The 57,671-nt window shown below is 60.8% G+C and carries 45 protein-coding genes and 4 pseudogenes (1 of these 49 running past the window's edge); 32 read left to right on the top strand and 17 right to left on the bottom strand.

The window, feature by feature from the left end:
- From BLS87_RS35165 to BLS87_RS35150, 4 genes and pseudogenes are all read left to right on the top strand, one after another.
- A pseudogene (locus BLS87_RS35165) lies at window positions 1-268 on the top strand (methyl-accepting chemotaxis protein) (its annotated part extends 746 nt beyond the left edge of the window); the annotation flags it as partial.
- A 39-nt stretch (window positions 269-307) separates the two neighbouring features.
- On the top strand, window positions 308-1,171 hold the full coding sequence (locus BLS87_RS35160) for a methyl-accepting chemotaxis protein (protein ID WP_425262208.1): 864 nt from the start codon (window positions 308-310) through the stop codon (window positions 1,169-1,171).
- A 274-nt stretch (window positions 1,172-1,445) separates the two neighbouring features.
- Window positions 1,446-2,528 (top strand): annotated as a pseudogene (locus BLS87_RS35155) (methyl-accepting chemotaxis protein); the annotation flags it as partial.
- Window positions 2,523-3,389 carry a methyl-accepting chemotaxis protein gene (locus BLS87_RS35150; protein WP_425262207.1) on the top strand — a complete coding sequence of 289 codons (867 nt, stop codon included), beginning with the start codon at window positions 2,523-2,525 and terminating at the stop codon, window positions 3,387-3,389. The pseudogene BLS87_RS35155 and the gene BLS87_RS35150, both read left to right, overlap by 6 nt.
- Window positions 3,390-3,471: 82 nt before the next feature.
- Here the strand turns inward: BLS87_RS35150 and mdoH are convergent, their stop codons facing one another.
- From mdoH to pip, 4 genes are all read right to left on the bottom strand, one after another.
- Window positions 3,472-6,060 carry a glucans biosynthesis glucosyltransferase MdoH gene (gene mdoH, locus BLS87_RS07080; RefSeq protein ID WP_074751505.1) on the bottom strand — a complete coding sequence of 863 codons (2,589 nt, stop codon included), beginning with the start codon at window positions 6,058-6,060 and terminating at the stop codon, window positions 3,472-3,474.
- Window positions 6,053-8,053 (bottom strand): glucan biosynthesis protein G, encoded by a 2,001-nt coding sequence (locus BLS87_RS07075; RefSeq protein ID WP_074751503.1) that lies wholly within the window; start codon window positions 8,051-8,053, stop codon window positions 6,053-6,055. Before BLS87_RS07075 ends, mdoH begins: the two co-directional genes overlap by 8 nt.
- A gap of 258 nt (window positions 8,054-8,311) precedes the next feature.
- Window positions 8,312-8,749 carry a D-aminoacyl-tRNA deacylase gene (gene dtd / locus BLS87_RS07070; protein ID WP_074751501.1) on the bottom strand — a complete coding sequence of 146 codons (438 nt, stop codon included), beginning with the start codon at window positions 8,747-8,749 and terminating at the stop codon, window positions 8,312-8,314.
- Between the two features lie 150 nt (window positions 8,750-8,899).
- Complete coding sequence (gene pip, locus BLS87_RS07065) at window positions 8,900-9,871, bottom strand: prolyl aminopeptidase (protein WP_074751497.1); 972 nt, start codon at window positions 9,869-9,871, stop codon at window positions 8,900-8,902.
- A gap of 447 nt (window positions 9,872-10,318) precedes the next feature.
- Here pip and BLS87_RS07060 point away from each other — a divergent pair, with 447 nt between their 5' ends.
- From BLS87_RS07060 to BLS87_RS07030, 7 genes are all read left to right on the top strand, one after another.
- Window positions 10,319-12,802, top strand: a complete 2,484-nt coding sequence (locus BLS87_RS07060) for a glycogen/starch/alpha-glucan phosphorylase (protein ID WP_074751495.1) — start codon at window positions 10,319-10,321, stop codon at window positions 12,800-12,802.
- 356 nt (window positions 12,803-13,158) lie between these two features.
- A complete protein-coding gene (locus tag BLS87_RS07055) occupies window positions 13,159-16,008 on the top strand; it encodes a DUF2339 domain-containing protein (RefSeq protein WP_074751493.1) in 2,850 nt (949 codons plus the stop codon).
- Window positions 16,008-17,399, top strand: a complete 1,392-nt coding sequence (locus tag BLS87_RS07050) for a DUF3999 domain-containing protein (RefSeq protein ID WP_074752159.1) — start codon at window positions 16,008-16,010, stop codon at window positions 17,397-17,399. The genes BLS87_RS07055 and BLS87_RS07050 overlap by 1 nt, the downstream gene beginning before the upstream one ends.
- Window positions 17,400-17,598: 199 nt before the next feature.
- On the top strand, window positions 17,599-18,609 hold the full coding sequence (locus BLS87_RS07045; protein ID WP_074751491.1) for a class 1 fructose-bisphosphatase: 1,011 nt from the start codon (window positions 17,599-17,601) through the stop codon (window positions 18,607-18,609).
- Window positions 18,610-18,615: 6 nt separating this feature from the next.
- Complete coding sequence (locus BLS87_RS07040) at window positions 18,616-19,218, top strand: DUF924 family protein (protein WP_074751489.1); 603 nt, start codon at window positions 18,616-18,618, stop codon at window positions 19,216-19,218.
- 255 nt (window positions 19,219-19,473) lie between these two features.
- Window positions 19,474-19,728: a hypothetical protein gene (locus tag BLS87_RS07035; RefSeq protein WP_074751487.1), complete on the top strand. Its 255-nt coding sequence runs from the start codon at window positions 19,474-19,476 to the stop codon at window positions 19,726-19,728.
- Between the two features lie 35 nt (window positions 19,729-19,763).
- On the top strand, window positions 19,764-20,309 hold the full coding sequence (locus tag BLS87_RS07030) for a lipocalin family protein (RefSeq protein WP_244165815.1): 546 nt from the start codon (window positions 19,764-19,766) through the stop codon (window positions 20,307-20,309).
- Window positions 20,310-20,548: 239 nt separating this feature from the next.
- On the opposite strand, the gene BLS87_RS07025 is transcribed toward BLS87_RS07030, so the two are convergent.
- Window positions 20,549-21,913: a formimidoylglutamate deiminase gene (locus BLS87_RS07025; protein ID WP_074751483.1), complete on the bottom strand. Its 1,365-nt coding sequence runs from the start codon at window positions 21,911-21,913 to the stop codon at window positions 20,549-20,551.
- Window positions 21,914-22,109: 196 nt separating this feature from the next.
- On the opposite strand from BLS87_RS07025, the gene hutC reads away from it, so the two are divergent.
- The 7 genes from hutC (at window position 22,110) to BLS87_RS06990 (ending at window position 27,730) form a co-directional block, all read left to right on the top strand.
- Window positions 22,110-22,820, top strand: coding sequence for a histidine utilization repressor (hutC, locus tag BLS87_RS07020; RefSeq protein ID WP_167362044.1), 711 nt, complete (start codon window positions 22,110-22,112; stop codon window positions 22,818-22,820).
- Entirely contained in the window at window positions 22,817-23,410 is a 594-nt protein-coding gene (locus tag BLS87_RS07015; RefSeq protein WP_074751480.1) for a HutD/Ves family protein, read from the top strand. Before hutC ends, BLS87_RS07015 begins: the two co-directional genes overlap by 4 nt.
- Window positions 23,411-23,558: 148 nt before the next feature.
- Window positions 23,559-24,737, top strand: a complete 1,179-nt coding sequence (gene nhaA / locus BLS87_RS07010; protein ID WP_074751478.1) for a Na+/H+ antiporter NhaA — start codon at window positions 23,559-23,561, stop codon at window positions 24,735-24,737.
- Between the two features lie 122 nt (window positions 24,738-24,859).
- Window positions 24,860-25,390 (top strand): DUF3455 domain-containing protein, encoded by a 531-nt coding sequence (locus tag BLS87_RS07005; protein ID WP_074751476.1) that lies wholly within the window; start codon window positions 24,860-24,862, stop codon window positions 25,388-25,390.
- Between the two features lie 101 nt (window positions 25,391-25,491).
- A complete protein-coding gene (locus tag BLS87_RS07000) occupies window positions 25,492-26,058 on the top strand; it encodes a sigma-70 family RNA polymerase sigma factor (protein ID WP_074751474.1) in 567 nt (188 codons plus the stop codon).
- Window positions 26,055-26,792 carry an anti-sigma factor gene (locus BLS87_RS06995; RefSeq protein ID WP_074751472.1) on the top strand — a complete coding sequence of 246 codons (738 nt, stop codon included), beginning with the start codon at window positions 26,055-26,057 and terminating at the stop codon, window positions 26,790-26,792. The genes BLS87_RS07000 and BLS87_RS06995 overlap by 4 nt, the downstream gene beginning before the upstream one ends.
- Before the next feature lie 191 nt (window positions 26,793-26,983).
- Complete coding sequence (locus BLS87_RS06990) at window positions 26,984-27,730, top strand: anti-sigma factor (protein WP_074751470.1); 747 nt, start codon at window positions 26,984-26,986, stop codon at window positions 27,728-27,730.
- Window positions 27,731-27,789: 59 nt separating this feature from the next.
- Here BLS87_RS06990 and BLS87_RS06985 read toward each other — a convergent pair whose 3' ends face one another.
- Window positions 27,790-28,431, bottom strand: coding sequence for a DUF1109 domain-containing protein (locus BLS87_RS06985; protein WP_074751468.1), 642 nt, complete (start codon window positions 28,429-28,431; stop codon window positions 27,790-27,792).
- Entirely contained in the window at window positions 28,428-29,012 is a 585-nt protein-coding gene (locus BLS87_RS06980; RefSeq protein WP_074751466.1) for a sigma-70 family RNA polymerase sigma factor, read from the bottom strand. The genes BLS87_RS06985 and BLS87_RS06980 overlap by 4 nt, the downstream gene beginning before the upstream one ends.
- Before the next feature lie 425 nt (window positions 29,013-29,437).
- Here BLS87_RS06980 and hutU point away from each other — a divergent pair, with 425 nt between their 5' ends.
- The 10 genes and pseudogenes from hutU (at window position 29,438) to hutG (ending at window position 41,811) form a co-directional block, all read left to right on the top strand.
- A complete protein-coding gene (gene hutU / locus BLS87_RS06975; protein ID WP_074751464.1) occupies window positions 29,438-31,135 on the top strand; it encodes a urocanate hydratase in 1,698 nt (565 codons plus the stop codon).
- A 197-nt stretch (window positions 31,136-31,332) separates the two neighbouring features.
- Window positions 31,333-32,802, top strand: a complete 1,470-nt coding sequence (locus BLS87_RS06970) for a purine-cytosine permease family protein (protein WP_074751462.1) — start codon at window positions 31,333-31,335, stop codon at window positions 32,800-32,802.
- Window positions 32,803-32,867: 65 nt separating this feature from the next.
- Window positions 32,868-32,978: pseudogene (locus tag BLS87_RS33650) on the top strand (histidine ABC transporter substrate-binding protein); the annotation flags it as partial.
- Between the two features lie 158 nt (window positions 32,979-33,136).
- Window positions 33,137-33,988 (top strand): ABC transporter permease, encoded by an 852-nt coding sequence (locus BLS87_RS06965; protein ID WP_074751460.1) that lies wholly within the window; start codon window positions 33,137-33,139, stop codon window positions 33,986-33,988.
- Window positions 33,985-34,815, top strand: a complete 831-nt coding sequence (locus BLS87_RS06960; RefSeq protein WP_074751458.1) for a quaternary amine ABC transporter ATP-binding protein — start codon at window positions 33,985-33,987, stop codon at window positions 34,813-34,815. The genes BLS87_RS06965 and BLS87_RS06960 overlap by 4 nt, the downstream gene beginning before the upstream one ends.
- A 14-nt stretch (window positions 34,816-34,829) precedes the next feature.
- Window positions 34,830-36,479 (top strand): histidine ammonia-lyase, encoded by a 1,650-nt coding sequence (gene hutH, locus BLS87_RS06955; RefSeq protein WP_083370630.1) that lies wholly within the window; start codon window positions 34,830-34,832, stop codon window positions 36,477-36,479.
- 23 nt (window positions 36,480-36,502) lie between these two features.
- Window positions 36,503-38,026 carry a histidine ammonia-lyase gene (gene hutH / locus BLS87_RS06950; RefSeq protein WP_074752158.1) on the top strand — a complete coding sequence of 508 codons (1,524 nt, stop codon included), beginning with the start codon at window positions 36,503-36,505 and terminating at the stop codon, window positions 38,024-38,026.
- Between the two features lie 205 nt (window positions 38,027-38,231).
- Window positions 38,232-39,638 carry an amino acid permease gene (locus BLS87_RS06945; protein ID WP_074751456.1) on the top strand — a complete coding sequence of 469 codons (1,407 nt, stop codon included), beginning with the start codon at window positions 38,232-38,234 and terminating at the stop codon, window positions 39,636-39,638.
- Window positions 39,639-39,788: 150 nt separating this feature from the next.
- Window positions 39,789-40,994 (top strand): imidazolonepropionase, encoded by a 1,206-nt coding sequence (hutI, locus tag BLS87_RS06940; protein WP_074751454.1) that lies wholly within the window; start codon window positions 39,789-39,791, stop codon window positions 40,992-40,994.
- Between the two features lie 13 nt (window positions 40,995-41,007).
- On the top strand, window positions 41,008-41,811 hold the full coding sequence (gene hutG, locus BLS87_RS06935) for an N-formylglutamate deformylase (RefSeq protein WP_074751452.1): 804 nt from the start codon (window positions 41,008-41,010) through the stop codon (window positions 41,809-41,811).
- A gap of 372 nt (window positions 41,812-42,183) precedes the next feature.
- On the opposite strand, the gene BLS87_RS06930 is transcribed toward hutG, so the two are convergent.
- The gene (locus BLS87_RS06930; protein ID WP_425262206.1) at window positions 42,184-44,367 is read right to left on the bottom strand and encodes a heavy metal translocating P-type ATPase; all 2,184 of its coding nucleotides are present in this window, start codon (window positions 44,365-44,367) and stop codon (window positions 42,184-42,186) included.
- Here BLS87_RS06930 and BLS87_RS35145 point away from each other — a divergent pair.
- Together BLS87_RS35145 and cadR are read left to right on the top strand one after the other, a co-directional pair.
- Window positions 44,341-44,469 (top strand): hypothetical protein, encoded by a 129-nt coding sequence (locus BLS87_RS35145; protein ID WP_425262211.1) that lies wholly within the window; start codon window positions 44,341-44,343, stop codon window positions 44,467-44,469. The two genes, BLS87_RS06930 and BLS87_RS35145, sit on opposite strands and share 27 nt — an antisense overlap.
- A 138-nt stretch (window positions 44,470-44,607) precedes the next feature.
- Window positions 44,608-45,066, top strand: a complete 459-nt coding sequence (cadR, locus tag BLS87_RS06925; RefSeq protein WP_074752157.1) for a Cd(II)/Pb(II)-responsive transcriptional regulator — start codon at window positions 44,608-44,610, stop codon at window positions 45,064-45,066.
- Between the two features lie 267 nt (window positions 45,067-45,333).
- On the opposite strand, the gene BLS87_RS06920 is transcribed toward cadR, so the two are convergent.
- From BLS87_RS06920 to BLS87_RS06900, 5 genes are all read right to left on the bottom strand, one after another.
- On the bottom strand, window positions 45,334-46,782 hold the full coding sequence (locus BLS87_RS06920; protein WP_074751448.1) for a catalase: 1,449 nt from the start codon (window positions 46,780-46,782) through the stop codon (window positions 45,334-45,336).
- Between the two features lie 284 nt (window positions 46,783-47,066).
- On the bottom strand, window positions 47,067-48,224 hold the full coding sequence (gene cfa, locus BLS87_RS06915) for a cyclopropane fatty acyl phospholipid synthase (RefSeq protein ID WP_074751446.1): 1,158 nt from the start codon (window positions 48,222-48,224) through the stop codon (window positions 47,067-47,069).
- A 962-nt stretch (window positions 48,225-49,186) separates the two neighbouring features.
- Window positions 49,187-50,020, bottom strand: coding sequence for a thymidylate synthase (locus tag BLS87_RS06910; protein ID WP_074751444.1), 834 nt, complete (start codon window positions 50,018-50,020; stop codon window positions 49,187-49,189).
- Between the two features lie 57 nt (window positions 50,021-50,077).
- Window positions 50,078-50,890 carry a prolipoprotein diacylglyceryl transferase gene (lgt, locus tag BLS87_RS06905; protein WP_074751442.1) on the bottom strand — a complete coding sequence of 271 codons (813 nt, stop codon included), beginning with the start codon at window positions 50,888-50,890 and terminating at the stop codon, window positions 50,078-50,080.
- A gap of 39 nt (window positions 50,891-50,929) precedes the next feature.
- Entirely contained in the window at window positions 50,930-51,712 is a 783-nt protein-coding gene (locus BLS87_RS06900) for a sulfite exporter TauE/SafE family protein (protein ID WP_074751440.1), read from the bottom strand.
- A gap of 115 nt (window positions 51,713-51,827) precedes the next feature.
- Here BLS87_RS06900 and BLS87_RS06895 point away from each other — a divergent pair, with 115 nt between their 5' ends.
- A complete protein-coding gene (locus BLS87_RS06895) occupies window positions 51,828-52,574 on the top strand; it encodes an NRDE family protein (RefSeq protein WP_074751438.1) in 747 nt (248 codons plus the stop codon).
- Between the two features lie 137 nt (window positions 52,575-52,711).
- Here BLS87_RS06895 and ptsP read toward each other — a convergent pair whose 3' ends face one another.
- The gene (gene ptsP, locus BLS87_RS06890; RefSeq protein ID WP_074751436.1) at window positions 52,712-54,991 is read right to left on the bottom strand and encodes a phosphoenolpyruvate--protein phosphotransferase; all 2,280 of its coding nucleotides are present in this window, start codon (window positions 54,989-54,991) and stop codon (window positions 52,712-52,714) included.
- 21 nt (window positions 54,992-55,012) lie between these two features.
- Window positions 55,013-55,492: an RNA pyrophosphohydrolase gene (locus BLS87_RS06885; protein ID WP_074751434.1), complete on the bottom strand. Its 480-nt coding sequence runs from the start codon at window positions 55,490-55,492 to the stop codon at window positions 55,013-55,015.
- A gap of 165 nt (window positions 55,493-55,657) precedes the next feature.
- On the opposite strand from BLS87_RS06885, the gene BLS87_RS06880 reads away from it, so the two are divergent.
- Window positions 55,658-56,314: a histidinol-phosphatase gene (locus BLS87_RS06880; RefSeq protein ID WP_074751432.1), complete on the top strand. Its 657-nt coding sequence runs from the start codon at window positions 55,658-55,660 to the stop codon at window positions 56,312-56,314.
- Window positions 56,315-56,351: 37 nt separating this feature from the next.
- On the opposite strand, the gene BLS87_RS06875 is transcribed toward BLS87_RS06880, so the two are convergent.
- Both BLS87_RS06875 and BLS87_RS06870 read right to left on the bottom strand, forming a co-directional pair.
- Window positions 56,352-56,780, bottom strand: a complete 429-nt coding sequence (locus BLS87_RS06875) for a DUF2269 family protein (protein ID WP_074751430.1) — start codon at window positions 56,778-56,780, stop codon at window positions 56,352-56,354.
- 522 nt (window positions 56,781-57,302) lie between these two features.
- Window positions 57,303-57,671 (bottom strand): annotated as a pseudogene (locus BLS87_RS06870) (threonine ammonia-lyase, biosynthetic); the annotation flags it as partial.

The following is a 57,671-nucleotide window of genomic DNA, read 5'->3' as shown; positions in this document are numbered from 1 at the left end:
CCGACAAGCGCTGGAAAAGATGACCAACCTGGGCCAGCAACTGCTAGATGTCAGCGACAAACTGACCGCTTCGCAAAACGCCAAGCGTGATGCTGACAGCAGCCAGGCACAGTCCATGCTCGGCCTTGCCACGGTGCTCGCCCTGTTCTTCGGCATCCTCGCGGCCTGGGCGATCACGCGCCAGATCACCCTCCCGTTAAAGCAGACCCTGCTTGCCGTGGATCGCGTGGCATCCGGCGATTTGACCCATAACCTGAATATCGAACGTCGCGACGAGCTGGGCCAGTTGCAAGGCGGTATCCAGCGCATGACCTTGAGCCTGCGGGCACTGATCGGCGGCATCAGCGACAGCGTGACCCAGATCGCCAGCGCCGCCGAAGAACTCTCCGCGGTCACCGAGCAGACCAGCGCGGGCGTCAACAGCCAGAAGGTCGAAACCGATCAGGTGGCCACCGCCATGCACCAGATGACAGCGACGGTGCAGGAAGTGGCGCGCAACGCCGAGGAAGCCTCAGAGGCCGCTCTCGCCGCCGATCAGCAAGCCCGCGAGGGTGACAAGGTCGTCAACGAAGCCATTGCACAGATCGAGCGTCTGGCCAGCGAAGTGGGACATTCCACGACAGCCATGGGCGAACTCAAGCGCGAGAGCGACAAAATCGGCAGTGTGCTGGACGTCATCAAGTCGGTCGCTCAACAGACCAACCTGCTGGCCTTGAACGCAGCGATCGAAGCCGCACGCGCAGGCGAGGCCGGCCGTGGTTTTGCCGTGGTCGCGGACGAGGTGCGCAGCCTGGCGCAACGCACGCAGAAATCCACCGAGGAGATCGAAGACCTCATCGCAGGCTTGCAGAGCGGCACCCAGCGGGTGGCGACGATCATGGACAACAGTCGCGAGTTGACGGTCAGCAGTGTCGAGCTGACGCGTCGGGCGGGTGGATCGCTGGAAAGCATCACCCGGACGGTCTCCGCGATTCAGGCCATGAACCAGCAGATCGCGGCCGCCGCCGAGCAGCAAAGCGCAACGGCCGAAGAGATCAACCGCAGCGTACTCAACGTGCGCGATGTCTCGGAGCAGACCTCGGCGGCCAGCGAAGAGACAGCGGCGTCGAGCGTGGAACTGGCGCGGCTCGGCACGCATCTGCAAGGGCTGGTCGGCCGGTTCAGGGTTTGATGGATCTCAAGGCAACTGAAAACACTGTGGGAGCGAATTCATTCGCGAGAGGTTGGTCCAGCCGACATACCTTCCTCGTCAGGAATGCCGCATCGCGAATGAATTCGCTCCCACAGGCCAGAGTAGTGTTCTGCCAGAGGACAGGGTTCTACTGACCAAACTGTGACCTGCATCACCCAATGCCTGCGCTCAGAAATCTCCTACACCCTCTTCAGGTCACGCCTCACGCTCCCCTGCCGATGCGCGTTTATCGCTCATTCGCAGGAGACGCATCATGTTGCAAGGCATCAACAGGGCACTGGCCAACACCAGCGTCAAACTCAAGCTGTCGCTGGGCTTTGGCCTGGTGCTGGTATTGACGCTGGCCATCACGCTGACGGGGTGGCACGGGCTGGACACGATGATCGAGCGTTCAGAGTCGCTGACCGAGATCGCCAGGCTCAACGAGCTGACCAAGGACCTGCGCGCCGAGCGCATTGTCTTTCGGGTGGATAACACAGCCGAGGACGCGAAGCGCGTGACCGCGCGCCTCGATCAGATCGAGGCGCAGTTGACGACACTTCGCGACGACAGCCCGCCCGCAGACATCCTAAAACTGATCGACAGCCAGAGCGACACCGCACGCTCGCTTGAGAAAACGTTCACCCAACTGGGTCAGTCACTCCTCAACAAAGAAGCCGCCAAGGTCCAGCTAACGGCGCTGTCCGACGCCGCGATCAAGGTCATGGATGAGGTTGAACGCGAGGTCTTGAAAGCCGTCAGTGAAGAACCGGACAGCAGCGAGCAACTGGGTGAACTCACCAACCTTCTGCAACTGCGCCGACAGATCCAGAGCGCACGTTATGAGGTTCAGGCGTACGTCTTTAGCGGACTTGCGTCATATGAAGCATCCTCGTTGGCGGCCATTGATGAGGCATTCAAGGACCTCGAAAAGGTAACCGCTGACCAGTCTGACGGGGACATCAGCGGGTTGCTCACCGCTAAACAGGCGTTACAGCGATACCGCGAACAGCTGATCCGGTTCAAGGAGGTACAGACTCAGGTGGAGGCGGCACATGAATCGATGGAGGCGATGGGCGACACCTTGCTGTCCTCCACCCATGAAATCAGCACATTGCAAAGCCAGCGACGGGACGACGAGGCCACGCAATCGCGTAAAGCACTGATCAGCGTGGCTGCGCTGGCCATGATGCTGGGATTGATGGCAGCCTGGATGATCACCCAACAGATCATCGCGCCGCTACGCGACACGCTGAGCGCCGCCAAACGCATCGCCCAAGGCGATCTCAGCGTCGACCTCGATGTTCAGCGCCGCGATGAAATGGGCGATCTGCAGCACAGCATCCAGGACATGACGCAGAGCCTGCGCACATTGATCAGCGGCATCAGCGACGGGGTCGCACAGATCGCCAGCGCGGCGACCCAGTTGTCTGCCGTGACCGAACAGACCAGCGCGGGCGTGAACAATCAAAAGGACGAAACCGATCAGGTCGCCACGGCGATGAACCAGATGACTTCAACCGTGCTGGAGGTCGCGCGCAACGCCGAAGAAGCCAGCGAAGCCGCCCAACAGGCGGACCAACAGGCCCGAGAAGGCGACAAAGTAGTGAGTGATGCGATTACTCAGATCGAGCGCCTCGCCACGGAAGTCAACAATTCAACCTTGGCAATGGGGCAACTGAAGCTCGAAAGCGACAAAATCGGCGGCGTTCTCGACGTGATCAAATCCGTCTCCCAGCAGACCAATCTGCTGGCGCTGAACGCCGCCATCGAAGCGGCCCGGGCAGGCGAAGCCGGACGCGGCTTTGCGGTGGTCGCCGACGAGGTGCGCAGCCTGGCTCAGCGGACCCAAGAGTCCACGGAAGAAATCGAAGTCCTGATCGCCGCCTTGCAGAATGGAACACAGCAGGTCGTCGGTACGCTCGACGCCAGCCGTAGCCTGTCCGACAGCAGCGTGGAGCTGAGCCGCCGTGCTGGCACCGCGCTCGAGCACATCACGCGCACAGTTTCGACGATTCAGAACATGAATCAGCAGATCGCTACGGCCGGCGAGGAGCAGACCGTGGTCGCCGATCAAATTAACCGCAGCGTGATCAACGTCAGGGATGTTTCAGAACAGACCGCCGCCGCCAGCGAAGAAACCGCCGCCTCCAGCGTCGAACTCGCGCGGCTGGGCGCGCAGTTGCAGGCGATGGTGGGCAAGTTTCGGGTGAGGTAACAAGCCGAGCGCTACAGAGGCAAACGCACACAAAAACGCCACCGAGGATTTCTCCAGGGCGGCGTTATCTGCTGCGTGCGGCTTAGGCGTTTACAAGCGGCTGCTCATTGACGTGAGTCGCAGGTTGCAACGGCAGCAGCGGCGCATGAGGGTCGGCTTTCACCGAAGCTCTCCACGCCTCCAGCCACGCTTCATTGCCTTCGGCCCAGACCAGCTCATGCAGACGAGCCAGCGCAACAGGGTCGCTCAGCAGTTGCAGGCGTTCGTTGTTGTTCAAGTGCTCGGGACCGCCTTTGATCGCGTGGCGCACGCGTTCGACGCGCATCCACTCGATCGGCTCGGCGTGACGGTGGCGAGAGGTCGCCAGCGCACATGCCAGGGCGTTCTGCTGTGGATCGACGACGGCGCGAACAAAGCCGTCGTTGAGCGCATGCCAGCGGTTCTCATGGGTGTACTGATCGGTGGAGACCAGTTCCTGAGGCGGCGTGTGCTCTTCCGGGATCAGGAACAGACTTTCGTCGCGCGCCTTCAGGCCCAGATTGGTCCGGCTCGAAATCACGGAAACCGGAATCGACAGGATCAACGAACCTACGATAGGCACCAGCCACCACAGGAAGCTCGGGTTCAACCAAGCGACCAGCAACGCCCAGCCAAAGCCCAGCAAGGTCTGCGGACCGTGACGCTTGACCGCTTCGCTCCACGGCGTCGAGTCGTCGTCACGCTGCGGCGAGTTCCAGGTCGCTGCCCAGCCCAGGAATGCGGCCAGTACGAAACGTGTATGGAAGATCATGCGCACAGGCGCCAGCAGCATGGAGAACAGCATCTCCAGCAGCATCGACAGCGTCACCTTGATGCGACCACCGTAACCGACTGCGCCCTTGGCCCAGATCAACACGATACTCAGCAGCTTCGGCAGGAACAGCAACACGATGGTGGTCGAGAACAGCGCGACGGCTTTTTCCGGGTGCCATTGTGGCCACAGCGGATAGAGCTGACGTGGCTCCATGAAGTAGGTCGGCTCCATGAGGGTGTTCACCGCCAGCAACGCGGTGGACAACACCAGGAAGAAGAACCACAACGGCGCCGACAGGTAAGACATCACGCCCGTCAGGAACACCGCACGGTGAACCGGGTGCATGCCTTTTACCAGGAACAGGCGGAAGTTCATCAGGTTACCGTGGCACCAGCGACGGTCACGCTTGAGTTCGTCCAGCAGGTTCGGCGGAAGCTCTTCGTAGCTGCCCGGCAAGTCGTAGGCAATCCACACGCCCCAGCCAGCACGGCGCATCAATGCGGCTTCAACGAAGTCGTGAGACAGGATCGCACCCGCGAACGCACCTTTACCCGGCAGCGGCGCCAAGGCGCAGTGCTCGATAAACGGTTTCATGCGGATGATCGCGTTGTGACCCCAGTAGTGGGATTCACCCAGCTGCCAGAAGTGCAGACCGGCCGTAAACAGCGGGCCATACACGCGGGTCGCGAACTGCTGCATGCGAGCATAGAGCGTGTCCATGCCCGAGGCGCGTGGCGCGGTCTGAATGATACCGGCGTCCGGCGTGGCTTCCATCAAGCGCACCAGACTGGTCAGGCACTCACCGCTCATGACGGAGTCGGCGTCGAGGACGACCATGTAACGATAGTCACCGCCCCAACGACGGCAGAAGTCGTCGAGGTTGCCGCTTTTGCGTTTTACGCGACGGCGACGACGACGATAGAAGATCTTGCCGAACCCGCCGGTTTCGCGGCAGACGTCCAGCCAGGCCTGCTGCTCGGCAACGGCGATGTCGGTTTCGTTGGTGTCGCTGAGCACGAAGAAGTCGAAGCGATCCAGATCGCCCGTGGCGGCAACCGACTCGAACGTTGCACGCAGGCCGGCGAACACGCGCGGTACGTCTTCGTTACAGATCGGCATCACCAGGGCAGTACGCGCACCGACTTCAATCGGCTCGTTGCCAGCGCTTGCGCCGGAGATACGGTATTTGTCGCGACCGGTGAGCAACTCGAGGAAGCCCATCAGTGCAGTCCAGAAACCGGCCGACACCCAGCAGAACAGGATCCCGAACAGCAGCAGAATGCTGGTCTGCAGTGCGTACGGCATCACTTGAACGGCGGTCTGCCAGAGGGTCTGGTGACTGATTTCATCAAACGAAACCAGTGACCAGCCTTGATACGGCAGGATGCCTTTCATGTAGAAGCCAGCCACGATGGTCTGGCCCAGCATGAGGATCAGCAGGATATAACGACGAATCGACCCGACGGTGCGCCAGCGAGACTTGGGCAAGTCGCGCGGCAGGTCGTCCTTGCTCGGCTTGGGCGGGTTTTTCTTGCCGGTCATCCGGCGCCAGGCACGGTGCAGAACGTTAGTACGCCAAGGCTCGGGGACCACCTTGGTACGGCGAATCGGTGGCGTAGCCTTCAGGCGAACCCGACCGCTGGCGTCCACACTCAGCATTTCTGCTTCCTGCAGTTCGTCGGCGGTCGTCAGCGTCAACCGACGACCCACCGAGGCCTGAGCGGCCTCGGCAGAATCAGTGACGGTCTGCGCCGAAAGGCGTTCATGCAGCTCAGCGAACGAAGTGCAGCTGGCCAGTTCGGCCCGCTGCTCGTCGCTCATCGGCAGGTGTGCCAGGTACTCGTTCAGAGACTCTGGCACGGCTTGTGAATTACTCATCGGCTGGCAACTGGTAGCTCCAGGTCTCGGTCAGAACTTGTTGATTCATGGCCGGGCCCTGCTGGGTGGATGCAGCCTCTACCGCTGGCTGCGAATTGTCTTTACTGCCTTTGTTCGCTTTGGCGGCGTCGCCCAGAGCGGCTTCAGGACGCGAAGCCTCGTCGGACTTGGCTTCTGCAACCTTGGCGGCGTCAGCGGATTTAGCGGCTTCGGCCTTGTCACCTTTGACGGCGTCTTTAGCCGTGGCGTCTTTGCCATCGGCTTTCGCGTCGGCTTTAGCCACTTTGGCGTCTTTCGCATCACCGGCTTTCACAGCGTCGGTCTTGACGATTTCGGCTTTGTCATCCTTTGGCGCCGCCGCTGCGGCAACTGCCTTGGCGTCTGCTTTCTTCTCAGGCTTCTTGTCTGATTTGTCCGCGGTGATGATCGCAGGCTCCTTGCCAGGCTCAACCGGGGTCTCACGCAGCAGGTAAGCGCGCATCTCGACGGACTTGTTGGTGTCTTTGACCTTCAGGCGCAGCGTCAGGCGCCAGCCTTTGGTTACCGGGTTGTAGCGCAGGTTGTTCTCGACCAGATCGGTGTTGTCGTCGGTGGTGACCTGGCTACGGATCGCCGGGTCTTCACCCAGTTTGGCCAGGGTCGGGCCGACGAAATCGACCAGGTAGGCGACGCTGCCGTCTGGCTGGCGGATCAGGTTGGACTGCTTCACGTCACCGGTCGAACGCAGGGTCTGCTTGACCCAGCCCAGATCAGGCGAGTGAATGGAGTCTTCGTCCATGGTCCAGTGCATGCGATAGTTGAAGTCGATCGGCTGACCTGGCTCAGGCTGGGTTTCCGGCTTCCAGAAGGCAACGATGTTGTCGTTGGTTTCATCGGCTGTCGGGATTTCTACCAGGTCGACGGTGCCTTTGCCCCAGTCGCCCTTAGGCTCGATCCAGGCGCTTGGGCGCTTGTCGTAACGGTCGTCCAGGTCTTCGTAGTGGCTGAAGTTGCGGCCACGTTGCAGCAGACCGAAGCCGCGCGGGTTCTCAACCGAGAAGCTGCTGACGGCCAAGTGTTTCGGGTTGTTCAGAGGACGCCAGATCCACTCGCCATTGGCCGCCTGAATCGACAGACCGCTGGAATCGTGCAGCTCGCGACGGTAGTTAAGGACCTTCGAAGGCTGGTTGGCGCCAAACAGGAACATGCTGGTCAGCGGTGCAACGCCTAGTTTGCCGACCTTTTCACGCAGGTACATGCGCGATTGGACGTCGACCAGGGTGTTGGTGCCCGGACGCAGGGTCAATTTGTAAGCACCGGTGGCACGCGGGGAGTCCAACAGCGCGAAAATCACCAGGTGGTTGTCATCCGGGTTCGGCTTCTCGATCCAGAACTCGGTGAAACGCGGGAATTCTTCGCCGGACGGCATCGCGGTGTCGATGGCCATGCCGCGTGCCGACAGGCCGTAAACCTGACCTTTGCCGATGACGCGGAAATAGCTCGCGCCCAGCATGGTCATGATTTCGTCTTGTTTGTCGTCTTTGTTGATCGGGTACATGACGCGGAAACCGGCATAGCCTAGGTTCTCGGTCGACTTGGGATCGAACTTCACGTCGCCAAAATCAAAACGGGTCGGGTCGTACTTGATCTCGTTGACGGAGGTGGCCGTCACTTCGTTGATCTTGACCGGGGTGTCGAAGTGCATGCCCTGGTGGTAGAACGAGATCTTGAAAGGGGTTTTGTCATTGGCCCATTCAGCCTTGTCCTGCAGGAAGCGAATCTTCTGGTAATCCGCAAACTTCATGTCGCGGAATTCCGCTGGAAGGTTGCTTTTGGGTGCTGCGAACTTCTGTCCGGCCAGTTCTTTAGCCTTTGTCGCCACGTCGTCGAGATCGAACGCCCACAGCTGACCGGCGCCGAACAGACAAAACAAAGCCGACCCGGCTAACAAGGCGCTGCGCAGGCGCTTGCCAGGGGTCTTTGGTGCATTACATGGACTAACAATCACGAGCAACCCTCGCCGAAAACAGATGAAGAAACCAACGGCCAGCTATCAAATGCCGGGTTGGCGAGCATTGTTCCGACTCCGAAAGGGGCCAATGATTCCCCAAACGACTTCGGACCAGTCTGCGTTTTTACCGATTGGACGGGCAATCGCCCGTCTTTGTAGCGCGCGATTATCTAGTAGCTCGCGTTACAACGCATCAGGGGAAACAAAGTATTTATGGCTTTTTGCCTAATAAATTCGGGTACGACAGGCAAAAACGGCGCTTTAGGTCTCAAGCAAAAATGTCACAGGGCCATCATTGATCAAATGAACCCGCATATCCGCACCAAATTGGCCCGAAGCGACTGTCCTGTGCGAGGTTTTAGCCTTTTCCAGTAAATAGTCAAACAGTTCGGCGCCTAATGCCGGCGGCGCTGCCTTCGAGAAGCTGGGTCGCATGCCGCTGCGCGTATCGGCTGCCAGCGTGAACTGGGAAACCAGTAACAATCCGCCGCCTACGTCACTCAATGAAAGATTCATCTTGCCGTCGGCGTCGCTGAACACACGATAGTTAAGCAGCTTGTGCAGCAATTTGTCGGCGCTGGCGCGGGTGTCCTGAGGCTCAATGCCGACCAGCACCAGCAGCCCCTGATCGATGGCGCCCACTGTCGCGCCCTCGACATCGACGCGTGCACCGCGCACGCGTTGAAGCAAACCTTTCATTTAAGCCTTCCTGCGATCCTCTCGAGTTCACCCAAACCCTGTGGGAGCGAATTCATTCGCGAGGCGTTGGTACATCCGACACAAAGGTGTCGGATGTACCGGCCAATCGCGAATGAATTCGCTCCCACGGTTTTAATCCAAGTAAGACAATTAAGCCTCTTCCGGCGGTAAATCCAGCAAACGCCGAGCCACTTGTGACGCTGCGCGCACCAGCGCATCGGTGATACCCGGTTCGGAAGCGGCGTGGCCCGCATCGCGAATCACCTGCAGTTCGCTGTTCGGCCAGGCCTGATGAAGCTCCCAGGCGTTGTCCAGCGGACAGATCACGTCATAACGGCCGTGCACGATGATGCCCGGCAGGTGCGCGATCTTGGGCATGTCGCGGATCAGTTGGTTCTCTTCAAGAAAGGCATTGTTGGTGAAGTAGTGGCATTCGATCCGGGCGATGGACAAGGCACGCTGCGGTTCGGAGAAACGGTCGACCACCAGCGGGTTGGGACGCAGCGTCGCGGTGCGGCCTTCCCACGTGGACCAGGCTTTGGCGGCGTGCATCTGGGCGATCTGATCGCTGCCGACCAGGCGTTTGTGAAAGGCGGTGAGCAGGTCGCCACGCTCATCCAGCGGAATGGGCGCCAGGTAATCCTGCCAGTAATCCGGGAACAGGCGGCTCGCGCCTTCCTGGTAGAACCACTTGATCTCCTGCGGACGGCACAAAAAGACGCCGCGCAAAATCAGTGCATGCACACGGTCCGGGTGAGTTTGAGCGTAGGCCAGCGACAGCGTCGAACCCCACGAGCCGCCGAACAACACCCACTTGTCGATGCCCAGGTGTTTGCGAATGCGCTCAAGGTCTTCGACCAGATGCCAGGTGGTGTTGTTTTCGAGGTTGGCGTGGGGCGTAGAACGGCCACAGCCGCGCTGGTCGAAGGTGATGATGCGGTAAAGGTTCGGATCGAAGAAGCGACGGCTCTGCGCGTCGCATCCCGCACCCGGCCCACCGTGGATGAACACCACCGGCAAGCCTTCTGGCGAGCCGCTTTCATCGACATACAGCACATGAGGCTCTTCCACTGCCAGATCGTGCCGGGCATAAGGTTTGATCTGCGGGTACAAAGTCTGCATAGGTGCTCCATAAGTCCAATTCAGGGGCTTCTATTTATCTGCCGTTGGGCATCATAAACCCGAATCGAGGAATGATCATGCTTGCCTGTTTCTGCACGGCTGTCACCCCTGATTTTGCGATTCACCCTTGAGCAATATCGAGGATAAATCGCCGTCGGAGCGCGCTTGCCCGCAATGAATCCTGACGTGGTGTCCCTGGAAGAATGCGGCGTCTGTATCGTGGGCAGGCACGCGCCTGCAAATGCCATCGCTGCCTTCAAAAGAACTGGAACGATCAATGCAAGCGATTCATGCGATAAAAATGGTCGCGAACCAGAGCGGGATGTCTGAGTCGAACCGAGGGTCGTGCAACGGGATATTTCATCCAGTCGGCAGGAAATAACCCATGACACGCCCTACAGTCAATCAACCCCATTTAATCGTCCAACCAACTTGAGGTCGTACCCGATGTCTCCGGAACCCAACGTTCGTGACGCTGAAGTGGCAGCCTTTCGTGAAGCTGTGCTGAACAAACTCGAGTATGCCGTAGGCAAGGACGCCGCCCATGCATTCGACCATGACTGGTTCATGGCCATCGCCCTGGCGACTCGCGACAAGATGGCAGAGCGCTGGATGAACCACACGCGCTACATCTATAAGCAGGAAAGGAAGCGTGTGTATTACCTCTCGCTCGAGTTCCTGATCGGGCGTCTGATGTTCGACAGCCTGAGCAACCTGGGCATCATGGAAATTGCCCGCGAAGCCCTCAAGGGCTTGAATGTCGATCTGGACAACATACGCACGCTGGAACCCGATGCTGCACTGGGCAACGGCGGTCTGGGCCGGCTGGCGGCCTGCTTCATGGAGAGCATGTCGACCCTGGGCATCGCCGGCCATGGCTATGGCATTCGCTATGAGCACGGTCTGTTCCGTCAGGCGATCGTCGACGGCTGGCAACAGGAACAGACCGAGAACTGGCTGGATTTCGGTAACCCGTGGGAGTTCGAACGCCCCGAAGTGATCTACCAGATCGGCTTTGGCGGCAGCGTGCAGCCTGTGCTTGATGTGACCGGAAACCCCGTGCTGGACGCCTCGGGTGAAACCCGTCAGGTATGGCATGCAGGCGAAACCGTGCGGGCGATTGCCTATGACACGCCGGTCGTGGGCTGGCGTGGCAAGGCCGTGAACACCCTCCGTTTGTGGCGTGCACGTGCGGTGGAAGACCTTCACCTTGAACGCTTCAACGCCGGTGACCACGTCGGCGCCGTGGCCGAGGTTGTCCGCGCCGAAAGTATCTCGCGCGTCCTTTACCCGAACGACAGCACCGAAGCCGGCCAGGAACTGCGTCTGCGCCAGGAATACTTCTTTGTGTCGGCCTCGCTGCAAGACCTGCTGCGCCGCCACAAGAACATGGGCTACACCATCAACAGCCTGCCGGAACACGCCGCCATCCAGATGAATGACACGCACCCGTCGATCGCCGTGGCGGAGCTGATGCGCATCCTCATCGACCTGTACGACGTGGAGTGGGACGAAGCCTGGCGCATCACGGTTGGCACCCTCGCCTACACTAACCACACCCTGCTGCCCGAAGCGCTGGAAACCTGGTCGGTCGGGCTGATGGAGCGGATGCTGCCGCGCCACATGCAGATCATCTACATGATCAACGCGCAGCACATCGACGATGTGCGCCTGAAGCACAAGGACGATCCTGACCTGTTCGGCCTGCTGCGCGCCGTTTCTCTGATTGAGGAAGAGAACGGCCGCCGCGTGCGCATGGGTAACCTGGCGTTCATCGGTTCACACAGCATCAACGGTGTGTCGGCGCTGCACACGCAGCTGATGCGCAAGACCGTTTTCGCGCAACTGCACAAGCTCTACCCAGACCGCATCAACAACAAAACCAACGGCATCACCTTCCGCCGCTGGCTGTTCCAGTCCAACCCGAAGCTGACGGCGATGTTGGTCAAGGAGTTGGGCGAGCAGGTGCTCGACAATCACGAAACCGCGCTGCTGAAACTGGAACCGCTGGCCGACAAGCCTTCCTTCCAGAAGGAGTTCGCGGCGCAGCGGTTGCACAGTAAGCAGGCTTTGGCGGCGATCATTCAGGACCGCATGGGGATCACCCTCAATCCTGAAGCGATGTTCGACGTGCAGGTCAAACGGATTCACGAGTACAAACGCCAGTTGCTCAACCTGTTCCACACGGTGGCGCTGTATCAGGCCATGCGCGCCGACCCGAGCACCAACTGGGTGCCCCGCGTGAAGATCTTCGCGGGCAAGGCCGCGGCCAGTTATCACTCGGCCAAACTGATCATCAAGCTGGCCAACGACATCGCACGGACGGTCAACAACGACCCGACCTTGCGCGGTCGGCTGAAAGTGGTGTTCATCCCCAACTACAACGTGAGTCTGGCGGAAAGCATCATCCCGGCGGCCGACCTGTCGGAGCAGATTTCCACAGCGGGCCTGGAGGCCTCGGGCACCAGTAACATGAAGTTCGGCCTTAACGGCGCGTTGACCATCGGCACCCTGGATGGCGCCAACGTGGAGATGAGTGAGCAGGTCGGGCTGGAGCATATGTTCATCTTCGGCATGACCGCGCAAGAAGTCGAAGCGCGCAAACATGCCGGTGAATTCAATGCCCACAACGACATTGCATCGTCCGCGCGCCTGAACGACGTGTTGCAGGCGATTCGTGGCGGCGTGTTCTCGCCGGATGATCCGTATCGCTATGTCGGTTTGATCGAGCAATTGATCAGCTACGACCGCTTCTTCGTCTGTGCGGACTTCGAGTCGTACTGGGCAGCGCAAGCGAGAGTGGAGGCACGCTGGCACGACGCGAAAGAATGGTGGCGCTCGGCGGTGCTCAACACCGCGCGCATGGGCTGGTTCTCCTCGGACCGGACCATTCGCGAGTATGCCAACGAGATCTGGAAGGCGCTGGATTAATAGCCTGCAAGCGCTCCTACATTGACTGGTGCCGATTCCTGCATCGGCGAACGACGCAGATACCTGTAGGAGCGTGGCTTGTCCCGCGATCTGTTGCGCAGCAACAGCACATTGGGTGAATGCGGTACGCCTGACATATCGCGTTCACCGATTTGACGACCGCTTCGCGGCCGATCGTCCGGATGCGGCCCAGAGACAAGCCTCGCTCCTACAGAATCTCTGTCGATCACCACGTTCGCGAACGCAAAAGATACCCTGTAGGAGCCTCAGTACCCGACACAAATTGTTTCCTCTTCCCCTGCGCCCGATATACTTCTCGCCATCGCCGGTCACCGGCCGAGAAGGGATGTCGTCGCGTGCAATGGATTCTTTTGCTGGCTGGCCTGTTTATCGGCGCGGTGCTCGATGAGTCGCTGACAGGCGGCGCCGTGGGTGCAGCGGTCGGCTTGGCACTTGGCTTGAGCTTCCGTCTGTCCTCGGTGTCCCGCGAAGCGGCCGAGCAGAAGGCCGAACTGGCGAAAACCCGATCAGACTTGCAAGCGATCCAGCAACGCCTGAATCAGCTCGATTCAGCCGCCGCGCAGATGCCGGATACACCCGCCCCCGCGCCGCTGGACATTCAGCCCATCGCCGACGCCGGACCTGAACTGCTCTGGGACCTGCCGGACCTGGAACCCGCAACGCCCGACCTCCCCGGCGACTCCGAATGGCGCAAACCGCCCGACGCCGCGCAACCCGTTCGCCCGGCCGCCAAACCGCCCGTTCGCGCCGAACCCACTGTGTTCGACAGCACGCTGCTGCGCGCCAAAGACTGGCTGTTGGGCGGCAATACGGTGTTGCGTGTCGGCGTGGTGTTGCTGTTTCTCGGCCTGGCGTTCCTGTTGCGCTACGCCACCGAAGGAATGGTTGTGCCGATCGAAGCGCGTTACGCCGGCGTCGCGCTCGCCGCCCTGGTATTGCTGGGTCTGGGCTGGTGGCTGCGACAGAGAAATGCGTCCTTTGCATTAATGCTGCAAGGCACGGGCGTGGCGGTGATGTACCTGACGGTGTTCGCCGCCATGAAAGTCCACACGTTGCTGGCCCCCGGCATGGCCTTTGGACTGCTGATCGCGGTGACCGCGTTCTCGGCAATCCTGGCGCTGACGCAGAACTCCCTGGCCCTGGCCTGCGTGGCAGCGCTCGGAGGTTTCGTGGCGCCGTTGCTGACGTCCACCGGGGACGGCAGCCATGTTGCGCTGTTCAGTTATTTCGCACTGCTCAACGCGGGCATCTTCGCCATCGCGTGGTTCAAAGCCTGGCGTCCGCTGAACCTGATCGGCTTCGTCGGCACCTTCGGTATCGGACTCGCCTGGGGATTGAAGGCCTACACGCCAGCGCTTTTCTGGAGCACCGAACCGTTCCTGATTCTGTTCTTCCTGATGTACCTGGCGATCGGGCTGTTGTTCGCCCGGCGCACGTTGCAGGCACACAGTACCGGCCCTGAAGACGACAGCCGGGAAGCCATGCTGCGCTGGTCGGCGAAGCAGAGCCAATACGTCGATGGCAGCCTGCTGTTCGGTACGCCCATCGCAGGGTTTGGCCTGCAATACGCAATCATCCAGCACATTGAGTTCGGCGCCGCCTTCAGCGCGCTGGTCATGGGCCTCTTATATATGGGTATCGCGCGGGTGCTCGCGGGCCGTGCGCCAGGGCGCGCGCTGCTGTTGGTGGAAACCTGCCTGGCGCTGGGCGTCGTGTTTGCCACGTTGGCGATTCCCTTGGGCCTGAGCGCGCAATGGACCACGGTGGCCTGGGCCGTCGAAGGCGCTGCTGTGTTCTGGCTCGGCATGCGACAGAACCGGTTGCTGGCGCGTTTCTTTGGCGTGCTGCTGCAGCTTGGGGCCGGGTTTGCGTTCCTGGGGGTTGTCGGGCGCTGGTACTCACCGAGCTTCAACCATGGAGACTTCTGGACGCCCTTGATCATTTCTCTGGCGGCGTTGATCAGCGCCTTTACGGTCGAGCGGATTGGCACCCTGCGCCTGGCGTTCAGCGAGCGGTTTCTCCAGCCGTCATTGCTGATCTGGGGCGCGTTGTGGTGGGCGATTGCGCTGTGCGTCAGCACCCATTACGTTACCGGCGAGCGGGAAGTGCCAACGCTGCTACTGCTCGGCGCTGTCAGCGTGGGTATGTGGACTGTCGTCTCGCTGCGTCTGAAATGGGCCGGACTGGCTCAGCTCTGCGTTTTACTGACCCCGGCCAGTGCTGTGCTTCTGGGCTTGATGCTGTTCAATCCGTATTTCAACCCGGCGGACGATGGCGGGTGGCTGGGCTGGCTCGCAGTGTTCGTCGCCCATTTCCTGTCTCTGAAACGTCTCGACCGCCTGTTGCTCCCGCGCCTGCGCAGCGCCGCGCATGTCGTGGGCTGCTGGTTGATGATCAGCGTGCTCTCCCTTGAACTGCGTTATGGATTGCTGGTGCTGTCGGAGTCGTACAACGCTTGGCGCTGGCTAGGCTGGGCACTGCTGCCAAGCCTGTACCTGTTGGCCATGACCGCTCCACGCAACTGGCCTTGGCCGGTCGGTGCATACCCCCGCGAATACCGGGTCTGGGCCGCCGCGCCGCTCGCACTGCTGATGCTGGTGTGGTTCTGGCTGGCCAACGTGTTCAGCGATGGCAACGCCGACCCACTGCCGTACATCCCGTTGATCAACCCGCTTGAGCTTGGGTTGCTCATCTCCCTCGCCGCCATTTTCAACTGGACCCGCACGCAACTCCCGAAGTTGGGGGTCAGCGCAGCGCATGCGCGCAAGGTCGCACTGATCATTGCAGGCGCGTCGATCTTCGCGTTGGTCACCGCCATGGTCATGCGCGGCGCCCATCACTGGGCGGGCGTTGCCTGGCACACCGACGCGCTGCTTGAATCCATGCGCGTACAGGCGGGCCTTTCCATCGTCTGGACCTTGATGGCGCTGACGCTGATGATCGGCGGTCACCTGCGCGCACGCCGCGACATGTGGATCGTCGGCGCGGTGTTGATCGGCGTCGTGGTCGCCAAATTATTCTTCGTCGAGCTGAGCAACCGGGGCGGGCTTGAGCGCATCGTGTCGTTTATCGGCGTTGGCATTCTGTTGCTCGTAGTGGGATATTTCGCACCATTACCGCCGAAAAGCCCTGCACGCAGTCCGTCTTCAACCGACGCTGCACCTCCGGATTCGGCACCGCAATGATGCCCAGGAGCCCGCCGTTGATTCGTCTGTCCCTCATCACGAGCGCCGTGCTCAGTGTATTGCTGTCCGCGGCGCCGCTGGCACACGCCCAGGTTCAGACTGAAGATCTCCCCGACGACTTCACCCACCATACGCCGCTCACCCTCAGCGGTGAGGGCCCGTGGTATCGGCTCGAATTGCCGTTGGCGCTGCAGCTGAATGCGCGTCAAAGCAACCTCAACGATGTGCGGGTATTCAATGCTGATGGCCAGGCCCAACCCTACGCGCTGACGTTCAGTCAGCCTGCGCGTGAAGAAGACCAGACGCCGGTCGCGGTGAAGTGGTTTGCGCTCTACAACAGCGATGACGCCAAGGATGCCGAGCCAAAGATTCGGGTCGAGCGCACGACCACGGGCACGCTGGTGGAGGTGCTGCCTCAGGGCGAAATCGAGGCCGGTGAAGAAATCCTTCGGGGTTGGTTGCTCGACACCAGCGCCATCCACGGGCCGCTGGACCGACTCGTGCTCGACTGGAGCACCGAACGCGAAGGCTTCCAGCGGTTCAGCATCGAGGCCAGTGACGACCTTCAGCACTGGAGGCGCTGGGGCGAAGGCCAAGTGGCGCGGCTGTCGTTTGCCGACGAGTTGGTCGAGCAGCGCGTCGTGACCTTGCCGGGGCGTAATGCCCGTTACCTGCGCCTGTTGTGGACCACGCCACAAACCGCCCCGACGCTCACGTCCGCGCAACTGATCAGCACGCGCCCCGGTGTCATGCCGCTCAGTTGGTCGCCGAGCATCAACGGCAGCGTCGAGAAGCCGGGCGTGTATGTCTGGCAATTGCCGGTCGCCCTGCCGCTCGAGCGCATGAAAGTCGCCATCGCGCAGCCCAACAGTCTTGCGCCTGCGACCCTGTATGGACGCCGCGACAACACCGCGCCGTGGCAACTGATCGACAGCGGCCTGCTCTATCGGCTGACCCAGAATGGTCAGGACGTGGTGCAGGACGAGATGGAGTTGCCGGGCAATGTCGTGCAGCAACTGAAGCTGGAGGTCGACGATCGAGGCGGCGGTCTGGGCAACGACGCACCCACGCTAAGCTTCGCGGTACGCGCCACGCAGTTGGTGTTCCTCGCCCGTGGCGCCCCGCCTTACAGCCTCGCCATTGGCAACGCGACGATAAAGGGCGCCAACTTGCCATTGTCGACCCTGGTGCCGGGGGGGACGCCCGAGAAGCTTGCGGCGCTGGGCAGCGCAAAGCTTTCGGTAACGCCCGTCTCGGTCCCCACGGTTGCGGCGCCGCTGGCGGCGGGGCCTGACTGGAAACGCATAGGGCTGTGGGGTGTACTGGTGCTCGGTGTGATTTTTCTGGGCTGGATGGCGATTGGCACGCTCCGCACATCCCGGCTTAAATAACGATCGGTGTTGTCCCGCTGGCTGAACCGATCCCGCACCTCGAAAAGCGCGGGGAATGTACACCGTCTTGTCACTGTGCAGCGTTTACGATTCTGTAGCCCGTGAACTCAATCACTACCAAGTCGGTCTGACAGGCAGTATTAAGTCGTTACACGCGTTAAACTGTGCGCGTTTTTTATCCCCTTCTTCGGAGCTCTCCATGTCCCGCGTTACCCTGAGTCGCTATCTGATTGAGCAGACCCGCAGCAACAACACTCCTGCCGATCTGCGCTTCCTTATCGAAGTGGTGGCGCGTGCGTGCAAGGAAATCAGCCACGCAGTATCCAAAGGCGCCCTGGGTGGCGTGCTGGGCAGCATGGGTACTGAAAACGTTCAAGGTGAAGTGCAGAAGAAGCTGGACGTGATGTCCAACGAAATCCTGCTCGAAGCCAACGAATGGGGCGGTCACCTGGCCGGCATGGCGTCGGAAGAAATGGACAACGCCTACCAGATTCCGGGCAAATACCCGAAGGGCGCCTACCTGCTGGTGTTCGACCCGCTCGACGGTTCGTCAAACATCGACATCAACGCCCCGGTCGGCACCATCTTCTCGGTATTGCGTTGCCCTAACGAATACCTGAGCCAGAACGAGGCCCTGAACGAAAAAGCCTTCCTGCAGCCGGGCACCCAACAGGTGGCCGCCGGTTACGCGATCTACGGCCCGCAGACCATGCTGGTACTGACGCTGGGTGACGGCGTCAAAGGCTTCACCCTGGACCGCGAGATGGGCAGCTTCGTCCTGAGCCATGAAGACATCAAGATTCCAGAGTCCACTCAGGAATTCGCCGTCAACATGTCCAACCAGCGCCACTGGGAAGCCCCGGTCAAGCGCTACGTCGAAGAACTGCTGGCCGGTGAAGAAGGCCCGCTGAAAAAGAACTACAACATGCGTTGGGTTGCAGCCATGGTTGCCGACGTGCACCGCATCCTGACCCGTGGCGGCCTGTTCATGTACCCGCGCGATGCTCGCGAGCCGTCCAAGCCGGGCAAACTGCGTCTGATGTACGAAGCCAACCCGATGTCGTTCCTGGTGGAACAGGCGGGCGGCGCGTCCACCGACGGCCATCAACGCATTCTCGACATTCAGCCCGAAGGCCTGCACCAGCGCGTAGCGGTGTTCCTGGGTTCGAAAGAAGAAGTTGAACGCGCGACCTCGTACCACAAAGAGTAAGCCATCATGAGCGCGCCTTGGCTGCCGCTGTTGGACTGGTGGTTCGGTTTTGCCGAATCACCCGCCGACATCGCCAAGGCAAAAAACAAGCTCTGGTTCGGCAAGAAGAAGTCCCAGGACACCGACGCGTTGCACCGCTTCGGTGGACTGGTCGAGCTGGCACTCAAGGGTGAGCTGTCCGCATGGACGGAAACCCCGCAGGGCTGGCTGGCGCTGGTGCTGTTGCTCGATCAACTGCCGCGCATGATTTATCGCGATACACCCAAGTCTTATGCAGGCGACAGCCGTGCTCAGGCGCTGGTCAAACATGGCCTGAAGCTCGAGCGCGATCTGGCGCTGACGCCGATACAACGCACCTTTATCTATCTGGTGCTCGAACACACCGAGCAACTGGACGCTCAGGACGAAGCCATCCGCCGCTTCGCCGACCTTCTCCCGTTACTGCCCGCGACCGACCGCGACTACTTCACCCAGACGCTGAATTACGCGAAGAAGCACCGCGGGGTGATCGAACGGTTTGGCCGCTTTCCGCATCGCAATGAGGTGCTGGGGCGTGAGCCCACGGCTGAAGAAGTGGCGTTTCTGAAGGAGCGTGGGTCGCGGTTTTGATGACGACACAAACCCACCGTGGGAGCGAATTCATTCGCGATTGGCCGCTACAGCCGATGCACCTGTGTTGAATGCCCTACCGCATCGCGAATGAATTCGCTCCCACAGAGGGAATGCACGCGTTCCACACCTTGTTATTCCTCTCACGGAACCAGATCCACCCTTTTCTCTTCTAAGCTTTCGGCATCACGCCAGTGAGTGCGCCCAAGGCGTACCACTGCGACGTCGCCCCCTCTCGGTTCAGGAGCTTCACCCATGTCTTTGCGCTCTCTCATGTTGCTGTCGTTCTGCGTGCTGCTGGCCGCCTGCAGCAAGATCAATCAGGAAAACTATTCGAAAATATCGGCGGGCATGTCCAAGGCCGAAATCGAGCAATTGCTCGGCAGCCCGAACGAGTGCTCGGGCGCATTGGGGATGGCGAGCTGCACCTGGGGCGATCAAAAGACGTTCATCAGCGTTCAATACGCCGCTGACAAAGTCGTACTGTATTCGGGTCAGGGGCTCAAATGACTATCTCACGCATGATCCGCGCAAGTGCACTGGCGATGGCAACGTTGTGGCTGACCGCGTGCGCGTCGACACCCGGAGAGTCGATGGCGCCGAGAACTGAAGGCCATGTTGACCTCAAACGTTATCAGGGCACGTGGTACGAACTGGCGCGCCTGCCGATGTTTTTTCAGCGCAACTGCGCGCAATCCGAGGCGCACTACGCGCTCAAACCTGACGGCAACATTGCCGTGACCAACCGCTGCCGAACGATGGAAGGCAAGTGGGAGGAAGCCACGGGCACCGCGTCGCCTCAGGTCGAGGGCAAGACCGACAAGCTCTGGGTCGTGTTCGATAACTGGTTCTCAAGGCTGCTGCCCGGCGTCGCGAAAGGCAACTACTGGGTGCTCGACGTCAGCGACGATTACAAGCTGGCAATCGTGGGCAACCCGAACCGCAAGTACCTGTGGCTGCTGTCGCGTACGGCGCATGTCGATGACAAGACCCGCAATGACCTGCTGATGAAGGCCCAACAGCAGGGCTATGACACCACCCGGTTGATCTGGCGGGTGGAGGATTCGAAGATCGCCAAGGTGGCTGAATAGCGTCGCTTCCGTGTAGGAGCGCGCCTGATCTGACGTTTTCGCCAGCAAGCCGGCCACCGATTCGATGCCTGACGCACTTGCCTCTGACGCCCCCATCCCTGTAGGAGACGTCCGAGGTTACGAGGGCAGCGAACGCGGTGGGTCAGTGGCGAAAATGTTAGATGACCCACCGCAATCGTCAGGATGCGGCCCAGACCAAGCGCGCTCCTACAGGTATTCACCTTCCGCAAGCCAGCGACTCAGCCCAACAACTCCCGCAATACCTGCGCAAACGCTCGGCTGCTCTCGGCTTCATCGGCGTGCCGACCTTCGCGGATTACCCAGCGACCATTGACCATCACGTCCTGTATCTGCCGGTCACTGCCCGCGAACAGCCAGCGGTTGAGGATCGCGTCACCCGAAGCAGTGGCCAGGTATGGATCGTTGCCATCGAGGACCAACCAATCCGCGCGTTTGCCCACTTCCAGCGCACCCGTCGGCTGCCCCATCGCCTGAGCCCCGCCCACCAGCGCAGCGTCATACAGCGTGCGACCTACCATTGGCTGATCCGGTCGATACAGACGGTTACGACGTTGATCGCGTAGACGCTGGCCATATTCCAGCCAACGCAGCTCCTCAACCACACTCAACGAAACATGGCTGTCCGATCCAATGCCCCAGCGTCCGCCCTGAGCGATGTAATCGACAGCCGGGAAGATACCGTCGCCCAGGTTGGCTTCAGTCGTCAGGCACAAGCCGGCCACTGCACCGCTTTTGGCCATCGAGGCGACTTCATCGGCTTCGGCATGGGTCGCGTGCACCAGGCACCAGCGCTCATCGACCGCCACATTGTCGTACAGCCATTGCAACGGGCGACGCCCGCTCCAGGCCAGGCAGTCGTCGACTTCTTTTTGCTGTTCGGCAATATGGATATGAACCGGGCACTGCGTGTTGCTGGCCGCCAGCACATCGCTGATCTGTTGCGGCGTGACCGCGCGCAGCGAGTGGAAACACAGACCCAGCGCCTGCGCCGGTTGTGCATCGATGAGAGGTTTCAAGCGTGATTGCAGATCGAGGTAGCGGTCCGTGCTGTTGATGAACCGACGCTGGCCTTCGTTGGGTGCCAGCCCGCCAAACCCTGAATGCGTGTACAGCACGGGCAAGAGCGTCATGCCAATGCCGACAGAAGCGGCGGCCTGACTGACCTGCAACGCCAACTCCGCCGGGTTCGCGTACGGCTTGCCGCTGGTGTCCTGATGAACGTAATGAAACTCCGCCACCGAGGTAAAACCGCCCTTGAGCATCTCGATGTACAACTGACGCGCGATGACGCCCAGTTGCTCCGGGCTGATCTGCCCGACAAGGCGATACATCAGGTCACGCCAGGTCCAGAAGCTGTCGTTCGGGTTGCCCGCCACTTCCGCAAGACCCGCCATCGCGCGCTGAAAGGCATGGGAATGCAGATTAGGCATGCCCGGCACCACAGGACCGTTGATCAGCTCAGCGCCATGACGCTCGGCATCGGCCTGGACGTGAGTCAAAACACCCTCGGCGCTGACCTCAAAACGCACATCATTGGCCCAGCCTGCGGGCAATAACGCTCGTTCGGCAAAGAAAACGGACATGGCTTCGCACCCCTTGCGTGAAATTGTCTATACATATACAGACGTTTGCCTGCCCGGTAAACTGCGGCAAGCTTGTCGTTAAACGAGTAAATGGTTAGCGTGAGCGCCATACAACGCCATTTGCCTCCGACTTTTACGCCATAACAAGGATTTTTCTGTGCCGACTCCGCCTGCCAATTCGCCGCTGGCCGCCCAGATGGGTGACAGTCCGGCGCCGTTGTACGCCAGGGTGAAGCAAATGATCACCCAGCAGATTCAAAACGGAACCTGGCCGCCGCATCATCGCGTGCCGTCCGAAAGCGAGCTGGTGACGCAACTGGGCTTCAGCCGCATGACCATCAACCGCGCCCTGCGCGAGATGACCGCCGAGGGGATGCTCGTGCGCATGCAAGGCGTCGGTACGTTCGTCGCCGAACCCAAGACACAGTCTGCGCTGTTCGAGGTCCACAACATCGCCGATGAAATCGCGGCGCGCGGCCACACGCACACCTGCCAGGTGATCATCCTCTGCGAAGAAGCGGCGGGCTCCGAGCGCGCATTGGCGCTGGACATGCGCGAAGGTCAGCGCGTGTTTCATTCGTTGATCGTGCATTTCGAAAATGACATTCCCGTGCAGATCGAAGACCGTTTCGTCAATGCACTGGTCGCGCCGGATTACCTTCAACAGGACTTCACCCTGCAGACGCCGTACGCGTACCTCAATCAGGTGGCTCCGCTGACGGAAGGCGAGCATGTGGTTGAAGCCATCCTCGCCGAGCCTGACGAGTGCAAGCTGCTGCAAATCGAGAAAGGCGAACCGTGCCTGCTGGTGCGTCGTCGCACCTGGTCGGGTCGTCAGCCGGTGACCGCCGCGCGCCTGATTCACCCCGGCTCCCGCCACCGCTTGGAAGGACGCTTCAGCAAATGACCCGACTGACTGTTCTGCGCGCCACCGATTACCCGCGCATGCCCTGGAAAAACGGCGGCGGCAGCACCGAGGAAATCACCCGAGATTCAGGTGAAGGGCTGGACGGTTTCGGCTGGCGACTGTCGATTGCCGACATCGGTGAATCCGGCGGGTTTTCGGTGTTTGCCGGTTACTTGCGCATCATCACGGTGCTCCAAGGCGCCGGCATGACGCTGAACATCGACGGCAAGGACAGCGAGCCATTGCTGGTGTCCGATCCGTTTGCCTTCAGCGGCGACAGCCAAGTGTCCTGCACCTTGCTGGACGGGCCGATTCGCGATTTCAACCTGATCTACTCGCCCACCCGCTACCGCGCGCGCCTGCAATGGATCGACGTGCTGCAGCCTCAACGCTTCTTCAGTTCGGCCAACGTCTTTCTGGTGTTCAGCGCTGCCGAACAGATGGCGGCCAACGTCGGCGAACACCCGCCGCAACTGCTCGAACGCCATGACTGCCTGCAACTGGATAACGCCGAGGGCTCGTTGCTGGAAGTCGTGCTCTACGCACCGCGCGCAAGCCGCTGCTGCGTGATCGAACTGGCTGCGATCTGATTGTAGGCGCGCGCTTGCCCGCGATGAACGATGACGCGGTGCAGATGAATATCCGTGTCGGCTGAATCGCGGGCAAGCGCGCTCCTACATAAAGAAACCCGGCTACCTGTGTTAATTTGCGTTCTTTTTCACCTGCACAGGGACGCCAATGACGACGCTCAACAACCAGAAAGAAAGCCCGCGAGCCCTCGCCATTCTAGCCAGCTTCCTCGCGTCGGAATCCGCTGGCGGCATCGTGTTGATGGGTGCGGCGCTCGCGGCGATCATCGTCGCAAACTCGCCCATGGCCTCTCTCTACTTCGCCGCGCTGCACAGCGTGTGGGGCGGGTTGTCGATCGAGTTGTGGATCAACGATGGTCTGATGGCGATCTTCTTTCTGATGGTCGGGATGGAAATCAAGCGCGAAGTGCTGGCCGGCGGCCTGGCCAGCTGGGGGCAGCGCGCCCTGCCCGGGTTCGCGGCGGTAGGCGGCATGCTGATACCCGCGCTGATCTACGTCGCTATCAACAGGGGAAACGCCGAGACGCTGAGTGGCTGGGCCATTCCAGCGGCCACTGACATTGCGTTCGCTCTGGGCGTGTTGTCGCTGCTGGGTAAACGTGTTCCCACGTCGCTGAAGGTCTTTCTGGCTGCGCTGGCCATTCTTGATGATCTCGGCGCCGTCACCATCATTGCGCTGTTCTACAGCACCGGCCTGAACCTGCCGATGCTCGGCGCCTCCTTCGCCACACTGGCGGTCCTCATCATCATGAACCGCATGGGCGTGCAGCGCCTGCTGCCGTATCTGCTGCTGGGTCTGCTCCTGTGGTTCTTCGTTTTGCAGTCTGGCGTACACGCGACGCTGGCCGGCGTCGCGCTGGCACTGTGCATACCGCTGGGGACGCGTCAGGAAGAAGCGCGTTCGCCGCTGCTGTTCCTCGAAGAAAAAATGCACTACTGGGTCGCGTTCGCCGTAGTGCCCGTGTTCGGGTTCGCCAACGCTGGCGTGTCGCTGTCCGGCATCACCTTGGCCAATCTGGTCGATCCGGTACCGCTCGGCGTCGCGCTTGGGCTGTTCGTCGGCAAGCAGATCGGTGTGTTCGTCGCCGCAGCGCTGGCGATTCGCTCAGGGCTGGCCACGTTGCCTGAAGGCAGCAACTGGATGCAGATGTACGGCGTGGCGTTGCTGTGCGGCATCGGCTTCACCATGAGCCTGTTCATCGGCAACCTGGCGTTCCCTGGCGCACCGCATTTGATCGATGAGGTGAAAGTGGGCGTTCTGATAGGTTCGATTCTGTCGGCGGTGGTGGGCGTGCTGTTGCTGCGCAGCCGCCTGTGTCGACCTTGAGCAACCGGACATTCGGTTAGCGGAAGAATATTTTTAATCCGCTGCATCCAGTCGTTCTTCTGGCGGGTAGTACAGACAGCAGCACGTGCTGCCGAACGGAATACCCTCCAGGAGAAACTGCGATGAATGCTAAAAACTGCCTGCGACTGGCCACCAGCACCCTCACCCTGGCCTGTGTCACCTCTGTGTTTGCCCAAGCCGACCTGCCCGACAGCATCAAAGTCCCTGACGGCCATAAAGTCAGCATGCAAACGACAGGCGTCGGCGAAATCACCTACGAGTGCAAAGCCAAAGCCAACAGTGCCACGGAAACGGAATGGGTATTCGTAGGCCCCAAAGCGGTCCTCAATGACCGCAGTGGCAAGCAGGTCGGCAGCTACTTCGGTCCGCCAGCGACCTGGGAAGCCAAAGACGGCTCGAAAGTAACCGGCACCCAATTGGCCGTTGCACCCTCCGGCGCAGGCAACCTTCCTTACCAGTTGGTCAAAGCCAATCCTGCAGAAGGCAAAGGCGCCATGACCGGCGTGACCTACATCCAGCGCGTCGCGCTCAAAGGTGGCGTTGCGCCTTCCAGCGGTTGCACGCAAGCCAGCAAAGGCGCCAAGGAAGTGGTGAAGTACCAGGCTGACTACATTTTCTGGGCCAGTAACTGATCGCTGGCGATTCCGTATCCTGCGCAGGAAGTGGTCTATGCTCCTGCGCAGGAGCCCCGAATCAGGTTCGTGGACGGCGTATTTTTTCATGGCTGATCAATTTGTCCGCACTTCAGACACCCTTTGACTACGAAGCAGCGTTGCATGCCTGCGCCCGCGGTGAGCGGTCGGCGCTGCAACGACTTTACGAACAGGAAAGCCCTCGCTTGCTCGGCGTGGTGCAACGGATCGTGAACGATCGTGCACGCGCGGAAGACATCGTGCACGACGCGTTCATCAAGATCTGGAGCGGCGCTGCCAGCTTTGACGCCACACGTGGCAGCGCTCGAGGCTGGATGTTTACCGTGGCGCGGCACCTGGCGCTCAACAGCGTGCGCAACCGCGCGCGGGAAGTGTCGATGGACGATGACAGCGATAGCGACAGTCACGTTCAGACAACGCTTGAAGGTTGGCAGGAGATGGGCGACGCATTCGATTGGCGAGTGAACCCGGGGCGGGTCTACACCTGCCTTGAACAATTGGAGCCGGTGCGCCGCAACTGTATTTTTCATGCCTACGTGGACGGTTACTCTCATCAGCAGATTGCACAGAAACTGGGGGCGCCGCTGGGCACGGTGAAAGCCTGGATCAAACGCAGCCTGGCCTCGTTGCGGGAGTGCATCGGATGAACGAAAAACCAGCCACCCCGCCCGATCACGACATCGACTCTCTGGCCGGTGAGTACGTACTGGGCACCCTTGACGCGCAGCAGCGCGCACAGGTTCAGAAGCGCCTGGAACGGGAGGCCGACTTGCGCAAGGCGGTGGACGATTGGGAAATCCGCCTGCTGTCGCTCACTGACCTGGCAGAGCCTGTTACTCCGCACGCCTCACTCTGGAACCGGATCGAGCAGTCCCTCGACGCGCTGTCAGCAGCACCCGAGAGGCAGGCAACCGCACAACGCGGCCGAGTCACACGCTGGTGGGACAGCCTCAATCTGTGGCGCAGCGTGGCCGGGTTCGGCATCGCCGCTTCGGTCGTCTTGGCGGCAGTGCTGGTGACCCAGCAGCCCGTCAAACCGCTGCCTTCTTATCTGGTGGTGCTCGTCGCCCCTCAGGACAAGGCGCCTGGCTGGGTGATTCAGGCCAACAATAGCCGTGATATTCAGCTGATTCCATTGAGTGAAACATCCATACCCGATGACAAGGCGCTGCAGTTCTGGACCAAGGCCGACGACTGGCAAGGTCCCGTCTCTCTCGGCCTGGTCAAACCCGGCGAAGTGCTGAGTGTGCCACTGGACTCCTTGCCTCCCCTGCAACCCAACCAGTTGTTTGAGCTGACCCTCGAAAAATCCACGGGCTCGCCGATCAATAAGCCAACAGGGCCAATTCAGTTCATCGGGCGCGCGGTCAAGGTCATCTGAAGGTGCTCGCATGAAGCCGCTGACATCAGCGGGCAGATGCTGAAAAATCGTCCCCGTGCGTCGTAACAGTGTGTTTCAGGAATGCGCCGGCGGTTATTCTCATCAGCAATCGCACGCGTCTTCGGTGCGCCGTCGGGCACGGTCAAAGCCTGCATTGAGCGCGGGCCTGCTGCGCTGCGGGAGTGGCTTGGATGAGTGAAAAACAAGACAAGATTCCTGAAATGGACGTACAGACCCTCGCCGGTGAGTACGTACTGGGAACCCTGAGCGCCCAGCAGCGAGCGCAAGTGCAGCAACGCTTGCTGCATGACGAAGCGCTGCGCAAAGCCATAGACGGCTGGCGGTCGCGGCTGCTGACGCTGACCGAAATGGCCGAACCGCCCGAACCGCCCATGCCCTCTCCTCGCCTGTGGCAGCGCATCGAACGTAACCTGGGTGGGCTGCCGTTTGCCACGAAGGCGGGGAAGTCCCCGCGCAAGAAACGCCGCACCAGCACCTGGGACAACGCCGGCTTGTGGCGCATGCTGGCCGGCCTCGGCCTGGCGGTTTCGGTGATACTGACCACGCAACTGCTTGGGCAAGTTCCGACTCCGCCCGCATCGGCGTACCTGTCGGTGCTGTCAACGCCAGACAGCAACCACCCCGGCTGGGTGGTTCAGGCCAGCAACCTGCGCGGAATAGAGCTTGTGCCTGTGGACACCTCCGATGTGCCGCCGGGCAAGGTGCTGCAGTTCTGGACCCAGGCCGATGATTGGGAAGGCCCGATCTCGCTGGGGCTCGTCGCGCCCGGGCAAACGCTGAAAGTGCCCAGCGACCGGCTGCCGCCGCTGCAATCCAATCAACTGTTCGAACTGTCGCTGGAGAAAGCCGGAGGCTCGCCGACCAACAAGCCGAGCGGGCCTATCCAGTTCGCGGGGCGGACGGTCAAGGCGGGTTAAGACGATCCCTTGGGCACGTAACCGTTGAATGGGCGCTCACAGGCTGGATACCGGCCTGACTACCACCTCAACACACGTGGCCCGATCAGCGCGCCGATCGCGGTGGACAGCAACAATCCCAGCAGATACCACACGCCCCAGAACGGGATTTCCATCTCCGGGCAATGAAGGCAATAGGCGATGGTCGCCAGAGACCCGGCAAGCAACCCGCCGCACGCGCCCGCCAGGCCCAGTCGGGTCGGGGCCATGCCGCGCAACGCCCAGAAGATCGAGATAAAACCGGGGATCGCCAGAAGCGTGATGTTGAACGCACAGGTGCGCCAGGTTTTGCCGAAAATCATGGCCACTCGCGTGTCCGGCTCAGCCTGAAGCAAGGCATACAGCCCCGCCAGCCAGACAACCAGCACACCGGCACTGACCACCCAGCGGCCCGAGCCTGCGCTCATGCCTGGCCTGGCCAGACGCGTAACCATCCACAGCGAACCGATGGCCAGACACAGCGGCAACGCGACCTTGCCCCAGAACAACGGGGTTCGGGTCATGACCGGCAAATCAGGCCGAACGCCAAAAACAGCCAGCATCAGCAGCAGCGAACCCAGCGCAGCAAGGACCACGGCCAGGCTGAAACGCTTGGCAAGCAGCCCACGATCCACCGGGGCGACACCGCCTGCGAGCATCGAAATCAGGTCATCTGTTTTCATCGTGTACCTCGTATGCGCGCCGCCAGCGCCTTGAGGCCGCGATGCACGCCAATCTTGACGGCGGATTCGGAAAGCCCCGTCACTTTCGCTGTTTCGGTCACCGACAGCCCTTCCAGCTTCACGTGCATGATCGGCAAACGCTGACGATCAGGCAGCTCACTGAGCAGCTTGCTCAGATCGCGACTGGCCTGAGCAGGCTCAAGCTCGGGTTCGGCGAACAGTTCGGCCGTGTCGTCCAGCGAGTCGTTGAACACATCGCCCCGTGATCGGGCGCGAAAAAAGTCGGTGAGTTTATAACGGGCAATGGCGAATACCCAGGCGGTCAGAGGCTGATCCGAGCGGTACGTGTGGCGGCCATTGTGGACGGCCAGCAACACTTCCTGAAGCAGATCCTCGATTTCACCTGGCTGCCGCTGCAGCCGTCCTCTCAAATACCCGCGCAAATGGGTACTCAACTCCGAGAGGAATGTTCGGTACGCACGCCCATCCCCGTCCTGCCCCGCCACGAACAGCGATTTCAGGTGCATCTCCCGGTTGCGCAAAGCCGCATTGTGCGCAGCGTGATCAGTAGTTCGGTCCATCGCTCGCCCTGGTTACACCTGCGGTGAAATATTTTTATGAAAGCTGGCGCAGTAGATGCCGAATGGCCGCCAGAAACAATTCAACTTTCTGTTACCGATTGCACTGTCGCAGAGCACGCGCCCCCAAAAGTAACAATTGTGCCCGGCGAGTAACGCTGCGGCCTGCAACCTCTGCAGCCTCTCAATCTAGCTCAGGCCAGAGCAGACGCAGCTTTGCGGTGTTTTAACTCAAGCAATCGACGAGTTGGCCCCTTGGTTGCATATGCTTGTATGTACAAGTAAATATGAGTATGCAAGAGTACCGGCAGTGCCCCGCTTCGAAACACCGACTGCGGCACCCGATCTGCTAAACCCATATTCCGCCTGTTCGACACAGGCACCGTCAGCCCAGTGCCTGGGCCGGATTGATCATCGAGGATTGTGACGTGACTACTGACAACAAAACCCCAGCTCAGCAATGGACCAAACGCCGCGACGTGGAAATCCGCGCCGCCCGTGGTACCCAACTGACCGCCAAGAGCTGGCTGACCGAAGCGCCGTTGCGGATGTTGATGAACAACCTCGATCCGGAAGTCGCCGAGAACCCGAACGAACTGGTGGTCTACGGCGGTATCGGTCGCGCAGCGCGTAACTGGGAGTGCTACGACAAAATCGTCGAAAGCCTGACCCACCTGAACGACGATGAGACCCTGCTGGTGCAATCCGGCAAGCCGGTCGGTGTGTTCAAGACCCACAGCAACGCCCCTCGTGTGCTGATCGCCAACTCTAACCTGGTTCCGCACTGGGCGAGCTGGGAACACTTCAACGAACTGGACGCCAAAGGCCTGGCCATGTACGGCCAGATGACTGCCGGCAGCTGGATCTACATCGGCAGCCAGGGCATCGTTCAGGGCACTTACGAAACGTTCGTAGAAGCCGGTCGCCAGCATTACAACGGCAGCCTGAAAGGCAAGTGGGTACTGACCGCAGGCCTGGGCGGCATGGGCGGCGCACAGCCACTGGCCGCGACATTGGCCGGCGCGTGCTCGCTGAACATCGAGTGCCAGCAGAGCCGCATCGATTTCCGTCTGAAAAGCCGTTACGTCGACGAGCAGGCCAATGACCTCGACGACGCATTGGCCCGTATCGCCAAGTACACCGCCGAAGGCAAGGCGATCTCCATCGCGCTGCTGGGCAATGCGGCTGAAATCCTTCCCGAGCTGGTCAAGCGGGGCGTGCGCCCGGACATGGTCACCGACCAGACCAGCGCCCACGACCCGCTCAATGGCTACCTGCCAGCCGGCTGGACCTGGGAACAGTACCGCGACCGCGCCGCGACCGAACCGGCCGCTGTGGTCAAAGCCGCCAAACAGTCGATGGCCAGACACGTTGAAGCGATGCTGGCGTTCCAGAAACAAGGCATCCCGACCTTCGACTACGGCAACAACATCCGTCAGATGGCCAAAGAAGAAGGCGTAAGCAACGCGTTCGACTTCCCGGGTTTCGTCCCTGCGTACATCCGCCCGCTGTTCTGCCGTGGCATCGGTCCGTTCCGCTGGGCCGCACTGTCGGGCAATCCGGAAGACATCTACAAGACCGACGCGAAGGTCAAGGAGCTGATCCCGGACGACGCGCACCTGCACAACTGGCTGGACATGGCGCGCGAGCGCATCAGCTTCCAGGGTCTGCCGGCCCGTATTTGCTGGGTCGGTCTGGGCCAGCGCGCCAAGCTGGGCCTGGCGTTCAACGAAATGGTTCGCAGCGGTGAGCTGTCGGCACCGGTCGTGATCGGTCGTGACCACCTGGACTCCGGCTCGGTCGCCAGCCCGAACCGTGAAACCGAATCCATGCAGGACGGCTCGGACGCGGTGTCCGACTGGCCACTGCTCAACGCCCTGCTCAATACCGCGAGCGGCGCGACCTGGGTATCGCTGCACCACGGTGGCGGCGTCGGCATGGGTTTCTCCCAACACTCCGGCATGGTCATCGTCTGTGACGGCACCGACGAAGCGGCCGAGCGCATTGCCCGCGTGCTGCACAACGACCCGGCGACCGGCGTCATGCGCCACGCCGACGCGGGCTACCAGATCGCGATCGACTGCGCCAAAGAGCAGGGCCTGAACCTGCCGATGATCAATAACTGATAAAGCCCCACGGGTGTACGCAACACCTGTGGGAGCGAATTCATTCGCGAAAAATCGTACAGCCGATGGAAACCTTTCGGCTGTACCGGCCAATCGCGAATGAATTCGCTCCCACAGGAACCGGGTTCAGCAATGAGTCCTCCGTGGTTCGCACAGTTTTACTTGATGTCCTGCCCAGACTTTTGAGGATGTTTCAGATGGCTGTTCCAGATGATCGCGCTGCACCCTCTTCCGTGATCGAAAAGCGTTCGATCGACTACATCCCTGACGCGGAAAGACATGGCCGTCTGTTCAGTCAATTCACCCTGTGGCTGGGCGCCAACCTGCAGATCACCGCGATCGTTACCGGGGCTCTGGCCGTGGTGCTGGGCGGCGATGTGTTCTGGTCGCTGATCGGGCTGTTCGTCGGTCAGTTGCTGGGCGGTGGCGTCATGGCGCTGCACGCGGCGCAAGGTCCGAAACTGGGCCTGCCACAAATGATTTCCAGTCGGGTGCAATTCGGCGTCTACGGGGCCGTGATCCCGTTGGTGCTGGTGTGCCTCATGTACATCGGTTTTTCCGCCAGCGGCTCGTTGCTGGCCGGGCAAGCCGTCGCTCAACTGATTCAGGTTCCCGACTGGCAAGGCATCGTGATCTTCGCCGCCGCCATCGTCGTCCTGACCATCTTCGGCTACCGGGTCATCCACATGATCGGCCGGGTCGCCAGCGTCATCGGCGTGATCGCGTTCATCTACCTGTTCGGCGCCCTGCTGGCCGGTAACGACGTCGGCGCGCTGCTGGGCAACAAACACTTTTCGCTGAGTAGCTTCCTGCTGGCGATTTCCCTCTCGGCCTCCTGGCAGATCGCGTTCGGCCCGTACGTCGCTGACTATTCGCGCTACCTGCCGCGCAGCACCTCGGCGAGCAAAACGTTCTGGGCTGTTGGCCTGGGGGCTGTGATCGGTGCGCAGGCGTCCATGGTGTTCGGCGTGTTCGCCGCGGCGCTGGCCGGCAAGAACTTCGCCCACCATGAGGTCTCGTACATCGTCGGCCTGGGCGGCACAGGCGCTGTCGCGGCGGCGCTGTATTTCAGCATCGCCTTCGGCAAAGTGACCATCACCACGCTCAACGCTTACGGCAGTTTCATGTCGATCGCCACCATCGTCAGCGGCTTCCGTGGCAATCGCCACATCTCCAGCGCACTGCGCCTGACCTACATCTTTGCGATGGTCGGCATCGCCACCGCGCTGGCGCTGTTGGGCAAGGACTCGTTCCTCAAGGATTTCTCGGCGTTCATCCTGTTCCTGCTGGCGTTCTTCACACCGTGGAGCGCGATCAACCTCGTCGACTTCTATTGCATCACCAAAGAACGTTACGACATCCCGGCGCTTTCCAACCCGGATGGCCGTTACGGTCGCTGGAACTGGATCGGCATTGGCATCTACGTGCTCGGCGTGATGATTCAAATGCCGTTCATCTCCACCCATTTCTACACCGGCCCGCTGGTGGCCAGCCTGGACGATACCGATATCTCGTGGATCATCGGTCTGGTGGTGCCTGCTGCGCTGTATTACGTCGTGGCGAAGAAGTGGCCCGGCAAGATCGCCGACCGTTTGATCCTGCCGACCGAGCAGGACACGCCTCAGGCGAGCCATAACGCTGCACCGGCCCGCGCGGCGGTGAACTGACCGACTGACCTGAACATCTGTTAGAAACGCGACGAATGACCAGAAATCCCACTGTCCACGCGGCTGTCGGGTCACCAGAACTGGCGGAGATCTTCCTCATGGAACATCCTGAAGTCTGGCACCCGTGGGTCAGCGAAGACCCTGTGAACAAGGTCGATGCGTCGTTGCAAGGCTGAGGGCTAACTTACGGTAGGAGCGCGCTTGCCCGCGAAGGCGGTGTGTCAAACATGAATTTTTCGCCTGACACACTGCGTTCGCGGGCAAGCGCGCCCCTACACGAACAGCGCTGCACCCGACAACGGGCCCGCACCACCTAACAGATAGAGACATGCTTATGTTCCCCGAAAGCTTCACGTTCTCCATCGCCGACTGGGTCAACGACTGGGTCGACAAGCTGGTCACCCAGTACGGCGACGTGTTCCGGCACATCTCCGACACGTTGCTGTGGGCAATCGTCAAACTCGAAGGCCTGCTGCGCGTGGCGCCGTGGTGGGTGTTGCTGGCAATCGTCGGCCTCATCGCCTGGCACGCGACCCGCAAGCTCACCACGACCGTCATCATCATCGGCCTGCTGTTCCTGGTCGGCGCGGTCGGGCTGTGGGACAAGCTGATGCAGACCCTGGCGCTGATGCTGGTCGCCACGTTCATATCGGTGCTGATCGGTGTGCCGTTGGGCATCCTTTCGGCTCGCAGCAACCGCCTGCGCTCGGTGCTGATGCCGCTGCTCGACATCATGCAGACCATGCCCAGCTTCGTGTACCTGATTCCGGTGCTGATGCTGTTTGGACTGGGCAAGGTTCCGGCGATCTTCGCCACCGTGATCTACGCCGCACCGCCGCTGATTCGTCTGACCGACCTGGGGATCCGTCAGGTGGACGGCGAAGTCATGGAAGCGATCAACGCGTTCGGCGCCAACCGCTGGCAGCAACTGTTCGGCGTGCAACTGCCGCTGGCCCTGCCAAGCATCATGGCGGGGATCAACCAGACCACCATGATGGCCCTGTCGATGGTGGTGATCGCCTCGATGATCGGCGCACGCGGTCTGGGCGAAGACGTGCTGATAGGGATTCAGACCCTCAACGTCGGTCGTGGCCTGGAAGCGGGTCTGGCCATCGTCATTCTGGCGGTCGTGATTGACCGGATCACGCAGGCCTACGGCCGTCCACGGCATGAGGCGAGCAAATGATGAGTGCTGAGCCCAACAAGATCGTGGTCAAGAGCGTCTACAAGATCTTCGGCAACCGCGCCAAGGATGCGCTGGCGATGGTCCGTCAAAATCTAAGCAAGGATGAGGTGCTGGCGCAGACCGGCTGCGTGGTCGGCGTGAACGACCTGTCGCTGTCCATCGACAGTGGCGAGATCTTCGTCATCATGGGCCTGTCCGGCTCCGGCAAATCCACACTGGTGCGTCACATCAATCGTCTGATCGACCCCACCAGTGGCGAAATCCTGGTCGACGGCGAGAACATCCTGACCTACGACATGGACGCGCTGCGCAACTTCCGTCGGCACAAGATCAGCATGGTGTTCCAGAGCTTCGGCCTGCTGCCGCACAAGACCGTCATGGACAACGTCGCCTACGGCCTGACCGTGCGCGGGGAGAGCAAGGCGCAGTGCGCCGAGCGCGCTCAACACTGGATCACCACCGTGGGCCTGAAGGGCTATGAGAAGAAATACCCGCATCAACTGTCCGGCGGCATGCGCCAGCGGGTGGGACTGGCCCGCGCACTGGCGGCCGACACCGACATCCTCCTCATGGACGAAGCCTTCAGCGCGCTCGACCCGTTGATCCGTGCCGAAATGCAGGACCAGTTGCTGGAACTGCAATCGACACTGAAGAAAACCATTGTGTTCATCACCCACGACCTCGACGAAGCCGTGCGCATCGGCAACCGCATCGCCATCCTCAAGGACGGCCGGTTGATTCAGGTCGGAACCCCGAAAGAAATCCTCTACTCGCCTGCAGACGACTACGTTGATCGTTTCGTCCAGCGGCGCGTGGCGACCCTTTAAGGACGGTTGCAGTCATGTCGCGAGCGGAACAGATCATCATCGGCGATCGCCTGGTCACCTGGCAGGACGTTACCGCCGTGGCCCGTCACGGCGCCACGTTGACCCTCTCGGAAAACGCCTGGGCGCGCATCGACAATGCTCAGGCCATCGTGCAGCGCATTGTCACCAGCGGTGAGCGCGCGTACGGCGTCAACACCGGTCTGGGCGCGCTGTGCAACGTGTCGCTGGAAGGCGAGCAGCTGAGCCGCCTGTCACGCAACACGCTGCTCAGCCATGCGTGCGGTGTGGGTGCAGCGCTGCCCGATGAGCAGACCCGCGCGATCATCTGCGCCGCGATCATCAATTACAGCCAGGGCAAATCGGGGATTCACCGTCAGGTGGTCGAAGCGCTGATCGCCCTGCTCAACCACCGCATCACCCCACAAGTGCCCTCTCAGGGTTCGGTCGGTTACCTCACCCACATGGCGCACATCGGCATCGCGCTGCTGGGCGTCGGCCAGGTGAGTTATCGCGGCCAGATCATCTCCGCGCTGCAAGCCTTGAGCGAAGAAGGCCTGTCACCGGTTGAGCTGGGTGCCAAGGACGGTCTGTGCCTGGTCAACGGCACGCCGTGCATGACCGGCCTCAGTTGCCTGGCCATCGCCGACGTGAACCGCCTGATGCAATGGGCGGACGTGATCAGCGCCATGACCTTCGAGGGCCTGCGCGGTCAACTTGACGCCTTCGATGAAGAAATCATTGCGCTCAAGCCGCACCCCGGCATGCAGCAAGTCGGCAAGAACCTGCGTGGTCTGCTGGCGGGCAGCGAAGTGCTCGCCAACAGCAAGGGCATTCGCACGCAGGACGCCTTGAGCATCCGCTCGATCCCGCAGGTCCACGGCGCGACCCGCGATCAGCTCACGCATGCCACGCGACAGATCGAAACCGAGCTCAATTCGGCCACCGACAACCCGTTACTGCTGGGCACCCCGGACGCTTACCGCGTGGTGTCTCAGGCGAACCCGCACGGCCAGTCCGTCGCGATGGCGGCCGACCTGCTTGCCATCGCCATGGCCGAACTGGGCTCGATCGCCGAGCGGCGTCTGGATCGCCTGATCAATCCGACCGTCAGCGGACTGCCCGCGTTTCTGGTGAGCCAGCCGGGCGTCAACTCCGGGATGATGATCGTGCAGTACGTCGCGGCCTCGCTGTGCGCCGAAAACCGCCAATTGGCGCAGCCGGCGGTCATCGACAACTACGTCACGTCCGGCCTGCAGGAAGATCATCTGAGCATGGGCACCAGCGCCGCCTTGAAGCTGCACAAGGTGCTGGAGAACGTCACGCAGATCCTCGCCATCGAGTACCTGCTGGCGGCTCAGGCGTTCGAGTTCTTCAAAGGCCCGCGCTTCGGCGTGGGCACCGAAGTGGCCTGGCGTCTGCTGCGTGAGCGCGTGCCGGCCTACGACGAGGACCGCTGGCTGGCGCCGGACATCGCCAGCAGCGTGACGCTGCTCAAGAACGAAGAGTCCTTGGAAACCGTATTTCAGGTCTGCCGCGATTACGCGCAGACGCACAACGACCACAACACCCGCCACAGTCGTAGCCCAGGCGCCATAAGCGCAGAACAGGCAGGAGCCAGTTCAGGGCTCACGACCGACATCAACGAAGGAGTAGCAGCATCGTGACGAATACCCAACAGGCAAACCCGCTGAACCTGATCCCCGGCCAGTTGACCCTGGCGCAACTGCGCGCGATCTATCAGCAACCCGTGACCCTCACACTGGACGCCAGCGCCGATCAGCAGATCGACAACAGCGTGGCGTGCGTCGAGCAAATCCTGGCCGAAAAGCGCACGGCCTACGGCATCAACACCGGCTTCGGCCTGCTGGCCTCGACCCGCATCGCCAGCGCCGACCTGGAAAACCTTCAGCGTTCCCTGGTGCTGTCGCACGCAGCGGGCGTCGGCGCGCCGCTCAGCGATGAGCTCGTGCGTTTGATCATGGTGCTCAAGGTCAACAGCCTGAGCCGTGGTTTCTCCGGCATTCGCCGTCAGGTCATCGATGCATTGATCGCCCTGATCAACGCCCAGGTGTATCCACATATCCCGCTCAAGGGTTCGGTCGGTGCATCCGGCGACCTGGCGCCACTGGCCCACATGTCGCTGGTGCTGCTGGGCGAAGGCAAGGCGCGTTACAAAGGCCAATGGCTGAATGCGGTCGAAGCGCTGGCCGTCGCCGGTCTCACGCCGCTGACGCTGGCGGCCAAGGAAGGTCTGGCGCTGCTCAACGGCACCCAGGTGTCGACCGCGTATGCGCTGCGTGGCCTGTTCGAAGGTGAAGACCTGTTCGCGGGCGCCTTGAGCTGCGGCGCCCTCACGGTTGAAGCGGTGCTCGGCTCACGTGCACCGTTCGACCCGCGCATTCATGCTGCCCGTGGCCAGCGCGGTCAGATCGACGCCGCTGCCGCCTACCGTGACCTGCTGGGTGACGGCAGCGAGGTTTCCGAGTCCCATCGCGACTGCGACAAGGTGCAGGACCCGTACTCGCTGCGTTGCCAGCCGCAAGTCATGGGCGCCTGCCTGACTCAACTGCGTCAGGCCGCTGAAGTGCTGGCGATCGAATCCAACGCTGTGTCGGACAACCCGTTGGTGTTCGCGGCGGAAGGCGAAGTGATCTCGGGCGGTAACTTCCATGCCGAGCCTGTGGCCATGGCCGCTGACAACATCGCACTGGCCATCGCTGAAATCGGCTCGCTGAGCGAGCGGCGCATCTCGCTGATGATGGACAAGCACATGTCGCAACTGCCGCCGTTCCTGGTGGCCAATGGCGGCGTGAACTCCGGCTTCATGATCGCGCAGGTGACGGCAGCGGCCCTGGCCAGTGAAAACAAGGCACTGGCGCATCCGCACAGCGTCGACAGCCTGCCGACATCCGCCAACCAGGAAGACCACGTGTCGATGGCCCCGGCGGCCGGCAAGCGCCTCTGGGAAATGGCAGAGAACACCCGAGGCGTGCTGGCTGTAGAATGGCTGGCTGCGTGTCAGGGCCTGGACCTGCGTAACGGCCTGAAGACCTCTCAAAAACTGGAAACGGCCCGCACCACCCTGCGCGGCAAAGTACCGTTCTACGAAAAAGACCGCTTCTTCGCGCCAGACATCGAAGCCGCCACTGATCTGCTGGCTTCGAACTGCCTGAGCGAGCTGGTTTCTGCTGATCTGCTACCGAGTTTCTGATCGGTGACAGGCCAGGAGGGCCTGTCGTTGGAATGAGGGTGAAGGCATGACGCTGTTCTTTTGTAGGAGCGCGCCTGCCCGCGATGGCGGTGGGTCAGACATGAATGCATTGGCTGACACACTGCAATCGCGGGCAAGCGCGCTCCTACAGGGACTTGTGTACTCACCTTCGTTTCACAGCAAAGAAAGACTAGGAAAGTGTGAAATGAAACCGCAAAACGCAACAGATCTGAAACGCGGGCTCAGCGCTCGTCACATTCGCTTCATGGCGCTGGGTTCGGCCATCGGCACCGGGCTGTTCTACGGCTCGGCCTCTGCCATCAAGCTTGCGGGGCCCGCGGTCCTGCTGGTCTACCTCATCGCGGGGGCCATGGTGTACATGGTCATGCGTGCGCTCGGCGAAATGGCCGTGCGCAACCCGGTGTCAGGCTCTTTCGGCCAGTACGCCACGACATATCTGGGTCCGCTGGCAGGCTTCGTCCTGGGCTGGACCTACGCCTTCGAGATGATCATCGTCTGCCTGGCGGATGTCACCGCCTTCGGCATTTACATGGGTTTCTGGTTTCCAGACGTCCCGCGCTGGATCTGGGTGCTGGGCATTGTCTTCCTGATCGGCGCGCTCAACCTGTGCAGCGTCAAAGTCTTCGGCGAGCTGGAATTCTGGCTGTCGCTGCTCAAGGTCGGCGCAATCATTGCGATGATTCTGGCGGGCTTCGGCATCATGCTGTTCGGCATCGGTTCGGCGTCTGGCGAATCCGTGAGCCACGTGAGCAATCTCTGGACACAGGGCGGCTTCATGCCCAACGGCATTGGCGGCCTCGTCGCGTCGCTGGCGGTAGTGATGTTCGCCTTCGGCGGCATCGAAATCATTGGCGTTGCAGCCGGCGAAGCGCGCAACCCGGAGCGCGTGATTCCCCGTGCGATCAACGCGGTGCCGCTGCGCATTCTGTTGTTTTACGTGCTGACGCTGTTCGTATTGATGTCACTGTATCCGTGGCACCAGATCGGCGATCAAGGCAGCCCGTTCGTCCAGATTTTCGACCATCTGGGGATTTCCTCTGCGGCCATCATCCTCAACATCGTAGTGATCTCCGCCGCCGTGTCGGCGATCAACAGCGACATCTTCGGTGCCGGACGCATGATGTACGGCCTTGCGAAACAGGGCCAGGCCCCCGCAGGCTTTGCGCAATTATCGGCCAATGGCGTGCCGTGGATGACCGTGCTGGTGATGGGCGCTGCCCTGCTCTGCGGCGTGGTGTTGAACTACCTGATTCCGGAAAACGTGTTCCTGCTGATTGCGTCCATCGCGACCTTTGCCACGGTTTGGGTGTGGCTGATGATTCTGGTTACCCAAATCGCAATGCGCCGCTCGATGAGCGCCGATGAAGTCGCGCAGCTCAAGTTCCCGGTGCCGTTCTGGCCGGTGGCACCGATCGTGGCAACAGCTTTCATGGTGTTCGTGTTCGGCGTGCTGGGGTATTTCCCCGACACCCAGGGCGCCCTGGTGGTCGGCGCCGTGTGGATCGTGTTGCTGGTGATCGCTTATTCGGTGTGGGTAAAGCCAGGTCAGCAGAGGAGCAACCCCGAGGCGAAACGCCGATTCGTTGACTGACATACAGCCTGTGGGAGCGAATTCATTCGCGATGCAGTATTACATCCAGTAGATATCTATCGAATGTAAGGGCCTCTCGCGAATGAATTCGCTCCCACAGGGTTCTGCGCATGGCGCGCAAGACACCATTCAAGACTCTGGGAGGCAATGATGAAAACGCTCTGGCAAAACTGTCACGTCGCAAGCATGGCGAACGGCACTTACTCGATCATTGAGGATGCCGCCATCGTGACCGAAGGCGCGCACATCGCCTGGATCGGCCCGCACGCCGAGCTGCCGGATCAGGGCGACATCAAGACCGTGGACTTGAAGGGCGCCTGGGTCACGCCCGGCCTGATCGACTGCCATACCCACACCGTGTTCGGTGGCAATCGCAGCGGCGAGTTCGAGCAGCGCCTGCAGGGCGTCAGCTATGCGGAAATCGCAGCGGCGGGTGGCGGCATCGCCAGTACCGTGCGCGCCACCCGAGCCGCCAGCGAAGAAGAGCTGTTCGCCAGCGCCAAGCGCCGTTTGCAGCAATTGCTCAAGGACGGCGTGACCACGGTGGAAATCAAATCCGGCTACGGCCTGGACCTCGCCAGCGAGCGCAAGATGCTGCGCGTTGCGCGCCAACTCGGCGAACAACTGCCCGTCACGGTGCGCAATACCTGCCTTGCGGCTCACGCACTGCCGCCGGAATACAAAGATCGCGCCGACGATTACATCGCCCACATCTGCAGTGAAATGTTGCCCGCACTGGCAGCGGAAAATCTGGTGGATGCGGTCGATGCCTTCTGCGAATACCTGGCCTTTTCGACCGAACAGGTCGAGCAGGTCTTCATCACGGCAGGGCAACTCGGCCTGCCCGTGAAACTGCATGCCGAGCAATTGTCGTCGCTGCACGGGTCGAGTCTGGCCGCGCGTTATCAAGCGCTGTCCGCTGATCACCTGGAGTTCATGACCGAAGAAGATGCCATCGCCATGGCCGCCTCTGGCACGGTGGCCGTGCTGTTGCCGGGCGCTTTCTATTTCCTGCGCGAAACCCAGCTGCCGCCGATGGACGCCTTGCGCAAGCACGGCGTGAAGATCGCCATCGCCACCGACCTCAACCCCGGCACCTCGCCGGGCCTGTCGCTGCGACTGATGCTGAACATGGCGTGCACGCTGTTCCGCATGACGCCGGAAGAAGCACTGGCAGGCGCCACGATTCACGCGGCCAAGGCATTGGGCATGGCCGACACCCATGGTTCGCTGGAAGCCGGCAAGGTCGCGGACTTTGTCGCCTGGAACATTGAACGGCCGGCTGACCTGGCGTACTGGCTCGGCGGCGATCTTGAAAAACGCGTCGTGCGTCACGGCGTCGAGAGCACCTTTTAATCGGGAGACTACTGTGGACAAGGTTCTGAGTTTCACTCGCGGTCGCGTACCGCTGCTGATCAGCATGCCGCACCCTGGCCTGAACCTGACGCCGACCGTGCGTGAGGGCCTGGTCGACGAGGCCGTGAGCCTGCCGGACACCGACTGGCACATCCCGCGCCTCTACGACTTCGCAGATGACCTGGGCGCAAGCGTGTTGAGCGCCGAATATTCACGCTTCGTGATCGACCTCAATCGCCCGTCCGACGACACGCCGCTGTACGCCGGCGCCACCACAGGGCTGTTCCCGTCGACACTGTTCGAGGGCGATCCGCTCTTCAAAGAAGGCAAAACGCCGAGCAAGGAAGAGCGCGCGACGTACCTGGAGCAGATCTGGATGCCGTACCACGACACGTTGCGCAACGAGCTGGAGCGTCTGCGCGACGAGTTCGGCTATGCCCTGCTGTTTGATGCGCATTCGATTCGCGGGCACATCCCGCACCTGTTCGACGGCCGCCTGCCGGACTTCAACCTCGGCACATTCAACGGCGCCAGCTGCGACGAGTCGCTGGCTCATCGTCTGGAAGCCACCTGCGCCGCCGCAAAGCTCTACAGCCACGTGCTCAACGGGCGCTTCAAGGGCGGCCACATAACGCGTCATTACGGCAACCCGGCCGAACACATCCACGCCGTTCAACTGGAACTGGTGCAAAGCACGTACATGGAGGAGTTCGTACCCTTTCATTACCGCGCGGACCTGGCAGAGCCAACCCGCGAGGTGTTGAAGGCGTTGCTCGAAGGCATGATCGCCTGGGGACGCGAGAAGTACAGAAAGTAAAACGCCCTCTGTGATGATCGTACCCCGCGGAGCGTGGGCATAAATTCTGTGACGCTCCGCGTCACTGGACGCGGAGCGACCGGGTCGGGCGTGCCCACGCCAAGCGAGGGCACGATCAAGGTTGTAGCTTGCTCGCGAAGACGTCCGTTCAGGCACCGCAGCGGTGACGGGTCAGATGCATTCGCGAGCAGGCTCGCTCCCACAGGTCTGAGGTGAACACACGTTCGTGCGTCAACCCGGATCCTGTGGGAGACGTCCGAGGTTACGAGGGCAGCGAACGCGGAGTGTCAGTCACTGTGGAGGGTGCTGACCCACCGCATTCGCCAGCAAGCCGGGATACAGTTCGGTGTACCCACATAGGCGCGGGACTGCTTACTTCCTCAACAACCGCAACCCGTTGAACACCACCAGCAGGCTCACGCCCATGTCGGCGAACACCGCCATCCACATGGTCGCGACACCCGCAAAGGTCACGGCCAGGAAGATCACTTTGATCACCAGCGCCAGCGCAATGTTTTGCCTGAGCACCGCCGAGGTGTCTCGCGACAGCCGGATAAACGCCGGGATCTTGCGCAAATCATCGTCCATCAAGGCGACATCAGCCGTTTCTATCGCGGTGTCGGTCCCCGCCGCCGCCATGGCAAACCCGATCTCCGCACGCGCCAGCGCCGGTGCGTCGTTGATCCCGTCGCCGACCATGCCGACACGGTGATTCTTCGCATAAAGATCCTCGATAGCTTGCAGCTTGTCAGTCGGCAACAGGTTGCCCTGCGCCTGATCGATACCCACCTGGGCCGCAATCGCTTTGGCTGTGTGCGGGTTATCGCCCGTGAGCATCACGGTCTTCACGCCCAGCGCATGCAGTTGCGCGATGGCCTCGCGGCTGCTGTCCTTGACGGTATCGGCGACTGCGAACAGCGCCAGCGGACCCGTCTCATCAAACAGCAACACCACCGTTTTGCCCTGGCTTTCCAGCGCCTCGAGACGCGCCTCAAGCTCAGGCGAACACAGCCCAGCCTCATGCACCAGACGGTGGTTGCCCAAGTGGTACAACCGCCCTTCGACTTCACCTTTCACGCCGCGTCCGCTGAGCGCTTCGAAGGCGTCCACCTGCAGATGCACGTCCAACCGGGCCGACGTGGCGATGGCCTGAGAAACCGGGTGATCGGAACGCCCCGCCAGGCTTGCCGAAATCGCCACGGCTTTCTCGCCGAACGCCTCATCGAGTAACACGTAGTCGGTCTGGACCGGCTTGCCATGGGTAATGGTCCCCGTCTTGTCCAGCGCCAGGTAATCGAGCTTATGGCCCATTTCCAGGTAGACGCCGCCCTTCACCAGAATCCCTTTGCGCGCCGCAGCCGCCAGGCCGCTGACAATGCTCACCGGTGTAGAAATCACCAGCGCACACGGACACGCCACTACCAGCAACACCAGTGCGCGGTAAATCCAGTCAAACCAGGCCGCGCCCATGAACAGCGGCGGAATGACCGCCACCGCCAAGGCGAGCAAGAACACGGCAGGCGTATAGATTTTCGAGAAACTGTCGACGAAACGTTGCGTCGGCGCACGCGCGCCTTGAGCCGCTTCGACCGCATGAATGATCCGCGCCAGCGTCGAGTTGTTCGCAGCCGCCGTCACCGCGTATTCCAGCGAGCCGGCCTGATTGATGGTGCCCGCGAACACCTTGTCGCCCACGGTTTTTTCCACCGGCAGGCTCTCACCCGTGATCGGCGCCTGGTCGATCGTCGACTGACCTGAAACCACCTCGCCGTCCAGACCGATACGCTCACCCGGTTTGACCCGCACGAGGCTGCCCAGCGCGATCTGCTTGACCTCGACCTCCACCCACTGACCGTCCTGCTGCACGGTCGCGGTTTCAGGCGTGAGCTGCATCAGACCGCCAATGGCATTGCGCGCGCGATCAAGGGATTTGGCCTCGATCAGTTCAGCCACGGTGAACAGGAACATCACCATCGCTGCTTCCGGCCATTGCCCGATCAGCACGGCACCGGTGACGGCAATGCTCATCAGCGCATTGATGTTCAGGTTGAAGTTCTTGAGCGCAATCCAGCCCTTTTTATAGGTGGTCAAGCCGCCGCTGAGAATGGCGACCAGAGCAATGATCGCCACCACCCAGTTCGGGGCGGCATCGGTGAAGTGAATGACCTCAGCCGCTACTGCCATGACGCCCGACAGCGCCAGCGGCCACCAAGGCTTACTAGGCGCCGGCAACGACGCCGTTTCACTGTCGGCGCCCTGCTCGATCAAATCAGCCTGCATGCCCAACGACCCGATGGCCTCGCGGATGGGGTCGGTGGATGGCAACTCATGCCAGACGCCGAGCACGCGATTGATCAGGTTGAATTCCAGCTTCTGGATGCCGGACATCTTGCCCAGCTTGTTCTGGATCAACGTCTGCTCGGTCGGGCAGTCCATGGCTTCGATGCGGAAACTGCTCAGCTGCGCGTTTTCCGTGGAGCCATTGCCAACGCTCACGACGGCCGGGGCGCTTTCGTGGGAGCAGCAGGAATGCGCGTGGTGCTCGTGCTTAACCACGGGGGTGAATTTCACTGGAGCCGAATGATTGTCGGCAGCGTGATCGTGATCGTGGTCATGCCCATGGGCCGAGTGATCGTGCCCGGCATGGTCATGATCTGAATGCGCATGATCAAGCGGACGTTGAGGCGAATGTTTGTGTACAGAGTCACTCATGGGTTGAGTCTCTAAAGGTGCGTGTTGCCAAGTGAACACCCTGTAGCCACTATAGGGTCAAGACACCATTTGAGACCGATGACCATGAACGCGTCTTTCAAGATCGGCGAACTGGCCAAACTCACCGACTGCCCGGTGGAAACCATCCGTTATTACGAGCGTGAGGGGCTGCTGGCTGAACCCGCACGTAGCGAAGGCAATTATCGGCTGTACACCCAAGAGCACGTCGAGCGCCTGACGTTCATTCGCAACTGCCGCAGCCTGGACATGACCCTGGATGAAATCCGCAGCCTGCTGACCCTGCGCGACAGCCCGCAGGATCAGTGCGAGAACGTGAACGCCCTGATCGACGAGCATATCCAGCACGTCAGCGCGCGCATCGCCAGCTTGCAGGCATTACAGGAGCAGCTGGTCGATCTGCGCCAGCGTTGCAGTGAAGGTGCGCCGGACCATTGCGGGATTCTGGATCGGCTGGAAGTGAGCGGCAGCGTGGTCACGCCTGAGGTTGAGCAGTCCCATGTGGGCAGAAGCCACGGGCATTGATCAATGCGATCCATTGTAGGAGCGCGCTTGCCCGCGATAAGGGTCCTCAAATCGACATATTCGTCACTGAGACTCCCCATCGCGGGCAAGCGCGCTCCTACATTGGACGCGTCAACCTGCGGACATAAAAACGCCCCCAACCTGTGCGCCAGGTCGGGTACGCAGGTTTCACGACGGGTTCCCCGCCGATCGCGGGACAAGCCACGCTCCTACAATGAAAACGCCCCCAACCTGCGTGTCAGGTCGGGGGCGTTGTTTTAACGGTGATCAACCGTGGTGAATGCGCTCAATCGCCTCCGTCACGCCAGCGCCGTACGCCGCATCCGCCAGGGTGCAGTGCTTGATGTGCAGCTGAATGATCGGAGCCGACACACCGCGCAGTGAGCGAGCGGTGTTGTCGAACAGGGACTGTTTCTCTGTCGGGCTCATGTTGCGGAACAGGTTGCCCGCCTGCGAGAAGTAGTCGTCATCCACACGGTGATTCCAGTGCCCCGCCGCGCCTTCGATAGAGAGCGGTGGCTCTCTGAAGTCAGGTTGTTCCACGAACGCGCCCTTGGTGTTGGGCTCGTATGAGGTCATGCCGCCGCGATTACCGTCGATCCGCATCACGCCGTCGCGGTGGTAGCTGTTCACGTGCAGCGCAGCCCGTGGCGAGTTCACCGGGATCTGGTGGAAGTTGACGGTCAAACGATAGCGCTGCGCATCACCGTAGGAGAACAACCGGCCTTGCAGCATCTTGTCTGGCGAAAAGCTGATGCCCGGCACAACGCTGGAAGGCGCGAAGGCAGCCTGTTCGACGTCGGCAAAGTTGTTTTCCGGGTTGCGGTTCAGCTCGAACACACCCACTTCGATCAGCGGGTAATCAGCCTTCGGCCAGACTTTGGTCAGGTCGAACGGGTTGATGTGATACGCGCCTGCTTCCTTCTCCGGCATGATCTGCACGAACAGTTTCCAGCGCGGGAAGTTGCCGCTCTCGATGTTCTCGTACAGGTCACGGTGGTGCGACTCACGGTCACGACCGACCAGATCCTGTGCTTCGTCGTCGCTCAGGTTGGCGATGCCTTGCTGCGAGACGAAGTGGAACTTCACCCAGAAGCGCTCATGCTGCGCGTTCAGGAAGCTGTAGGTGTGGCTGCCGAAACCGTGCATCTCACGGTAGCTGCGCGGAATACCGCGCTCACTCATGACCACAGTGACCTGGTGGAACGACTCAGGCAGCTGAGTCCAGAAGTCCCAGTTGTTCTCGGCGCTGCGCATCCCGGTGCGTGGATCGCGTTTCACGGCGTGGTTCAGGTCCGGGAATTTGAGCGGATCGCGCAGGAAGAACACTGGTGTGTTGTTGCCGACCAGGTCCCAGTTGCCTTCTTCGGTGTAGAACTTCAGCGCAAAACCACGGATGTCGCGTTCGGCGTCCGCCGCGCCACGCTCACCGGCAACGGTAGAGAAGCGGGCGAACATTTCAGTCTGCTTGCCGACCTGCGAGAAGAGTTTTGCACGGGTGTATTGGGTGATGTCGTGGGTCACCGTGAAGGTGCCGAATGCGCCCGAGCCTTTGGCGTGCATGCGGCGCTCCGGGATCACTTCGCGATCAAAGTGAGCCAGCTTTTCCAGGAACCAGACATCCTGCAGCAGCGCAGGGCCGTTCGGGCCAGCGGTCTGGATGTTCTGGTTATCGACTACGGGGGCGCCGAATGCGGTCGTCAGTTTGTTGCTCATGCGCTTTTCTCCACAGATGATCACTGTTTGGGCGACCTCTGTTGAAGCCGACCTTTGTCTGTCCGATGGAGAGAACGATAAGGAAAACCCGGCGCATACGCTCATTGTGAGTCCGCACTGGGTGAATAGAGGAATTCAATCGGTTATTTATTGATCGATAGCGTGCAGTGATGACGCTGCCGCAATGTAGGAGCGCGCTTGCCCGCGAAAAAAACAACGCGGTCCCTCAGGCAGAACTCGTCATCGTTCATCTCGGGCAAGCGCGCTCCTACAGATAGCTAGGCTCAGATCTGGCTGCGATGGTAGCCGTGTGGCACGCCGCCTTTGGACAGGACCCACTGCCACAGCTGAATGTCTCGTGCCCGGAACGCCCCGGCGCAAGACAGCAGGTAATAACGCCACATGCGGAAGAAGCGCTCACCCAACTGCGCCTCGAACTGCGGCCAGGCTTTCATGAAGTTGTCGTGCCAGGCCATCAGTGTCTTGTCGTAATCGGAACCGAAGTTGTGCAAGTCTTCGACGACAAACAACCCGTCCATGGCATCGCCCATCTGGCCTATCGACGGCAGATCACCGTTGGGGAATATGTATTTGTCGATCCAGGGATCAGGATAAGAATTGCGCTGGTTCTTGCCGATGGTGTGCAACAGAAACAATCCACCCGGTTTCAAACAACGGTGGGCCAGTTCCATGTATTCACGGTGGTTCTTGCGACCTACGTGTTCAAACATGCCGACACTGGCGATGGCATCGAACGGCTCGTCCAGTTCGCGATAGTCCTGGAAGCGGAACTCCAGTGGCAGGTCCTTGTACCGCTCTTTGGCCCAGGCGATCTGCTCTTTGGAAATGCTCACGCCCACTGCCTCCACACCGTAGTGTTCAGCGGCGTAACTCATGAAGCTTCCCCAACCACAGCCGATGTCCAACACCCGCATACCCGGCTTCAATTGAAGTTTGCGGCATATCAGGTCCAGCTTGGCGGCTTGCGCTTCTTCCAGATTGCTCGCGTTCTCCCAATACCCACAGGTGTAGGTCATTCGTGAATCGAGCATGGTCGAATAGAATTCGTTGCCAAGGTCGTAATGCACTTCGCCGACCGTTTTGGAACGTTTGATGTTCTGACGGTTCATGAACTTCGCCATCAGTGCATACAACACCAGGCGGACGGGTTTCACATCATCGGTCATCCCGGTCTTGAGCAACCGGTGGAAAAACTCGTCCAGATGTTCGCTGTCCCACTGGCCATCCATGTACGCCTCGCCCAACCCCAGATTCCCTTGCGCAAACGCCCTTTCGATAACGCCTGGACCATTGAAACGGATATCCGAAGGGGCCGCTCCATTAATCTGGATCCCGGCTTCGTTGAGTATTCTTGCGGCGGTGCGATAAAGACCGGAGGTGTGGTCGGAGAAGGTGTCAGTGCTGAAGTTCGTCGTGGTCATGGATGGCTATTTCCAAACGCGTGTCAGGCTAAGACTTTCGGGTAGACGCCGACTATAGAACAAACATTCAACGGATTTAAACTCGATAGTTTCAATCTGTAGATTGAAAATATCTATCAAGACAATTTTGTTTACCACCCTGCAAAACAGTTATTACACAACTGCAACAATACAAACTTCCACACCGACATATAAACCAGGACAAAACAAGTTCGTACCGGTTAGAACATAGAAGGTTTGTGCGATTTTATACGTAATCTGGAATCTCAGAAATCCTTCTCGGCGGGTAGTGCACCGCAAGCATCAAACCGCCGCGATCCCTGTAGGAGTAGTCCGAGGTTACGAGGGCCGCGAAGAGGCCGGTACAGTCAACGCACTTCTGGCGGGTGATAGACCGCATTCGCCACCGTCGTAACCTCCTGCAGCTCCCACACGGTTTGTGTTGGGCAGCCACCATCGCGTCACGCGGTCCCTGTAGGAGCAGTCCGAGGTTACGAGGGCCGCGAAGAGGCCGGTACAGCCAACGCACTTCTGGCGGGTGATAGACCGCATTCGCCACCGTCGTAACCTCCTGCAGCTCCCACACGGTTTGTGTTGGGTAGCCACCATCGCGTCACGCGATCCCTGTAGGAGCAGTCCGAGGTTACGAGGGCCGCGAAGAGGCCGGTACAGTCAACGCACTTCTGGCGGGTGATAGACCGCATTCGCCACCGTCGTAACCTCCTGCAGCTCCCACAAGGTTTGTGCCGGGCAGCCACCATCGCGTCACGCGGTCCCTGTAGGAGCAGTCCGAGGTTACGAGGGCCGCGAAGAGGCCGGTGCAGTCAACGCACTTCTGGCGGGTGATAGACCGCATTCGCCACCGTCGTAACCTCCTGCAGCTCCCACACGGTTTGTGTTGGGTAGCCACCATCGCGTCACGCGATCCCTGTAGGAGCAGTCCGAGGTTACGAGCATTCGACTTAAACGGCCACCGGTGCCTTGATGCTCGGGTCGGCGTCGTAGCCCACGATTTCGAAATCTTCGAAGCGGTAGTCGTAGATGCTTTCCGGGCGACGGTTGATCTTCAACTGAGGCAGCTTTTTGGGCGTACGGGTCAGTTGGGTTGCAATCTGCTCTTCGTGGTTCGAATACGCATGGGTATCACCCAGACTCACGATGATCTCGTGGGGGATCAGGTCGCATTGCTGGGCCAGCATATGGGTCAGCAGCGCCAATGCGGCGATGTTGTACGGCAGGCCGAGGAACACGTCGGAGCTGCGAATGTACAACTGCATGGACAGCTTGCCGTCGGCAACGAACGCCTGGTACAGCAGATGACACACCGCCAGCGCCTGACGCCCGGCCTTCACGTTCTCCTGCGGCGAGAGTTTCTCGTCGGGCAGGTATTCGGTGTTCCAGCCGTGGAACAGGATGCGGCGGCTGTTCGGGTTGTTTTTCAGGCAGTCGACCATGTAGTCGATCTGGTTGATCTTCCCGCCGTCCTTCGTTGGCCAGCCGGTCCATTGCGCGCCGTAGACAGGCCCCAGATCGCCCTCTTCGGTCGCCCACTCATCCCAGATGGTCACGCCATTTTCGTTCAACCATTTGGTGTTGGTGTTGCCACTGAGCATCCAGATGAGCTCGTTGGCGATGCTCTTGAAGTGCAGCTTCTTGGTGGTCAGCAGCGGGAAACCATCGGCCAGGTTGTGGCGAATCTGACGACCGAACACAGCGGTGGTGCCGGTGCCGGTGCGGTCGCCCTTACGCGTCCCGTTGGCAATGACGTCCTGTAACAGCTCAAGGTATTGCTTCATGCCCAAAGGCCCTCTGTATCGGTGAATCCGCCGGGCGTGCAGGCCCGGCCATTCAAATCAAACGGCTGCCTTGTTGGCAGCAGGCGCGCGGTGGTACGCCAGCCAGATCAACACCAGACCACCAATGATCATCGGCAGGCTGAGGATCTGACCCATGGTGACCCAACCCCAGGCCAAGTAACCCAACTGGGCATCCGGCACGCGAACGAACTCCACGACGAAGCGGAAAATCCCGTAGAACAGCGCGAACATGCCGGAAACAGCCATGGTCGGACGCGGCTTGCGCGAAAAGAAGTAAAGAATGACGAACAATCCCACACCTTCCAGCGCGAACTGGTAGAGCTGCGACGGATGACGCGGCAGCTGTGCAGGGTCGCTGTACGGCGGGAAAACCATGGCCCACGGCAAGTCGGTCGGTTTGCCCCACAATTCGCCATTGATGAAGTTACCGATGCGCCCGGCGCCCAGGCCGATCGGCACCATCGGCGCGATGAAGTCCATCAACTGGAAGAACGACTTGCCGTTGCGCTTGCCGAACCAGTAGGTCGCGATCATCACACCGATGAAGCCACCGTGGAACGCCATGCCGCCCTTCCACACCTCGAAGATCAGCAGCGGGTTGGCGATGTAGTTAGGCAGGTCATAGAACAGCACGTAGCCCAGCCGCCCTCCGACGATCACACCCATTGCGACCCAGAAGATCATGTCCGAGAGTTTTTCCTTGGTCCACGTCGGGTCGAATCGATTCAGACGACGTGAAGCCAGAAACCAGGCACTGCCGATGCCGACCAGATACATCAGGCCGTACCAGTGAATTTGCAGCGGACCGATGGCCACGGCTACCGGGTCAATCTGCGGGTAAGGCAGCATTGCGACTCCTTAAAAATAGGACGCTCGGGGAGCGACAGATCAAATCAGAAAACTTGTACCGACCACTACCAGCAACAGCGCGAACAGTCGTTTCAGCACCCTGGGTGACAGTTTGTGCGCCAGCTTCGCGCCGAAACGGGCGAAAAACATGCTAGTTACGGCAATGCCAATCAAGGCGGGCAAATACACGAAACCCAAACTATGCGGTGGCAACATGGGGTCGTGCCACCCAAGAATCATGAAACTTATGGCACTGGCCACCGCGATGGGAAACCCACAGGCCGATGATGTCGCGACGGCTTGCTGCATGGTCAGACTGCGCCACGTGAGAAACGGCACCGTGAGCGAACCGCCGCCGATGCCGAAAATCGCCGATGCCCAACCGATCACCACGCCTGCCGCGGTCAAACCCGGTTTGCCGGGCACGCCCAGACTGGCCTTGGGTTTGAAGTCCAGCGCCATCTGGATCGCCACCAGAATGGCGAACACCCCGATGATTTTCTGCAAATTAGGCCCGGCAATGTAGCTGGCCGTCAGCGAGCCGAGCCCTGCACCGATCAGAATCCCCACGGTCATCCAGGCGAACACCCGCCACTGCACGGCCCCCACGCGATGATGCGCGCGGACCGACTGGATCGAGGTGAAGACGATGGTGGCCAGCGAGGTGCCCACCGCCAGGTGCGTCAGAACGGAAGCGTCGAACCCTTGCAGCGTGAAGCTGAACACCAACACCGGAACGATGATGATGCCGCCACCCACACCGAACAGGCCAGCCAGCACGCCCGCGCAGGCGCCCAGGGCCAGATAGAGCAGAAATTCCATGGGTGCCTCCGAAAACCAGTGCGGCATGTTACCGGACCCGGCAATTGACCTCTAGCAGCGCGCGATGGATGTCCGCCGGATCTGTGCGTAGAGTGGCGAAAAAAGGAGGCCCCGCATGTGCCTGATCGTCTTCGCCTGGCGACCTGACCACTCACAACCGCTGATCCTGGCGGCCAATCGTGACGAATTCTATGCCCGTCCGACCCTGCCCCTCGCGCAATGGGAAGAGACGCCGCACGTTTACGCCGGGCGTGATCTGGAGGCAGGCGGCACCTGGCTGGGCGTCAGTGCGCAGGGGCGTTTTGCGGCACTGACCAATATTCGCGCCCCGGGAAAGCCCTTGGGCCGACGCTCCCGGGGTGAACTCGTTGCTCATTTTTTGAGCGGTTCATTGTCGATTGACCAATACCTGAGCGAGGTCGCCGGGCGTTCGACAGAGTACGGCGGCTTCAATCTACTGGTGGGTGATCGTCAGGAGCTGCACTTTCTCAACGCCACCGATCCCGTGCCCCGCCGCTTGCAGGCCGGCGTCTACGGTGTCTCCAACGCCGGGCTCGATACGCCATGGCCGAAACTGACGAAAGCCAAGGCCGCGCTTTCCGAACACCTGGACGACCCGCAGCCTGACGCGTTGTTCAGGTTCCTGGCCGACCCCGACGCGGCCGCCGACGCCGACTTGCCCAACACCGGCGTGGGCCTGGCCACCGAGAAACTGCTGTCCAGCGTGTTCATCGCCAGCCCCAACTACGGCACGCGCGCGAGCACGGTGCTGATCGTCAACGCCGATGGCAGTCGGCGATTGATCGAGCACAGTTTCGGGCCGTATGGCGGGCGATTGGGTGAGGTGGAGTTGGCGATTTAACGGACAGAAGGGGATTTTCTGCGGGAGCGAATTCATTCGCGATACGGTGGTGCATCCGACAGACATGTGTCGAATTTACCCGCCTCTCGCGAATGAATTCGCTCCCACAGAGGGTATTTTAGAGGATTGACTACCGATCAATGCCCTTTGACTGAAGAAGGATTGATCATCCGCGACAACCCGAGATTCCTCAGCGCCAGCTGCAGCGAGCTGCTGATGACCTGCGGATTGTCGTTTTTCATCAGTTGGGCCAAGAGTTCCTTGGCCTTGCTCAGGTTGATCTGACGCAGCATCCATTTCACTTTCGGCAAGTTGGTGGCGTTCATCGACAGGCTGTCGAAACCCATCGCCATCAACAGCACCGCAGCGGCCGGATCACCCGCCATTTCGCCGCAGATACTGACCGGCTTGCCCTCGGCATGCGCGTCGCGCACCACATTTTGCAGCGCCTGCAGCACCGCCGGGTGCAAGTAGTCGTACAGATCGGCCACGCGCGGGTTGTTCCGGTCGACCGCCAGCAGGTACTGAGTCAGGTCGTTGGAGCCTACCGACAGGAAGTCCACCTGACGCGCCAACTCGCGGGTCTGATAGACCGCCGCAGGGACCTCAATCATCACACCCACTGGCGGCATCGGCACATCGGTGCCTTCGTCGCGCACTTCGCCCCATGCACGGTGGATCAAGTGCAGGGCTTCTTCTGTTTCGTGCGTGCCGGAAATCATCGGCAGCAGGATCCGCAGATTGTTCAAGCCTTCGCTGGCCTTGAGCATGGCGCGGGTCTGCACCAGGAAGATCTCCGGGTGATCGAGGGTAACGCGAATGCCGCGCCAGCCCAGAAACGGGTTGTCTTCCTTGATCGGGAAATAAGACAGCGCCTTGTCACCGCCGATGTCCAGCGTCCGCATGGTCACGGGCAAGGGATGGAACGCGGCCAGTTGCTCGCGGTAGATCGCCAGCTGTTCCTTCTCGCTCGGGAAGCGCTGGTTGATCATGAACGGGACTTCGGTGCGGTACAGACCAACGCCTTCAGCGCCGCGCTGTTGAGCGCGCGCCACATCTGCCAGAAGACCGGTGTTGACCCACAACGGCATGCGGTGACCGTCCAGCGTGACGCAGGGCAACTCGCGTAACGCGTCCAGGCCCTGAGACAGCTGACGCTCTTCCTCGACCACCACCGAGTACTGCTTACGCAGCACTTCACTCGGGTTGGTGTAGACCTCGCCGTGGTAGCCGTCGACGATCAGCTCGATGCCATCGACCTTCGAATACGGCAGATCGACCGCGCCCATGACCGTGGGAATGCCCATGGCCCGGGCCAGAATCGCGACGTGGGAGTTACCCGAACCCAATACCGACACCAGGCCGACCAGCTTGCCCTCCGGCACCTCGCCCAGCATCGCCGGCGTCAGCTCTTCACTGACCAGAATGGTGTTATCGGGATAGACCAGGGCTTGCTGACGCGCTTCTTGAAGGTACGCCAGCAGACGACGGCCGAGGTCTTTGACATCCGATGCACGCTCGCGCAGGTAGGCGTCGTCCATCAATTCGAAACGTTTGACGTGCTCATTGACCACCGAACGCAATGCGCCCTGAGCCCACTGGCCGGTCTTGATCACGTTGGTGACTTCGCTGCCCAGCGAGGCATCGTCGAGCATCATCAGGTAGACGTCGAACAACGCGCGCTCTTCCGGGCGCAATTGGGTCGCCAACTTCGCCGAAAGGGTACGCATATCGCTACGAACGCCCTCAAGGGCGTTCTGAAAGAGCTTAAGCTCGGCGCTTATGTCGGTGACGGTCTTGTCCGGCACCACTTCCAGGTCGGCTGGCGGGAGCATGACCAGCGCCGTACCGACCGCCGCACCCGGCGATCCCGGCACGCCGACGAACTTGGCTTCCTGGATGCCCTTGCCTTGGCGCCCCAATCCGCGAATCGAGCCCGTGGCTTCAGCGTGGGCGATAACACCGGCAAGCTGCGCACTCATGGTCACGAGGAAGGCTTCTTCGCCTTCGTCGAACTGACGACGCTCCTTTTGCTGAATCACCAGAACGCCAACCACACGGCGATGGTGGATGATCGGCGCACCGAGGAAAGACGCATAACGCTCTTCGCCGGTTTCGGCAAAGTAGCGATAACGAGGGTGATCGGCGGCGTTTTCCAGGTTCAGCGGCTCTTCGCGCGTACCGACCAGGCCGACGAGACCCTCATTGGGGGCCATGCTGACTTTGCCGATAGAGCGCTTGTTCAAGCCCTCTGTGGCCATCAACACGAAACGATTGCTTTCGGGGTCGAGCAAATAGACCGAGCAGACCTGGCTGCTCATGGCCTCTTTGACGCGTAACACAATAATCCCCAACGCCGCCTTGAGATCCTTGGCGGAGTTAACTTCCTGGACGATCTTGCGCAGCGTATTGAGCATGGCTCGGGGTCGAACTCCGTGTCAGTCGCGCGCCAACAGGCGCGGGGCAAGCTCTTTGAGTGCGCGTCGGTACACCTCGCGCTTGAATGTCACCACCTGGCCCAACGGATACCAATAGCTGACCCACTTCCAGCCATCGAACTCCGGTTTACCGGTCAAATCCATCCGCACCCGCTGCTCATTGGAGATCAGGCGCAGGAGAAACCATTTTTGCTTCTGGCCAATACACAGCGGCTGGCTGTGGGTACGAACCAAACGTTGCGGCAGACGATAGCGCAACCAACCACGGGTGCAGGCAAGAATTTCAACATCATGCCGTTCCAGCCCGACTTCTTCGTTCAATTCACGGTAGAGCGCGTCTTCCGGCGTCTCCTGAGGGTTGATTCCCCCTTGCGGAAACTGCCAGGCATCTTGATTGATACGGCGAGCCCATAAGACCTGGCCAGCATCATTTGTCAGAATTATCCCGACATTAGGGCGGAAACCATCGGGGTCGATCACGGCTACAACCTCGCAAACGCATGTCGCCGCATTGTTCCACAAAGATCGTGAGGGCAGCAACGAGGCTTCGACAGCTTATCGTGACAACTGCATTAATAGATGCGATCTCTTGATGAAACCTCGTATTCTTGTGCTCTTTTTTTAGCTATTTCAGCGAGTAACCGCATGCGCCTGGCATTATTCGACCTCGACAACACCCTTCTCGGCGGTGACAGCGATCACGCTTGGGGCGATTACCTGTGCGAACGCGGCATCCTTGACGGTGCCGCCTACAAAGCGCGTAACGACGCCTTTTACCAGGACTACCTGGCCGGCACTCTGAACCTGACCGACTACCTGAATTTCAGCCTGGAAATTCTCGGCCGCACCGACATGGCACAGCTCGACGAATGGCATCGTGACTTCATGCGCGACTGCATCGAGCCGTTGATCCTGCCCAAGGCGCTGGCGCTGATCGAGAAACACCGTACTGCGGGCGACAAACTGGTGGTGATCACCGCGACGAACCGCTTCGTGACCGCCCCGGTCGTTGATCGCCTGGGCATCGACACGCTGCTGGCCACCGAATGCGAGATCGTCGGGGGCCGCTACACCGGTCGGACCACTGACGTGCCTTGCTTCCGCGAAGGCAAGGTCACTCGCCTGAACCGGTGGATCGAAGAGAACGGCTTCAACCTGGAAGGCAGCTATTTCTATAGCGACTCGATGAACGACCTGCCCCTGCTGGAGCAGGTCGCGAATCCGGTGGCGGTCGATCCGGACGACAAATTGCGGGCGGAGGCCACCCGTCGCGGCTGGCCAGTGATTTCGCTGCGCGACTGAAGAGGCCCGCACTGGGGCACGTCGTATCGACGTTGCTCTAGACGGGTTTGGCGCCCATCAATCCGGCGATCGCGACGAAACACACGGCACTGAAGATCGCCAGCGCCAGGGTGAACGTCGGATTGCCCACGATCACCGGCCGACGCAGCCGGTTGACCCGAACCGCAAGCCAGGCCCAGCTCAAGGCGCCGAAGGTATAGAGAATGCTCGCGGCCAGGAGCCAGGTCTGCCCCAGCGACCACCCCGCGTAATGCACCAGCCACCAGCCACTGATGGGCAAGGTCAATAAGCACAACCCCATCAACAGCCAGACGAACACCCAAGGCCGCTGCATGGCGCGATTCTGTACCGTCAAATCCCCTGCCCTGCGCCCGCGAACGATCCAGACCGTAAGCGCCAGCCCGCAGATGAACAGCAAGGCGGTGGTAACCGTGTGCAGGATTTTCAGTGCAGCGAAGTGTTCCATGCGGGTTTGATCCTTAATCGAGAAGCCGTGCTTTGAGCGTAGTCGTGGCCGGGAAGTTGCGTCGGTCTGTCATCACGCATCTCCCCGGAAAACGTCGCGCCCTGCTTCTGCCGAAGGCGTAGGAGCGCGCTTGCCCGCGAATGTGCTGTAAGTTCACCCCGTATCGCGCGTGAACGCAAAACCTGTAGGAGTGAGCTTGCTCGCGAATGCGGTGTGTCAGTCATGGATGTGCTTACTGACCCACCGCATTCGCCACTGTCGTAACCTCCAGCAGCTCCCACAGGTTTGCGCCAGTCACACATTTGAGGCAGTTACAGGTTTGCGCCAGCCGCACATTTGAGGCAACCACAGGTTCTGCGGCAGTCACAAGCCTTGCGGCAACCGCGGGTTCTGGGTGTGCCCGGTTCATGTGGGAGACGTCGGAGGTTACGACGGCAGCGAATGCGGTGTGTCAGCCATGGATGTGTTCACTGACTCACCGCATTCGCGGGCAAGCGCGCTCCTACAGTGGGCGCTACTCAATCAGCCCAGAAACAACTTGTACGCCGGGTTGTTCGTCTCATCCCAGTACGGATAACCAATCTCCGCCAGCGCCTTGGGCACCAGATGCCGTTCATCCTCCGGCACCACCAGCCCCGCGACCACGCGTCCGTCCGCTGCGCCATGGTTGCGGTAGTGGAACATCGAGATGTTCCATTTGCCGCCCAGCTTGTTGAGGAAGTTGAACAGCGCGCCCGGTCGCTCGGGGAATTCGAAGCGGAACACCACTTCATCGCTGACCCGTTCCGAATGCCCGCCCACCATGTGCCGCAGGTGCAGCTTGGCCAGTTCGTTGTCGGTCAGGTCCAGCACCGGGAAGCCTTGCGCGGTCAGGCTGGCGATCAAGGCCTT

The sequence above is a fragment of the Pseudomonas abietaniphila genome (genome assembly GCF_900100795.1).
Taxonomy (GTDB): Bacteria; Pseudomonadota; Gammaproteobacteria; order Pseudomonadales; family Pseudomonadaceae; genus Aquipseudomonas; species Aquipseudomonas abietaniphila.
Note: the sequence above shows the minus strand (reverse complement) of the source record. Positions and strands in the feature narration are given on the sequence as shown.

Bases quoted from the DNA above. Each gene is read 5' to 3' on its own strand.
- hutC (WP_167362044.1), top strand. From the start codon at position 22,110: ATGGGTGACAGTCCGGCGCCGTTGTACGCCAGGGTGAAGCAAATGATC.
- cadR (WP_074752157.1), top strand. From the start codon at position 44,608: ATGAACGCGTCTTTCAAGATCGGCGAACTGGCCAAACTCACCGACTGC.
- BLS87_RS06990 (WP_074751470.1), top strand. From the start codon at position 26,984: ATGAGTGAAAAACAAGACAAGATTCCTGAAATGGACGTACAGACCCTC.
- BLS87_RS06985 (WP_074751468.1), bottom strand. From the start codon at position 28,431: ATGAAAACAGATGACCTGATTTCGATGCTCGCAGGCGGTGTCGCCCCG.
- BLS87_RS06980 (WP_074751466.1), bottom strand. From the start codon at position 29,012: ATGGACCGAACTACTGATCACGCTGCGCACAATGCGGCTTTGCGCAAC.
- BLS87_RS07025 (WP_074751483.1), bottom strand. From the start codon at position 21,913: ATGTCCGTTTTCTTTGCCGAACGAGCGTTATTGCCCGCAGGCTGGGCC.
- BLS87_RS35145 (WP_425262211.1), top strand. From the start codon at position 44,341: ATGCGCGTGGTGCTCGTGCTTAACCACGGGGGTGAATTTCACTGGAGC.
- BLS87_RS35160 (WP_425262208.1), top strand. From the start codon at position 308: ATGACCTTGAGCCTGCGGGCACTGATCGGCGGCATCAGCGACAGCGTG.
- hutH (WP_083370630.1), top strand. From the start codon at position 34,830: ATGTCGCGAGCGGAACAGATCATCATCGGCGATCGCCTGGTCACCTGG.
- BLS87_RS06945 (WP_074751456.1), top strand. From the start codon at position 38,232: ATGAAACCGCAAAACGCAACAGATCTGAAACGCGGGCTCAGCGCTCGT.
- BLS87_RS07050 (WP_074752159.1), top strand. From the start codon at position 16,008: ATGCCCAGGAGCCCGCCGTTGATTCGTCTGTCCCTCATCACGAGCGCC.
- ptsP (WP_074751436.1), bottom strand. From the start codon at position 54,991: ATGCTCAATACGCTGCGCAAGATCGTCCAGGAAGTTAACTCCGCCAAG.
- BLS87_RS07030 (WP_244165815.1), top strand. From the start codon at position 19,764: ATGGCAACGTTGTGGCTGACCGCGTGCGCGTCGACACCCGGAGAGTCG.
- BLS87_RS06920 (WP_074751448.1), bottom strand. From the start codon at position 46,782: ATGAGCAACAAACTGACGACCGCATTCGGCGCCCCCGTAGTCGATAAC.
- BLS87_RS07015 (WP_074751480.1), top strand. From the start codon at position 22,817: ATGACCCGACTGACTGTTCTGCGCGCCACCGATTACCCGCGCATGCCC.
- BLS87_RS06965 (WP_074751460.1), top strand. From the start codon at position 33,137: ATGTTCCCCGAAAGCTTCACGTTCTCCATCGCCGACTGGGTCAACGAC.
- nhaA (WP_074751478.1), top strand. From the start codon at position 23,559: ATGACGACGCTCAACAACCAGAAAGAAAGCCCGCGAGCCCTCGCCATT.
- lgt (WP_074751442.1), bottom strand. From the start codon at position 50,890: ATGCTGCCTTACCCGCAGATTGACCCGGTAGCCGTGGCCATCGGTCCG.
- cfa (WP_074751446.1), bottom strand. From the start codon at position 48,224: ATGACCACGACGAACTTCAGCACTGACACCTTCTCCGACCACACCTCC.
- mdoH (WP_074751505.1), bottom strand. From the start codon at position 6,060: ATGAGTAATTCACAAGCCGTGCCAGAGTCTCTGAACGAGTACCTGGCA.
- BLS87_RS06880 (WP_074751432.1), top strand. From the start codon at position 55,658: ATGCGCCTGGCATTATTCGACCTCGACAACACCCTTCTCGGCGGTGAC.
- hutI (WP_074751454.1), top strand. From the start codon at position 39,789: ATGAAAACGCTCTGGCAAAACTGTCACGTCGCAAGCATGGCGAACGGC.
- BLS87_RS06960 (WP_074751458.1), top strand. From the start codon at position 33,985: ATGATGAGTGCTGAGCCCAACAAGATCGTGGTCAAGAGCGTCTACAAG.
- dtd (WP_074751501.1), bottom strand. From the start codon at position 8,749: ATGAAAGGTTTGCTTCAACGCGTGCGCGGTGCACGCGTCGATGTCGAG.
- BLS87_RS06895 (WP_074751438.1), top strand. From the start codon at position 51,828: ATGTGCCTGATCGTCTTCGCCTGGCGACCTGACCACTCACAACCGCTG.
- BLS87_RS07035 (WP_074751487.1), top strand. From the start codon at position 19,474: ATGTCTTTGCGCTCTCTCATGTTGCTGTCGTTCTGCGTGCTGCTGGCC.
- BLS87_RS06995 (WP_074751472.1), top strand. From the start codon at position 26,055: ATGAACGAAAAACCAGCCACCCCGCCCGATCACGACATCGACTCTCTG.
- BLS87_RS06970 (WP_074751462.1), top strand. From the start codon at position 31,333: ATGGCTGTTCCAGATGATCGCGCTGCACCCTCTTCCGTGATCGAAAAG.
- BLS87_RS06910 (WP_074751444.1), bottom strand. From the start codon at position 50,020: ATGAAGCAATACCTTGAGCTGTTACAGGACGTCATTGCCAACGGGACG.
- BLS87_RS07005 (WP_074751476.1), top strand. From the start codon at position 24,860: ATGAATGCTAAAAACTGCCTGCGACTGGCCACCAGCACCCTCACCCTG.
- BLS87_RS07040 (WP_074751489.1), top strand. From the start codon at position 18,616: ATGAGCGCGCCTTGGCTGCCGCTGTTGGACTGGTGGTTCGGTTTTGCC.
- BLS87_RS07045 (WP_074751491.1), top strand. From the start codon at position 17,599: ATGTCCCGCGTTACCCTGAGTCGCTATCTGATTGAGCAGACCCGCAGC.
- pip (WP_074751497.1), bottom strand. From the start codon at position 9,871: ATGCAGACTTTGTACCCGCAGATCAAACCTTATGCCCGGCACGATCTG.
- BLS87_RS06900 (WP_074751440.1), bottom strand. From the start codon at position 51,712: ATGGAATTTCTGCTCTATCTGGCCCTGGGCGCCTGCGCGGGCGTGCTG.
- BLS87_RS06875 (WP_074751430.1), bottom strand. From the start codon at position 56,780: ATGGAACACTTCGCTGCACTGAAAATCCTGCACACGGTTACCACCGCC.
- BLS87_RS07060 (WP_074751495.1), top strand. From the start codon at position 10,319: ATGTCTCCGGAACCCAACGTTCGTGACGCTGAAGTGGCAGCCTTTCGT.
- BLS87_RS35150 (WP_425262207.1), top strand. From the start codon at position 2,523: ATGACGCAGAGCCTGCGCACATTGATCAGCGGCATCAGCGACGGGGTC.